General features: G+C 42.2%; 76 protein-coding genes. 60 read left to right on the plus strand and 16 right to left on the minus strand.

From position 1 onward, the window contains the following. Positions 1-370: 370 nt before the first annotated feature. On the minus strand, positions 371-787 hold the full coding sequence (locus CWB80_RS09255; RefSeq protein WP_138599532.1) for a hypothetical protein: 417 nt from the start codon (positions 785-787) through the stop codon (positions 371-373). Positions 788-1,058: 271 nt separating this feature from the next. On the opposite strand from CWB80_RS09255, the gene CWB80_RS09260 reads away from it, so the two are divergent. Genes CWB80_RS09260 through CWB80_RS22485 form a run of 5 tightly spaced genes read left to right on the plus strand, consistent with a single transcriptional unit; the run spans position 1,059 to position 2,763 of the window. Next, positions 1,059-1,310, plus strand: coding sequence for a hypothetical protein (locus CWB80_RS09260; RefSeq protein WP_138599533.1), 252 nt, complete (start codon positions 1,059-1,061; stop codon positions 1,308-1,310). A 1-nt stretch (position 1,311) separates the two neighbouring features. Next, the gene (locus CWB80_RS09265) at positions 1,312-2,091 is read left to right on the plus strand and encodes an HNH endonuclease signature motif containing protein (RefSeq protein WP_171041506.1); all 780 of its coding nucleotides are present in this window, start codon (positions 1,312-1,314) and stop codon (positions 2,089-2,091) included. Beyond that, a complete protein-coding gene (locus CWB80_RS09270) occupies positions 2,088-2,327 on the plus strand; it encodes a hypothetical protein (protein WP_138599535.1) in 240 nt (79 codons plus the stop codon). The genes CWB80_RS09265 and CWB80_RS09270 overlap by 4 nt, the downstream gene beginning before the upstream one ends. A gap of 9 nt (positions 2,328-2,336) precedes the next feature. Then, a complete protein-coding gene (locus CWB80_RS09275) occupies positions 2,337-2,612 on the plus strand; it encodes a hypothetical protein (protein ID WP_138599536.1) in 276 nt (91 codons plus the stop codon). Continuing rightward, positions 2,596-2,763, plus strand: coding sequence for a hypothetical protein (locus tag CWB80_RS22485; RefSeq protein WP_171041507.1), 168 nt, complete (start codon positions 2,596-2,598; stop codon positions 2,761-2,763). Before CWB80_RS09275 ends, CWB80_RS22485 begins: the two co-directional genes overlap by 17 nt. A 170-nt stretch (positions 2,764-2,933) precedes the next feature. Here the strand turns inward: CWB80_RS22485 and CWB80_RS09280 are convergent, their stop codons facing one another. The 3 genes from CWB80_RS09280 to CWB80_RS09290 all read right to left on the minus strand — a co-directional run bounded on the left by CWB80_RS09280 (position 2,934) and on the right by CWB80_RS09290 (position 4,361). Beyond that, positions 2,934-3,275 carry a type II toxin-antitoxin system RelE/ParE family toxin gene (locus CWB80_RS09280; RefSeq protein ID WP_138599537.1) on the minus strand — a complete coding sequence of 114 codons (342 nt, stop codon included), beginning with the start codon at positions 3,273-3,275 and terminating at the stop codon, positions 2,934-2,936. Positions 3,276-3,287: 12 nt separating this feature from the next. Continuing rightward, entirely contained in the window at positions 3,288-3,527 is a 240-nt protein-coding gene (locus CWB80_RS09285) for a type II toxin-antitoxin system Phd/YefM family antitoxin (RefSeq protein WP_138599538.1), read from the minus strand. A gap of 120 nt (positions 3,528-3,647) precedes the next feature. Then, positions 3,648-4,361: a recombinase family protein gene (locus CWB80_RS09290; RefSeq protein ID WP_138599539.1), complete on the minus strand. Its 714-nt coding sequence runs from the start codon at positions 4,359-4,361 to the stop codon at positions 3,648-3,650. Between the two features lie 176 nt (positions 4,362-4,537). Between CWB80_RS09290 and CWB80_RS22490 the strand changes: the two genes are divergently transcribed. From CWB80_RS22490 to CWB80_RS09300, 3 genes are all read left to right on the plus strand, one after another. After that, positions 4,538-4,714: a hypothetical protein gene (locus tag CWB80_RS22490; RefSeq protein ID WP_171041508.1), complete on the plus strand. Its 177-nt coding sequence runs from the start codon at positions 4,538-4,540 to the stop codon at positions 4,712-4,714. Positions 4,715-4,800: 86 nt separating this feature from the next. Then, the gene (locus tag CWB80_RS09295) at positions 4,801-5,385 is read left to right on the plus strand and encodes a hypothetical protein (protein WP_138599540.1); all 585 of its coding nucleotides are present in this window, start codon (positions 4,801-4,803) and stop codon (positions 5,383-5,385) included. Next, positions 5,382-5,774 (plus strand): hypothetical protein, encoded by a 393-nt coding sequence (locus CWB80_RS09300; RefSeq protein ID WP_138599541.1) that lies wholly within the window; start codon positions 5,382-5,384, stop codon positions 5,772-5,774. The genes CWB80_RS09295 and CWB80_RS09300 overlap by 4 nt, the downstream gene beginning before the upstream one ends. Here CWB80_RS09300 and CWB80_RS09305 read toward each other — a convergent pair. Continuing rightward, positions 5,771-6,205: a helix-turn-helix domain-containing protein gene (locus CWB80_RS09305; RefSeq protein ID WP_058584047.1), complete on the minus strand. Its 435-nt coding sequence runs from the start codon at positions 6,203-6,205 to the stop codon at positions 5,771-5,773. The genes CWB80_RS09300 and CWB80_RS09305 overlap by 4 nt on opposite strands. Positions 6,206-6,363: 158 nt before the next feature. Here CWB80_RS09305 and CWB80_RS22495 point away from each other — a divergent pair, with 158 nt between their 5' ends. Beyond that, positions 6,364-6,552 (plus strand): hypothetical protein, encoded by a 189-nt coding sequence (locus CWB80_RS22495; protein WP_171041509.1) that lies wholly within the window; start codon positions 6,364-6,366, stop codon positions 6,550-6,552. 163 nt (positions 6,553-6,715) lie between these two features. Here the strand turns inward: CWB80_RS22495 and CWB80_RS09310 are convergent, their stop codons facing one another. Beyond that, positions 6,716-6,943 carry a hypothetical protein gene (locus CWB80_RS09310; protein WP_138599542.1) on the minus strand — a complete coding sequence of 76 codons (228 nt, stop codon included), beginning with the start codon at positions 6,941-6,943 and terminating at the stop codon, positions 6,716-6,718. Beyond that, positions 6,933-7,580, minus strand: a complete 648-nt coding sequence (locus CWB80_RS09315) for a ParA family protein (RefSeq protein WP_138599543.1) — start codon at positions 7,578-7,580, stop codon at positions 6,933-6,935. Before CWB80_RS09315 ends, CWB80_RS09310 begins: the two co-directional genes overlap by 11 nt. 176 nt (positions 7,581-7,756) lie before the next feature. Here CWB80_RS09315 and CWB80_RS09320 point away from each other — a divergent pair, with 176 nt between their 5' ends. Continuing rightward, positions 7,757-8,137, plus strand: coding sequence for a hypothetical protein (locus tag CWB80_RS09320; RefSeq protein WP_138599544.1), 381 nt, complete (start codon positions 7,757-7,759; stop codon positions 8,135-8,137). Between the two features lie 35 nt (positions 8,138-8,172). Here the strand turns inward: CWB80_RS09320 and CWB80_RS09325 are convergent, their stop codons facing one another. The 8 genes from CWB80_RS09325 to CWB80_RS09360 all read right to left on the minus strand — a co-directional run bounded on the left by CWB80_RS09325 (position 8,173) and on the right by CWB80_RS09360 (position 12,595). After that, positions 8,173-9,021: a Rha family transcriptional regulator gene (locus tag CWB80_RS09325; RefSeq protein ID WP_138599545.1), complete on the minus strand. Its 849-nt coding sequence runs from the start codon at positions 9,019-9,021 to the stop codon at positions 8,173-8,175. 279 nt (positions 9,022-9,300) lie between these two features. Further along, positions 9,301-9,612, minus strand: coding sequence for a hypothetical protein (locus tag CWB80_RS09330; RefSeq protein ID WP_138599546.1), 312 nt, complete (start codon positions 9,610-9,612; stop codon positions 9,301-9,303). Then, on the minus strand, positions 9,605-9,796 hold the full coding sequence (locus tag CWB80_RS09335; RefSeq protein ID WP_138599547.1) for a hypothetical protein: 192 nt from the start codon (positions 9,794-9,796) through the stop codon (positions 9,605-9,607). The genes CWB80_RS09330 and CWB80_RS09335 overlap by 8 nt, the downstream gene beginning before the upstream one ends. 17 nt (positions 9,797-9,813) lie before the next feature. After that, positions 9,814-10,689, minus strand: coding sequence for a coiled-coil domain-containing protein (locus CWB80_RS09340; RefSeq protein WP_138599548.1), 876 nt, complete (start codon positions 10,687-10,689; stop codon positions 9,814-9,816). A 1-nt stretch (position 10,690) separates the two neighbouring features. After that, entirely contained in the window at positions 10,691-11,317 is a 627-nt protein-coding gene (locus CWB80_RS09345) for a DNA N-6-adenine-methyltransferase (protein ID WP_138686276.1), read from the minus strand. Then, positions 11,317-11,631, minus strand: coding sequence for a helix-turn-helix domain-containing protein (locus tag CWB80_RS09350; protein ID WP_138599492.1), 315 nt, complete (start codon positions 11,629-11,631; stop codon positions 11,317-11,319). Before CWB80_RS09350 ends, CWB80_RS09345 begins: the two co-directional genes overlap by 1 nt. Positions 11,632-11,636: 5 nt before the next feature. Then, a complete protein-coding gene (locus tag CWB80_RS09355) occupies positions 11,637-11,894 on the minus strand; it encodes a hypothetical protein (protein WP_138599493.1) in 258 nt (85 codons plus the stop codon). Positions 11,895-11,968: 74 nt separating this feature from the next. Next, positions 11,969-12,595, minus strand: a complete 627-nt coding sequence (locus CWB80_RS09360; RefSeq protein ID WP_138599494.1) for a LexA family transcriptional regulator — start codon at positions 12,593-12,595, stop codon at positions 11,969-11,971. A 147-nt stretch (positions 12,596-12,742) separates the two neighbouring features. Between CWB80_RS09360 and CWB80_RS09365 the strand changes: the two genes are divergently transcribed. The 48 genes from CWB80_RS09365 to repA all read left to right on the plus strand — a co-directional run bounded on the left by CWB80_RS09365 (position 12,743) and on the right by repA (position 47,288). Further along, positions 12,743-12,967: a hypothetical protein gene (locus CWB80_RS09365; RefSeq protein ID WP_138599495.1), complete on the plus strand. Its 225-nt coding sequence runs from the start codon at positions 12,743-12,745 to the stop codon at positions 12,965-12,967. Continuing rightward, positions 12,964-13,395 (plus strand): hypothetical protein, encoded by a 432-nt coding sequence (locus CWB80_RS09370; RefSeq protein WP_138599496.1) that lies wholly within the window; start codon positions 12,964-12,966, stop codon positions 13,393-13,395. Before CWB80_RS09365 ends, CWB80_RS09370 begins: the two co-directional genes overlap by 4 nt. A gap of 14 nt (positions 13,396-13,409) precedes the next feature. Further along, entirely contained in the window at positions 13,410-13,811 is a 402-nt protein-coding gene (locus CWB80_RS09375; RefSeq protein WP_138686277.1) for a hypothetical protein, read from the plus strand. Next, positions 13,808-13,978: a hypothetical protein gene (locus CWB80_RS22500; RefSeq protein WP_171041510.1), complete on the plus strand. Its 171-nt coding sequence runs from the start codon at positions 13,808-13,810 to the stop codon at positions 13,976-13,978. The genes CWB80_RS09375 and CWB80_RS22500 overlap by 4 nt, the downstream gene beginning before the upstream one ends. Positions 13,979-14,015: 37 nt before the next feature. Continuing rightward, positions 14,016-15,227: a tyrosine-type recombinase/integrase gene (locus CWB80_RS09380; protein ID WP_138599498.1), complete on the plus strand. Its 1,212-nt coding sequence runs from the start codon at positions 14,016-14,018 to the stop codon at positions 15,225-15,227. A 58-nt stretch (positions 15,228-15,285) separates the two neighbouring features. Further along, positions 15,286-15,537: a hypothetical protein gene (locus tag CWB80_RS09385; protein WP_138599499.1), complete on the plus strand. Its 252-nt coding sequence runs from the start codon at positions 15,286-15,288 to the stop codon at positions 15,535-15,537. A gap of 2 nt (positions 15,538-15,539) precedes the next feature. Next, positions 15,540-15,941, plus strand: coding sequence for a hypothetical protein (locus CWB80_RS09390; RefSeq protein WP_138599500.1), 402 nt, complete (start codon positions 15,540-15,542; stop codon positions 15,939-15,941). Next, entirely contained in the window at positions 15,938-16,168 is a 231-nt protein-coding gene (locus CWB80_RS09395) for a hypothetical protein (RefSeq protein ID WP_138599501.1), read from the plus strand. Before CWB80_RS09390 ends, CWB80_RS09395 begins: the two co-directional genes overlap by 4 nt. A 1-nt stretch (position 16,169) precedes the next feature. Beyond that, positions 16,170-16,562: a hypothetical protein gene (locus CWB80_RS09400; protein ID WP_138599502.1), complete on the plus strand. Its 393-nt coding sequence runs from the start codon at positions 16,170-16,172 to the stop codon at positions 16,560-16,562. Then, the gene (locus tag CWB80_RS09405; RefSeq protein WP_138599503.1) at positions 16,562-17,047 is read left to right on the plus strand and encodes a hypothetical protein; all 486 of its coding nucleotides are present in this window, start codon (positions 16,562-16,564) and stop codon (positions 17,045-17,047) included. Before CWB80_RS09400 ends, CWB80_RS09405 begins: the two co-directional genes overlap by 1 nt. After that, positions 17,040-17,180 carry a hypothetical protein gene (locus tag CWB80_RS22505; protein ID WP_171041511.1) on the plus strand — a complete coding sequence of 47 codons (141 nt, stop codon included), beginning with the start codon at positions 17,040-17,042 and terminating at the stop codon, positions 17,178-17,180. Before CWB80_RS09405 ends, CWB80_RS22505 begins: the two co-directional genes overlap by 8 nt. Beyond that, positions 17,177-17,524: a hypothetical protein gene (locus CWB80_RS09410; RefSeq protein ID WP_138599504.1), complete on the plus strand. Its 348-nt coding sequence runs from the start codon at positions 17,177-17,179 to the stop codon at positions 17,522-17,524. The genes CWB80_RS22505 and CWB80_RS09410 overlap by 4 nt, the downstream gene beginning before the upstream one ends. 29 nt (positions 17,525-17,553) lie before the next feature. After that, positions 17,554-17,811, plus strand: coding sequence for a hypothetical protein (locus tag CWB80_RS09415; RefSeq protein ID WP_138599505.1), 258 nt, complete (start codon positions 17,554-17,556; stop codon positions 17,809-17,811). 30 nt (positions 17,812-17,841) lie between these two features. Next, positions 17,842-18,111: a hypothetical protein gene (locus CWB80_RS09420; RefSeq protein WP_062564661.1), complete on the plus strand. Its 270-nt coding sequence runs from the start codon at positions 17,842-17,844 to the stop codon at positions 18,109-18,111. A gap of 13 nt (positions 18,112-18,124) precedes the next feature. Further along, positions 18,125-18,295, plus strand: coding sequence for an RNA-binding protein (locus tag CWB80_RS22510; protein WP_156426454.1), 171 nt, complete (start codon positions 18,125-18,127; stop codon positions 18,293-18,295). Between the two features lie 21 nt (positions 18,296-18,316). Beyond that, positions 18,317-18,505: an MJ0042-type zinc finger domain-containing protein gene (locus tag CWB80_RS09425; RefSeq protein ID WP_138599506.1), complete on the plus strand. Its 189-nt coding sequence runs from the start codon at positions 18,317-18,319 to the stop codon at positions 18,503-18,505. 14 nt (positions 18,506-18,519) lie between these two features. Then, a complete protein-coding gene (locus CWB80_RS09430) occupies positions 18,520-18,714 on the plus strand; it encodes a hypothetical protein (RefSeq protein WP_138599507.1) in 195 nt (64 codons plus the stop codon). A gap of 13 nt (positions 18,715-18,727) precedes the next feature. After that, a complete protein-coding gene (locus CWB80_RS09435) occupies positions 18,728-18,922 on the plus strand; it encodes a hypothetical protein (RefSeq protein WP_138593116.1) in 195 nt (64 codons plus the stop codon). Positions 18,923-18,934: 12 nt separating this feature from the next. Next, a complete protein-coding gene (locus CWB80_RS22515) occupies positions 18,935-19,111 on the plus strand; it encodes a hypothetical protein (protein WP_171041512.1) in 177 nt (58 codons plus the stop codon). A 17-nt stretch (positions 19,112-19,128) separates the two neighbouring features. After that, positions 19,129-19,389 (plus strand): hypothetical protein, encoded by a 261-nt coding sequence (locus tag CWB80_RS09440; RefSeq protein WP_138599508.1) that lies wholly within the window; start codon positions 19,129-19,131, stop codon positions 19,387-19,389. Between the two features lie 263 nt (positions 19,390-19,652). After that, the gene (locus tag CWB80_RS09445; RefSeq protein ID WP_138599509.1) at positions 19,653-20,084 is read left to right on the plus strand and encodes a glycoside hydrolase family protein; all 432 of its coding nucleotides are present in this window, start codon (positions 19,653-19,655) and stop codon (positions 20,082-20,084) included. Next, complete coding sequence (locus CWB80_RS09450) at positions 20,084-20,314, plus strand: hypothetical protein (protein WP_058584021.1); 231 nt, start codon at positions 20,084-20,086, stop codon at positions 20,312-20,314. Before CWB80_RS09445 ends, CWB80_RS09450 begins: the two co-directional genes overlap by 1 nt. Continuing rightward, a complete protein-coding gene (locus CWB80_RS09455; RefSeq protein WP_201024568.1) occupies positions 20,277-20,810 on the plus strand; it encodes a transglycosylase SLT domain-containing protein in 534 nt (177 codons plus the stop codon). The genes CWB80_RS09450 and CWB80_RS09455 overlap by 38 nt, the downstream gene beginning before the upstream one ends. Further along, complete coding sequence (locus CWB80_RS09460) at positions 20,801-21,244, plus strand: hypothetical protein (protein WP_138599510.1); 444 nt, start codon at positions 20,801-20,803, stop codon at positions 21,242-21,244. The genes CWB80_RS09455 and CWB80_RS09460 overlap by 10 nt, the downstream gene beginning before the upstream one ends. Then, entirely contained in the window at positions 21,171-21,395 is a 225-nt protein-coding gene (lysC, locus tag CWB80_RS23225) for an Rz1-like lysis system protein LysC (RefSeq protein ID WP_502705004.1), read from the plus strand. The genes CWB80_RS09460 and lysC overlap by 74 nt, the downstream gene beginning before the upstream one ends. Next, positions 21,373-21,648 carry a hypothetical protein gene (locus CWB80_RS09465; protein ID WP_138599511.1) on the plus strand — a complete coding sequence of 92 codons (276 nt, stop codon included), beginning with the start codon at positions 21,373-21,375 and terminating at the stop codon, positions 21,646-21,648. The genes lysC and CWB80_RS09465 overlap by 23 nt, the downstream gene beginning before the upstream one ends. Positions 21,649-21,806: 158 nt before the next feature. After that, positions 21,807-22,226, plus strand: coding sequence for an HNH endonuclease (locus CWB80_RS09470; RefSeq protein ID WP_138599512.1), 420 nt, complete (start codon positions 21,807-21,809; stop codon positions 22,224-22,226). A gap of 150 nt (positions 22,227-22,376) precedes the next feature. Continuing rightward, on the plus strand, positions 22,377-22,820 hold the full coding sequence (locus tag CWB80_RS09475; RefSeq protein ID WP_138599513.1) for a P27 family phage terminase small subunit: 444 nt from the start codon (positions 22,377-22,379) through the stop codon (positions 22,818-22,820). 3 nt (positions 22,821-22,823) lie between these two features. Then, the gene (locus CWB80_RS09480; RefSeq protein ID WP_138599514.1) at positions 22,824-24,539 is read left to right on the plus strand and encodes a terminase large subunit; all 1,716 of its coding nucleotides are present in this window, start codon (positions 22,824-22,826) and stop codon (positions 24,537-24,539) included. Then, a complete protein-coding gene (locus tag CWB80_RS09485; protein ID WP_138599515.1) occupies positions 24,533-24,784 on the plus strand; it encodes a hypothetical protein in 252 nt (83 codons plus the stop codon). Before CWB80_RS09480 ends, CWB80_RS09485 begins: the two co-directional genes overlap by 7 nt. After that, positions 24,784-26,046: a phage portal protein gene (locus CWB80_RS09490; RefSeq protein WP_138599516.1), complete on the plus strand. Its 1,263-nt coding sequence runs from the start codon at positions 24,784-24,786 to the stop codon at positions 26,044-26,046. The genes CWB80_RS09485 and CWB80_RS09490 overlap by 1 nt, the downstream gene beginning before the upstream one ends. Further along, positions 26,034-26,966: a S49 family peptidase gene (locus CWB80_RS09495; RefSeq protein WP_138599517.1), complete on the plus strand. Its 933-nt coding sequence runs from the start codon at positions 26,034-26,036 to the stop codon at positions 26,964-26,966. Before CWB80_RS09490 ends, CWB80_RS09495 begins: the two co-directional genes overlap by 13 nt. Positions 26,967-27,043: 77 nt before the next feature. Further along, positions 27,044-28,330, plus strand: a complete 1,287-nt coding sequence (locus CWB80_RS09500) for a phage major capsid protein (RefSeq protein WP_138599518.1) — start codon at positions 27,044-27,046, stop codon at positions 28,328-28,330. A gap of 66 nt (positions 28,331-28,396) precedes the next feature. Then, positions 28,397-28,843, plus strand: coding sequence for a hypothetical protein (locus tag CWB80_RS09505; RefSeq protein WP_138599519.1), 447 nt, complete (start codon positions 28,397-28,399; stop codon positions 28,841-28,843). Between the two features lie 69 nt (positions 28,844-28,912). Beyond that, positions 28,913-29,257 (plus strand): head-tail connector protein, encoded by a 345-nt coding sequence (locus CWB80_RS09510; protein ID WP_138599520.1) that lies wholly within the window; start codon positions 28,913-28,915, stop codon positions 29,255-29,257. Between the two features lie 2 nt (positions 29,258-29,259). Beyond that, entirely contained in the window at positions 29,260-29,589 is a 330-nt protein-coding gene (locus tag CWB80_RS09515; RefSeq protein ID WP_138599521.1) for a hypothetical protein, read from the plus strand. After that, positions 29,586-30,095, plus strand: coding sequence for an HK97 gp10 family phage protein (locus tag CWB80_RS09520; RefSeq protein ID WP_138599522.1), 510 nt, complete (start codon positions 29,586-29,588; stop codon positions 30,093-30,095). Before CWB80_RS09515 ends, CWB80_RS09520 begins: the two co-directional genes overlap by 4 nt. Further along, positions 30,092-30,460 carry a hypothetical protein gene (locus tag CWB80_RS09525; RefSeq protein ID WP_138599523.1) on the plus strand — a complete coding sequence of 123 codons (369 nt, stop codon included), beginning with the start codon at positions 30,092-30,094 and terminating at the stop codon, positions 30,458-30,460. Before CWB80_RS09520 ends, CWB80_RS09525 begins: the two co-directional genes overlap by 4 nt. Continuing rightward, positions 30,457-30,891, plus strand: coding sequence for a hypothetical protein (locus CWB80_RS09530; RefSeq protein WP_138599524.1), 435 nt, complete (start codon positions 30,457-30,459; stop codon positions 30,889-30,891). The genes CWB80_RS09525 and CWB80_RS09530 overlap by 4 nt, the downstream gene beginning before the upstream one ends. Beyond that, complete coding sequence (locus CWB80_RS09535; RefSeq protein ID WP_138599525.1) at positions 30,878-31,231, plus strand: hypothetical protein; 354 nt, start codon at positions 30,878-30,880, stop codon at positions 31,229-31,231. Before CWB80_RS09530 ends, CWB80_RS09535 begins: the two co-directional genes overlap by 14 nt. 208 nt (positions 31,232-31,439) lie before the next feature. Continuing rightward, positions 31,440-33,695 (plus strand): hypothetical protein, encoded by a 2,256-nt coding sequence (locus CWB80_RS09540; RefSeq protein ID WP_138599526.1) that lies wholly within the window; start codon positions 31,440-31,442, stop codon positions 33,693-33,695. An 18-nt stretch (positions 33,696-33,713) separates the two neighbouring features. Continuing rightward, positions 33,714-34,328, plus strand: a complete 615-nt coding sequence (locus CWB80_RS09545; RefSeq protein WP_062564623.1) for a hypothetical protein — start codon at positions 33,714-33,716, stop codon at positions 34,326-34,328. Then, entirely contained in the window at positions 34,321-34,935 is a 615-nt protein-coding gene (locus CWB80_RS09550; RefSeq protein WP_058584069.1) for a hypothetical protein, read from the plus strand. The genes CWB80_RS09545 and CWB80_RS09550 overlap by 8 nt, the downstream gene beginning before the upstream one ends. Beyond that, positions 34,932-42,200, plus strand: coding sequence for a fibronectin type III domain-containing protein (locus tag CWB80_RS09555; protein WP_138599527.1), 7,269 nt, complete (start codon positions 34,932-34,934; stop codon positions 42,198-42,200). The genes CWB80_RS09550 and CWB80_RS09555 overlap by 4 nt, the downstream gene beginning before the upstream one ends. 16 nt (positions 42,201-42,216) lie before the next feature. Beyond that, a complete protein-coding gene (locus CWB80_RS09560) occupies positions 42,217-45,150 on the plus strand; it encodes a hypothetical protein (RefSeq protein WP_138599528.1) in 2,934 nt (977 codons plus the stop codon). Then, a complete protein-coding gene (locus CWB80_RS09565; protein WP_138599529.1) occupies positions 45,140-45,790 on the plus strand; it encodes a DUF4376 domain-containing protein in 651 nt (216 codons plus the stop codon). The genes CWB80_RS09560 and CWB80_RS09565 overlap by 11 nt, the downstream gene beginning before the upstream one ends. A 37-nt stretch (positions 45,791-45,827) precedes the next feature. Continuing rightward, positions 45,828-46,157, plus strand: coding sequence for a hypothetical protein (locus CWB80_RS09570; protein WP_138599530.1), 330 nt, complete (start codon positions 45,828-45,830; stop codon positions 46,155-46,157). A 222-nt stretch (positions 46,158-46,379) separates the two neighbouring features. Beyond that, the gene (gene repA / locus CWB80_RS09575) at positions 46,380-47,288 is read left to right on the plus strand and encodes a plasmid replication initiator RepA (RefSeq protein WP_058584064.1); all 909 of its coding nucleotides are present in this window, start codon (positions 46,380-46,382) and stop codon (positions 47,286-47,288) included. Between the two features lie 838 nt (positions 47,289-48,126). Here the strand turns inward: repA and CWB80_RS09580 are convergent. Continuing rightward, positions 48,127-48,846, minus strand: coding sequence for a RepB family plasmid replication initiator protein (locus CWB80_RS09580; RefSeq protein WP_058584063.1), 720 nt, complete (start codon positions 48,844-48,846; stop codon positions 48,127-48,129). A 288-nt stretch (positions 48,847-49,134) separates the two neighbouring features. Between CWB80_RS09580 and CWB80_RS09585 the strand changes: the two genes are divergently transcribed. Both CWB80_RS09585 and radC read left to right on the plus strand, forming a co-directional pair. Continuing rightward, entirely contained in the window at positions 49,135-49,518 is a 384-nt protein-coding gene (locus CWB80_RS09585; RefSeq protein WP_138599531.1) for a LexA family protein, read from the plus strand. A 116-nt stretch (positions 49,519-49,634) separates the two neighbouring features. Further along, entirely contained in the window at positions 49,635-50,093 is a 459-nt protein-coding gene (gene radC, locus CWB80_RS09590; RefSeq protein ID WP_058584061.1) for a RadC family protein, read from the plus strand. Positions 50,094-50,277: the final 184 nt, after the last annotated feature.

Here is a 50,277-nt window from a genome sequence, read left to right on the forward strand (position 1 = left end):
TTGGTCACAAACAGACGTTGCAAAAATAGTTGGTGTATCGTGGAACCACAAAGGTTCTACCGTTGTTCGTAAGTGGGAAACAGCAACCGATAAACCAGAGCATCGAAAAATAAGTTATAGCGCCTGGCGCGGCTTATTGTGCCGCGCTGGGGTAGTGAGCGAGTTTTAAAATATTTGGTGAATACTTTAAAAATATTTATAAAGTATTTTTATGGCTTGATATACCCTATATAGTTGACTGCTAAAGACTACGTAAAGATAATCATTATAAATGGATTGAGCTAACTCAGTCGGCGTTTGTGCTTCGGTGGAGTCACCGAGGCCGCTCGCTTCCAAATTACCCCGTTTAATAATCCTATTTATCCCCTGTTTAATTATATTTAAAGTTCATAACTACACATTGCGTTGCATGTGCGCTTGGGTGAGACAGGCCCATAATGTGAGTATATTCACCAGTGCTGTTTGGTAGTAACGCGCTAGGCTCTATTTGCACATAGCGGGTAAGTCTTTTGTTAGCGTTGTCAAATTCAGTGCATCTAAATTCGATGTTGGCGATAGTGTTTGCGCTGTTATTATTCAGTGTGAATTTAACTTGTAGTTGGCCGTTATCTAACGTGCTTTGATCAAACGTCATGCTTAGCTGTTGCATAATAGTCTGAAATTGACTTGCTTTAGCCGGTGCAAGTTGCACCGATTCTTGTGTTTGTTGCGTACTTAAGTAAACAGCCCCAATAACACCTGCTAAAACCAAATATGTAAAAAGTGAAGTGCGCTTTTTTTCTGCCATGTGATCCTATCCTTAAGTTGTGGCTAATCTTTGATGGTAGCCAATCAGCATCGCGTATGCATCATCTAAATAAACATAAAGTATTCATAAGATACTTATTAAATATTTAATATATATTCATTAAATATTTTTAACGCAAAAAAACAAACCTCCCACTCACTTAAATTTATTGCTGCAAAGTCATAAAGAGCATGCTATAAATATAACTCGGTAACACGTTTTGTGTTATATTCTAATTAGTTCACAATTTGAAATATTGACGGGTATGTAGATGAAAAATTCACTTGTAGATCTTAATAATCATTTGTTTGCACAACTTGAAAGATTAAGCGATGAAGACTTAAAGGGTACAGCACTTCAAGATGAGATAAAACGAAGCTCTGAAATGACAAAGTTAGGTAAAGTTGTTGTAGATAACGCCAAGCTTGCTTTAGATGCTGAAAAGTTTAAATCTGAATTTGGCGCACGGCCAACGCCAGATTTGCCAGAAATGCTCGTAAGTAAAACAAAAAAAGATGCTTAATATGTCTGATTTTATGTTCACACAAGAAATGTATGATTACGCGACTGGTTTGTATTCAAAATTGAGTATTGGTGAAACAACTGAATTGTTTAATAAGAAGTTTGGAACAAATCGAAAGCCTGAGCAGCTTAGAGGTAACATGAAGGCAAGGGGGTTTCGAAACGGTCGAACTACTGGCGAAATAATGAAGGGAGTATCAAAACTGTTCAGTAAAGAACAGGTGAAATTTATAAGAGATAATTACGCCGCGCTAGGTCGTAAGGGATTAACCAAAGCTTTGAATGATGAGTTTCAGACAGAGTTTAAAGTTTCACAAATTGTTGGGTTTGTTAAAAATAACAAAATAAACAGTGGGAGAACAGGGCATTTTCAAAAGGGCCAACCTAGCTGGTCAAAAGGAACAAAAGGAATTCTAAAAAAGAATTCTGGCTCATTTAAAAAAGGTAACGTACCCCATAATCATAAGCCTGTAGGTTCCGAGCGTATAAATGTTGATGGGTATATCGAAATTAAAGTAGCAGAGCCAAAAAGGTGGGAATATAAACACCGCATAATTTATCAAAATAATTTTGGTGATTTAGAGGTGGGCGATGTTGTGCGCTTTAAAGATGATAACAAATTAAATTTAGACCCATCTAACCTAATAAAGATATCGAGAGCAGAGCATCATTTTTTAAATAAGCTTGGTTACTCCGATGCTGATATATCGCTAAAACCAACAATCGAGCTGATAGCAAAAATCAAAGCAAAAGAGTCGGAACTTAGAAGCACTATAAAATGAAAGTGCAAAAACAAGTAAAGCACGCTGTATTTATAAGATACCTGGCATGTGTAAGAGAGCAATTTAATGTGATTGAGCTGCCATCGATACATCGCGGCGAGTTCGACACAACGTATCAAATATATAAAGAAGGGCAGTGGCATGTGATTGGGCGCCACGATCCACCTAATGAGTATCTTATATTTGATTTACTCGGCGTTTACCGACAAAATGACAAAATAAACACTACAAAATGACGAAATGTAATGGCGGTTGAATTTAACAGAGTAAAAGAAGGTGAGTTTTTACGCTTACTGAAAACGCGAGCAATCAATAAAGTGATTGCCAATCAAAGCACCGAACGCAATAAGTTTCATGTTATCGCCATCATTGCTAATACGCAAACAGCGTTTACAGTTCGTCATGGCCGTGTTGACGAACTGCGCACTTGGCGACTTGATCAGCTTGCCGCGCTGTTAAATAAACATGGCGTAACCAGATTTGATGTTCAAATGAGAGGTTATAGTGACTCAAAGAAATAAAGAGCCTGTCGACTTTGCTGCTAATGTTATAGGTGTAATGCTCTTAATGCTAAAGGATCGTTATAGTAATACTGAAATTAAACGTATGCTAAGGGCAAATAAAGTTGATGGTATGCTAAAAATATTAGATAGCAAAAATTCAGTAAATTAAGTGCGGCGCTCAGCTATAGAAACTCAGTAGTACGGCACCGACACAGCTAATAGACATTCGTAGCCCGCTAACTATTAGTGCTCATGGGCGCAACCGCAGAACGCTGAAAGGTTACGCTTTGATCCGCACTTAAGCCCACAAAAAGGCCAGCTTTGTAGCTGGCCTTATCTTTAAAATCGTGTTCGCCATCGATGATCATCGATAAGCGTTTTATAGTTCATGCGTACATGACAGAATATTAATAAGTAAATATTGAAAGTATCACCTTCACGGCGTATTTCATATATAAATCGATAATCACCTTTAATCATTTCTCTGAAAATAGGTGAGTCGTAATACTCACATTGTTTGCCTGATTCTGGCAAAACAAGGAGCTGATTTTTCCAATCGCCAATAGTGGCTTTTATGGTATCTCTTGCTGAGCTCATGCCGTGAGATTTAGCGTGCCATTTAATAGCGTCTTTAACGAGGTCTTGTGCGTATTCAGTAATTTCAATATTTACATTGTTCATAGTCTGCCTGTTTTAAATTGAACTTAAAAAGTCATCGATAGGCGCGGTTTTACCTTCTTCAATGTCTTTTCGTGAATTAATTAATAGCTCCATAAAGGCTATTTTTTCTTGCTGACGCTCGAATGCTTCGTGTGTTTGTACTACTAACGATTCTTTACCGTTTTGAGTGACAAACAACGGAGCAAAGCCGAGTTCGTCAGGCAAGCTTGCCGCTTTAGCTTTCATTTCGCTGATTGTTGCAATTAGTGCCATCCATTCTTCCTCCAATAGTTGATCGCAAGTCTATAAATTGAGGTTAGTCTAAATATGGACTTGAAGTCTAAATATAGACCGATTGGGGTTGCAATGCAAATATTAATCAAATAGGCAGGGTTAGTTCTTGGGGTTTTTCCGTTTAAGTCGGGCTTTTATTTCACTAATACTTAATCCGTTTTCGTACAGGCCCCGTTCGCGGGCTTGGCATATTAGTTCATCACGGCGATCAAGCCATTTTATTAATGCGGTGCTGCTTACACCTAAGCGCCTCGCAATTTCACTTTTAAATACATCTTGGCTTAACCAAAAAAGTATTTGGTTTTCGGTTGTATCAAGTTTGCTTTTAATAATCGCACCTTTAGCCCGTCCTGCAGGTAAGCCCTGTTCTTGGCGGCGCTTAGCTGCTGCTTTTGCTTTGCGGCTGCGTTGTTTGCTGAAGTCTTGAGCGGCAAAAGCTTGCCCTATTTGTATAAAGAATTGGCCAATGTCGTTTTTATGGCTGGGTGTGAGGGTGTCACCAGTTAAGCAAAAATGAAGCTCTGCCCCGGCATTTATAATCCGGGTGGTCACTTCCATTATATCGCTGATTGAATCTCGGCCTAGTCGTTCAATGTCATTAACTAATACGCGATCACCTGGCGCAAGACGCTCGATTAAATCAACAAGCCCGCGCTGGGCTTTGTCGGTTTGTGAACCGCTCAGTGTGTATTCATACCATTTGTATATAAATAGCCCGTGTTGCTCAGCGTAACGGGTGATTTTATCGCGCTGGCCTTTCGAGTCCTGTTTATGGCCATCGCTAATGCGTATATATGCGTAATTCTTTGCCAATCCGTGCCTTTCAACTTTAGGGTTGTTTTAGTATCGCTAGAGTTTACATAGTGGGCTGATATCAAAGCGAATTTAATAAACTCTAGGGTAAACCCTAAAGTGTGCTTAGTGTCAAATTAAAGATGGCAAGTAAATTGCTAAAGAAGGGGGTTAACTACTATTAAGGAAATATATACATGACATTATCAGCACTTTTACTAAGCACTCTTTCAACTGGCGCATTACCAGTGGCAAATATTGATACGCGTAAACTTCAAGGATCTGCGGGAATCATTATTCAGCCACCAAAGAAAAAAGAGCTTAATGGCTCTGCGGGTATTATTATTTTACCACCCAAGAAAAAAGAAAACTAAAATTGATTCGTCAGTGAAAGCCAGCTTTATAGCTGGTTTTTTTGTGCCCAAAGAGATATTCTATCCACTCTATCAAAGGAGTGGGCATGTTCGACTACATAGCTGAATTATATAATGAATTTATGATTGTAAGGTCTACACATGAAGTGTTTTCATTGCAAAGTGTTGTAGCATTTGCATATGTTGTTGCATTAATTCGCTCAATTTATCGCGCCCACTTTAATAAAGAGTTATTTACAGACTTTTTATCGATAGCGGTGGTATGTGTAAAGTACTTGCTTACATCGTTATTGATGGAACGTGTATTTGTATATATCGCCGAGACAGGTAATTGGCATTCGGCACAAAATGTTTACTTGGCATTATTTGCGATCAATATGCTCAGTATGTATGTAGCTTACTGGTTGCATACTCATTTAAGCTTTAAGTTTGGTTTATTATTCTTGGCTGTTATCAAGCTTACTGGGATAGTAGCGGTTTCACATCTTATTATATGGTTCAAGTTTGTGGTTTTAAATACACAAGAAACGCATGAATGGCTACACTACATTTATAGTGTAACTGTATTATCTGTAAGCATATTACTTGCAATAGCCATGCTTTTTCCTAATATTCTACGCACGCGTTTTGGGTGTATAATTGGCTTAAATTTGCCAAGGAGGCAAGAATGACAACAGCATTTATTGTTGCGATATTGCTTTGTATCGTTTTGCTTGTAATAAGCACAGTCTACACAATGAAAAACCGTTACTTTGAAAACCAAGTTCGCAAGTTGTCCGAGCAATATGCTCGTTTGTCTATTGATTTCAAAAATGAAACTAACCCAACACGCGCTTTTGAGTTACATGCTAAAGCTGAAAAAATTAAAACAGATCTTGAATTAATGATTGGTAAATCAACAACGATGCATCGTTATGATTTTGAGTTAGCTGATATAGATTTAAGCTCAAAAGAGCCTGAGCCTGAATTGAGTTTAGGTGAGCTAATGCGGCAATATGAAGAAAAAAGTAATAGTCGCGTTATTTACGCTAAGTTTAACCAAGACAAAAAAGACAGCTAAGCGCTGTCTTTTTTGTTTTTAGTCCAGTGTAAATTTAATTCATGTTCTATGCTGGCCGCTTGAATCTTTGCTAGGTTCTCTATGTCATCAGGTGTGTCGGCTTTATTAATAAAACCGCCACCTTTCAATTCAAGTAAGCTTTTAATTAGGCCGTTTTTAATTACGAGCAGATCGTTTCCGTCTATTTGCTTCACTGGGGTACCATATAAAAGTTGATCAAAGCTTATGCCTGTTTCACGGCATGTTTGGTCAATAACTTCATAAGGTAACGACGCCCGATTTATTCTTGCTGTGCAAAAAGAAGTACTCAAACCTAAGTGCCTTTCTAACTCAGCATTGTTATTTAATTGGTAAGCTAAACAAACACGGCGAAACACGTCTTTAACGTGCTGTTGTTGTGCAGTTAGTTGTTTATCTTGCTTTTTAAACATGCGGGTACCTTGTTATTATTGCCGATATAGTAACCGACTTTTTTTGTAATTTCATTCCCTTAAAATCACAAAACTTACATTTTGTAAGTTTTTATTGCATTCGCTGAAATTTATGGTACTTTTTCAGCGGTGATTAAGTCGTTATTCAGGGATAAGTTATGGACAATTCAAGCGCAACAACAATCGAAAATATAAATGAAGCGCACTCATTGGCGGTGGTTCTGGCTAGAGCAACAGAGGACGATCCGCATTTGCTTTGTGTAGCACAGCGGATCGCCATATTGCTAGGTGACAGCGTTACTCAATTAAATAACGGCCAATCGATTCTCGAAACCAATGCGGCTTAGTTGCAAGCCAATTAGCCAGTAATTCTGGTGACAGTGTGTGTAAATCAATTAGACGCATTTTTTCAATTGCTGTATATTGTGTATTATGTGACATTTAAAGTTCCTCTTTGGGTGTTGCGTGTTAAGCCGGTGGGGGTCGAAGTTCACCGGCTTTATCTTGCCTTTATTCCTCTTTCTCTAACTTTTCAGCTATCGAGTCATAAATAAAAGCGCTAAAGTTACCGTGATATTTGCCAGCTTCTTTTAGCTTATTAAAGCGTTCTTCTAAGCTTACTGGTAATCTGTTCAATACTTTTGATTTGGTGGTTTTTTCACTAGGCTGCCTGTTCTCACTCAGCGCTGCACCTTTGCCAATGTTTGAATCGACGATTTTGCTAAATTTATTGTTCATCTTTCTTACTCTCTAATAAAAGCGTTACTTCTTTCGCTAATGCTTTGATATCTCTTGCAGCATCGCTGTATTTGGTTTTTCGGTGTGCGGTTACGCCCACACCTTCAAAGTGTGCGATGTTATGAAATTTGCTAGTTGGTATGCGGGTAGAAAGCATTTTTAAATGAGACATTTCATTCACAAAGCCTTCGAAGTCTTCAAAGTGTTTACGGCTAGGGTGCGTTCGCGTTAAGAACACATGGCCAACTTGTTGTTCGCCTAAATCATTACTTATTTCTACGAGCATATCGTTAAAGCGATTTAACCCTTTAACCTCTTTTATGTCGTCGTTGCTTGGTACCAAAACAACATCGGCCAAGGCGATGGCTACACGGTTTACATCTGAATCGAAACCGCCGCAGTCAACCACAATCGTTTTACCTTGTTCGCTTTGCCTTAGCGTTTTGATCATGCTTGCTTTATCAAGGCCGTGAATAACATTTAGTTTATTACCTGGCTCTCTATATTCATTTAAGAACGAAATACCATCGTGTGCATCTTGGTCAATTATGATGTCCGGTTTCATTATTTCGACTAAATTTAAAGCAGTGGTGGTTTTGCCAACCCCGCCTTTTTGGTGTGCTAGTACTATAATCATGCTCGTTTCCTCTTGTTGGCCTAATTAAAGTAAAACATACTTTTTAAATATGCAAGTAATATTTAAAAAGTATTTAATAAATATTTATTTTATAAGTGAGCCGATTAAATCTTGCTGTAAATTTTGTTTGGTATTAGCCTTAACTAGTTAATAACAATGCAAAGGGAATCGATATAGTGAAAGGGTTTGTATTAGCAGCAAGTGTAACTTTGGCATTAGCTGGTTGCGCGAGTGGCAATTATTCGGTGGGCAATGATTTTGCTAGTGAAAACGTGGCGAATATTGAAAAAGGTAAAACGACGGTCGAGCAACTTAAAACGTGGTTTGGCGAGCCCTATTCAAAAACACCAATTAGCGCTACTCAAACAAAGTGGATGTATATCCACAATAATGGGAACACAAAAGTACAGTCGTACTTAGTAACAGCAAAGGTTGAAACAACCGGCTATCAAAAGGTACTTGATTTGCTTATTGAAGATGGCCTAGTTATTAATTACACATTTAGCGAAGGGCCAACAACGCAAATGAATGCAAGTGGTGGTTACACTAATAATTAGTGTTAAACCCCGCAATAAGCGGGGTTTTTTTTAGGCTAAACGTGCTTGCTTGGTTCGCTCAAGCTGTGAATTTGCTTAAAAATCATATCGTATTGCTGTAATAATCCGAGCAAACCATCAAGATCCCGTGCAGCAGTCCGCACGTTCGTTACTAATACAGGGGTTTTATTTTTTTCAGCTAACATAAGCTGGTTAAGTAATGCCGCCATCGGAGTAGGTAATAAAGTACTGCCGTAGTTAAAGGCTGTCATTTTATAACTTTGCAGCACGCTGGCCTCGGGTAAATCAATATGCTGGTGTTCAATTGCAGGTACTGTTTCGGTTGTGGGTTTGCTTAAATTAAATTGCTCTATCAGGATTAACGCCTGGCTAAATAAGTGGGCGGGGATTTGCTCGTATTTGGCAACCCCAAAAGTGGTTTTTAATTTTCCATATACACGGTTGTAAATACTAGGACGTTGTTCGCTTGGGTAACTGTGTGCCAACGAACCAACTTTTTGTTGAATTTTCCGCTGTTGTGCGGGGCTTAATGTGCCGTATTGTAGGTTATTTAGCTTTTCGGCCATGGCGTTAAACGCGGTAATGTACGCCTCTTTTATGGCAGCGGCTTTTTTGCCAGTGAACCCCATGACTAAAAACATAAAGCCGTCTTTGGTGATCTGGTACACCTTGCTTTCTCGCTTAACAGTACCAGCTTGAATAATTTCTACGTGAGCCGAAAAGTTGGCTGACGTAAATTTATCAGAACAATCTAAACTTTTTATCTTTTCTAATATATGAGTGTGGCGCTTGCCGAATGCTTCAGCAATTTTTAATGATGTGGTAACAAGTTTACTTTCTTCGCAAGTAATGGCGTTAGTTGGGATGGTGTTAATTGTGGTCATAATTGACTCCTTTGGAATAAATAACACTTACCGCCAAAGGTTCGAATCTTGGTGGCAAGCTAAAACGAGGTTCGAACTACCGCTCCAAAGGTACGGCCCACCGAAGTGGCCTCGCCCAGCTTGCCATAATATGGGTGTGCTAAAGCGCGCGCATTAAAAAACCAGCTAAAAAGCTGGTGACATGCACCTTTGGAAGATAGCGGGGTTCGAATCCCGACACTGGATTTTGCCAGTGCCTTTTCACTATAGCCCCGCCAAAGGCGCGTTGTCAATTAGGTGTTATTTAAGTAACTGGTATTTTGCCCCGCAGGCTAAGCAAATTGCGCGTTTTGAACCTGAACGTGTTTGCTCAAGGGTAAAGCTGCATTTTTGGCAAACAACTTCTTTAACTCTTTGAGCCATTCTTTCATTTATGCCAGTTATATTGCGCTTTACTGGCTTTACTAATCCCAGCGCCTTGAGTGTTTTTTTGTACTCTTTTGCAATCCATTTGCCATCGGCTTCATGGTGTAAACCATCGCCCATCATATCACCTAGCTTAACTAGTTGTTTATGTAATCTGGCTTTAGTTTCTGGTGATAGATCAGCCATACGCAGCAAGCCCTTTTCTTAATTCTTCGGCGCACTCAGGAAATGCTTTAATGTTGCGCTTTATGTCTTGTTTGCTCATCCACAACCAATAACTTTCGCCATCGTCATCAATAATGTCGAATCGTGCCGCTTCTTTACCCCGCGCGTTACGGATTTTATTAAATTCGATAAATGTAATTTGCATTGATAAATTCCTGTAACTTAAAGGTTGTGATTAACGGGGATCATGTCTTTATCGTGTACCACCCCATCTTGCAGTTCGTTAACGGTAAATAACCAATCTTTTGCATATTCTATGGTTTCATCGGCCATTCTTAACCCGCCTTTGGGGGCTGCACAAAGTTGCGCGCCTGTTTCTGGGTCAAATGTAACTAAGCCACCTCGCCCGCTTTGGTGTAGGTATAACAATGATCTGCTTTCAAACATGCTGCCGTCTGGTCGTGCCATTTTTGTTTTTTGCGGCCAAATTATTAAGTGATCTTTGCCTTTGTGGTATAGGCCCGCGCCTGTGTTATGTTCTAGCTCTGCTTTTTGCTGACGTATTTTGTTAATGCATTCGTTATAACGCTGTTCATGGTGGGCAATCGTTTTGCGGTATTCTTTAGCTTCAAGCATTAATTTTTTATTACGCGCTTGGGCTTTTACGTTAGCCTCTTTAGTGCGCTTTATTTGTTCTTTTAGCTTTTCTGGGTTGAGTTGCTTTAGTTCACGAACGGCTTGCTGAGCAGCTTCTAATTGCTGCTTTAGTGTTGTTATTTGATTAAGTTGCGCTGTCGTCGTCTTTGCGAGTGTTTGCGCATCTTCAATCGCTTTAGCAGCTTTTTTTAAATCTTCTGTTTGCTGCGCTAGGCTTTCTTGCTGAGAAGCAACAAGGCGCTTTTCTGCTTCAAGTTGAGATTTTAGTATCTGGATTTCATCAGCTGTGTTTTGTTTATAAAGCTTATGGATTGTTTGTTGTTCTTCACTTTCTGCTTGCTCTTGGTTGTAAGCATGGATAAATGAAGTTAATAAATCAGATGAATGTACTTGAGTTAGTATGTCTGTGATCTGATCGTGACTTGGTTGCTCGTTTGTCATGTTATTTCTCGTTTAATGCGTTGTGGCCCATGGCCATAAGTACGTTTTTTTGAATTGTGCCAAATTGGCAAGGCTGACCAATTAGGTGTGGGTTAAACTCAATGAGGCACATTGGTTTGTTGAGTTCTGCAGGTTCTTCTTTACCAGTTCGTGAATTGATAAAGCGAATACCGCCACTGCGCCATTTTAATTTTGGCTCGCCTTTATTAGGCCCGCTTTTATACACGCCCTGTTCTTCGTAGTAGCCAACAATGTCTATAATTTTGCTAGCTCTGTCGTGCGGCCACCATTCGGTACGATTGTCGCGCGGCACGAGTAAGGTGCTTAATACACCTTTATTTTGCTGCTCTACGCCTTTGTCTACCCATGGCAGAATGTTGCTGTAGGGTGGGTTTATCCAAACAGCGGGCGTTTCTTCAAATGGAATAATGTCTGCAGACCAATCTATCTTTAATGCATTGCGCTGCTTTGTGTAAAAGTGATCACATAAAGCCGATTGCTTTGTTGCTGCAGCATCAAGTACATAGTTGTATTGGCTGTTAAATGCAGCAAAGAGCCATAAAGGTGTACGGGTTGTATCGCGATGCCGTTTGGTGCTTTTGCTAGCATGGTTGTTAATTGACGCCATTATGCTACCTCTACGCGTCGAGCTACACGAACATGAGTACGAACTAAACGAACGGGGCGCATGGCTTTTGTGTCGCTAATGTGGCTTGCTCCTAACACAGTCAAGCAAAGGCATAATGTGCGAGTGCCCAATAACCCTAACTGCCAAGCACGGTGCATTAAATGAGCAAGGGTTTTAGCCCCAACTTTTGCTTGCATGAACCGCAGCTGCACACCTAACTCGGTTTGGTTATAACCAAGGGAACTGCCAATTTCATAATTGGTTTTGCCCTCGGCCAGTTGGTTTAATATCGTTTTTTCATGCTCGTTTAACATGGCGGCTATCCTTGTTGTGTGAGTGCTGTAACGCTTAAATCGCCAATCGCAATGGCGGTGTTTTGTAGCGCAGCCTGTGTATCTTCTGCATCGTGCTGTATAGCAAGTGCATGCATAATAATTTGTTCAACGGTTTCGGGTGTAATACTCCCTTCACTCAAACGGATGATCGCCTCTGCGTTGTTCTTCATAGAAAGAAGGCGCCCACCTTCGCGATTAAGTGACTTTAAAGTGTTTCGATGTATTAGCGCGGCTGTAGCCATTTGATAATCCTTCGTTTTGTGTGTAAATACCTTGTTGATCACAAAGTGTGGTTTGTGGTGGCGAAAAAAAGCCATTACAGCTTTTTATCAGCCCATTGCCAGTGGCCAATGTACTTCCCGATAATGCCGAGGTTTTGTAGTTGGCTTTCTGTCATTGGTTGGTCGCTGTAATCTTTTTTGTTGTGAGCAAACAGGGTGAAACCGCCACCTAACTCGCCGCGAATGCCTCGCAGAACAACCCCTGAATCATCTTGAATTGCATAGATGCCAGGTTGCTTTGTTACACGCGTAACACCTGTATCAATGAACACAGTTTCGCCTTTGTTAAACGCATCTGTCATAGCGTCATCTGTCACTGTTACTTCACGCAAGTTATGTTCTGAAATATTAAGAGACTTTAACGTTTTGCGACTAAGTGCCACTTCACTTGTATCGCTCACTGCATAATGAGGCGAACTGCCATCGATGTTGGCACTAAAACCATGCACGTATTCAAGCGACACATTAAACGCTTTAGCAATTTCTTTTAGTAGCTCGCCACTGGGGGTACGTAACCCCGTTTCATAGTTTGACCAAGCATTGGTGCTTAAATTAACCATCGCTGCGGCTTCGCGTTGTAACAGTTTTTTGCTGGTTCTTAGCTCTTTAAGGCGCTCACTAATCGTTGCTGGGCCTTGTTCATTCACTGTAAGAGTCTTCATAGGCTGCTCATGTTAACCGTGTATTTTTAAGATGGTAACACAAAATGTGTTAATTGCTAGCTGCAAACCCACAAAAAGCATGCTATAAGTATTTTTAAATACCACGATACGTGTTATTGTTAAATAAAAATCACACAAGGTGTTTTTATGACATTTGCAGAGTGGGTAAATACAAAGTTTGGTGGTTCATCAAAGGATGCGGCAGCACATTTAGGCTTGCTGCACCGAACCGTTTATAGCTATTACGCCCTCGAACGATTCCCGCGCCCAACACAGTGTCAAATTATCTTGTTAAAGAGTGAAAACAAGATTGATTTGGAAAAGTGGCAACAAGCGTTTTCAAATAAGAAAAACAAAAAGGTGAGCACATGATTATTGTTTTGTTTGCAGGTACCCCAGAAGCGCTAAGAGCTGTGTACGGGCACGTAAATGCTCAGCACAAAGGGCTGCTTGATTATGTGAATTTGGGCACAACTGATAGCGAAAAAGTGCGCCTTAATCATGCGGCTAATACAGGTTGCATGTTTACCGAACACCGCGTAACGCTCGTTTTTAACCCACAAAATGCAGAGGAATTAAAGCTGCTTAGAGCACGTAAAGCGATTATTTGCCATCAGTATGGGAGCAATTTATCGCGCCCAATTTATAACGATGTTAGCTGTGCCCGGGGGGATTTTTATTTTACAGATAAGGTCGTTAATAAGTGTTTACCTGGCCACGTTCTAACGCCTGATGAATTACTTAGCGAGTGCCGAATAAAACACCGAAATAATCGCGTAAGTGCGAAAAAGAGTAAGTGATTATGGTTGGTTCGGTGCGCAGTAAGACACAAGAACGAGAGCTTGATGCTTATTTAGAGTTGTGGGCCCGTTGGGTGCATTCGGGCGCCGTTCGTCGTAGCACATCAATTATGCAAATTATTATGGAGCAAGGCAGTTTTGCTCGTGGCTGTTCTGGCAGCAGGGCATTAGTGACCGACTGCGTTGAGCTAACAATTGAATCATCGCTTTTGCGGTTAAAAGAAAAAAACAAGAACGCTGTGCTTGTGTGTCGCTATGAATACGGGGCTTTGCTCATAAAGAACTTACCAGTAGATGCGAAACGAGTTGATAGAGCGCTAAGGCTTGGTATGAGTTTACGAACTTATAACCGACGCTTAGCTGAGGCCCGTGAGTGGTTAACGGGGTGTTTAATTGCCAGTGGAGATATGCAATGAAAGAACGATTTTTAGAGCCTTTACACAAAAACGATACACCGTATTCAGGTTGGAAACGCCCTTCGAGACAAACCTTAACAAAAGCTGATCCTGCGAAGGTTCGTCGCCGCCGCGTTCATGAAGATATGAAAGCTTTAAAAGAAATCGAACAGCAATACACGTTTTAGTTATCCACAAATTTTCTTAATAAGGTGTGATTAAATAATGAGCCATTACCGCGCTAACCTCACAGACAACCTAATAAAACAGCAAGTTAGCGCTGGGTTTAATCGGTTTCGTGATCCGCGCTATCCGCTTGTGCTAAGAATGCATGCATCACGTAAAACAGGCTCATGGTTTTTAGTCGACTTTAAATCAGACAATTGGCATAAAGTTGGAACATGGCCTGTGTTCAGCTGTAAAAAAATGCTTGAGCTAGTGCCAGATTTAATGGCGAAGCATCAATTAGATTTACCCGTTATTACCAATCAATTTGAAACAGTTAGCGAATTATTGGCATGGTTTTCGAGTCGTCAAGAAGCAGATAAAACAATATCTGAAAAACGCCGTATTAATATAAAGTCGACGATAGAAACCCACTTAATACCAAAGTTAGGTCAGTGCGAATTAGCCACGTTCTCTAATGTTGAATGTGAAAACCACTTGATTTGGCCAATGCAAAATGATGATTATGCATTGAGCTCTATTCGCCATCATTTTCAACTACTAAAACGCGCCTTTGATCAAGCAGAAAAAACCGAGTTAATAGAGCGCAACCCATTAAAAGACACAACGTTTAAATCATTCATTCAAACAGCAATCAAGCCAAAAAAAGCCCGCTTGTCGATTGGTAACGAGCCAGAACTTGCTTTGTCATTATTAAAGCCTAATACCATGGCCGAAATGATGTGCTGGTTTATGTTGTTGCATGGTACCCGCATAGGTGAAACCCGCCAGTTAAAGTGGGAGTTCATAGATACGAACCATAACTTGATCACTTTACCAGAAGAAATAACCAAAACAACTGAGCATGTCATACCACTAACTGATCACGCGCTTAAAACGTTAATCGATTGGCATAAGAGAAGCCTAAAAACCAACCGCAGTAAATACATTTTTCCCGCCAAAAAGCGCGGGCCAATCTCTGAAAGTGATGCAAGCAAACTAGTAAACCAAGTGAGCAATAAGAAGTGGAGCGCCCATGATTTGAGAAAGTTTTGCCGTGGTCGCTGGTTGATTATTGGTATCGATTCAGTGGTGGCTGAACTGCTATTAAATCACAAATTAACAGACCTGCAGCAAACGTACTTGCAAGAAGACCCAACACCTATAAAAAGAGAAGCTTTGGCGCGCTGGGCTGACCATTTACATGCAGTGAAAACGCAATATGAAACCAAGACAGAGGCAAGATCATACGATTTTAACGCGCTTAATTAATCCGTTGTGTGGTGTGGGTTAGGGCGCATTTGGGGCAATTTACAGGAAGGAAGACGTAATGATAGATATTTACACAGATGAAGCAGCGATTTTATTACAACCAGCTGAAAAGGTTTTACGTAGTTTTAGATTGTCAAAAATAAGCTTATTTACAGGTTTTAAACGGGTTAAATATTACCAACAACCTCACCACTTAATTGGTGCAAGTCATCGTTGCTATTCAGCGCATGATCTTAAAGAAAGATACAAAGCGGTAATGAATTTTGTTAACCCTACTTATTACTTTCCAAAAGTTACGGCGGGGGTGTAGCTGTGGTTAATTTATTTAAAAGAGCTTTTAACTTTTTGACGGTATCAAAAGCCAATCATGCCGATTTAGCTAAGTGTGTAAATCCTTATGATGGATATAAAATTATTAGAGCAGAGCTTGATTTAGTCAGTTCAATGTCATTAATCAAGTACACCAAATTAAAAAAATCAAATTTAATAAAACGCACACCTCCTTTTTATGTAATGAGCATGGAAAAGTTCCTTTTAGCGGCAATTATTTCGAACCACCCGCTTGGACAAAAAGATGAGCTTTTGGCCTCGCTTAAGCTTTTTGAAATTGCGAACGGATTAATGGAGCTTATTTCAGCTGAGACTCAGTTACCCACTTCACTTGATTACTCAGTTTTAGAGGATGAAATTAAAAAACGGAGAAACGCATCATGATCTCATTCACTCCAATAGAGCTAATTGCCGCGATTGCTGTTTTAGCGCTTATTTGCCTTGCTGCAGTTGTGATCGCGTTCTCACTTGGCCGTGACTCAGTAAACATTGACCTTGAAGTTAAACGCCGCGTTATACAGCCAAATTTACAGTTTGTTGGTTATCAGCCAAGAGCTACAACCCCACCACCAATGATGCCGTCACCAAGAATTAAGAGAGCAGAGGTATAACATGGCAACAGGATTAGTTTCACCTGGCGATAAGTTCAATAACTGGACTGTGGTTAAACAGGGCCCAAAAGATAAACAAGGCGGTCAGCAATTTCATTGCAAGTGTGTTTGCGGTACCAAGCGCTTAGTTCGCAAGTGCAACTTAGGTAATGTAAAAGGTTGTGGCTGTGATCGTAAAGCGTATGTATCGAGTGGTAAGTACGCCAAAAAGCAGGTGCGCAAACCATTATCAATAAAACCAAAAGAGAAACCAGAAAAGTTACCAAAGCCTAAAAAAGAAGTGGTGGCCACGGCGAAAGCAGATGCACGTCGACAAAGAACGAGAGAACGCATTGACGCTGCACTGGAAAGGCAACGGTTAAGGCGTGATTTAACCAACGTTTGGGATATGTAATGAGCAGCTCCCCAAAACGCCGCAAACATAACTGGTTTGCAATGAATAAAAATTCTGAGGTTCCAATGAATACTGATCAAGTTAAGTTACTTAAAACACACATAGTTGTAGAACAGCGCCGAATGCAAAAGTGCGGCTCTACAGGTCTTGCCACTTTGTGGGCAAATGCGCTTAAGTATATTGAGCAGCTAGAAATACAGTCTCAACCACGCAATACCCCAATCTTAATGAGTGCGACTAATCCGAACGGTTGGACGTTAGAAGACATTGCACTGCAGTTGGCCAGTGAAATGATAGATAAAGACATGAACATTCAGGGTGACAAACGCCCGCAAGTTATAGAAACAAGCAAACTCAATAAAGAAATAATTGATTTATTGCACGATGTGCGTGTTAAGCAACAGCAGACTAGGGTGTTATTTGCGGAGCTTGGCCCAGACCAAGGGCCAACAGGTAAACCGCGTGCGGGTGCTGGCCATGAATAACGACGACACTATTTTAAAATCGACTGATATTGCATTAGGTCTAGGCTTGTTGGTTTTATGCGCTCTTGTTGTGGTCGGTTCTGCCTACGCGCTTAGTTGGCTTATTGATTTGCTAGAGCTTGAACGACTATGAATAGTTCACCAGAAGCAAAGCGAGCAGCTGCGAGAGATAGAAAGCGCAAGCAACGTGCTAAGGCTCAGAACTTAGGGGTTAAAGAGGTTTCGGTAAAACTATCTGAATCGGAGCGTGAAGTACTCGACAACCTTTGCCAGGTACGTGCAGGTAAAGGTAATGATCCTTACACGCGCGATGAATACATTTCGACACTAATACGCCGAGATAACGAGCGCTTAACCGAGCAGTTAAAGCGCCCTTGCAGTAAATGTAATTTACCACTCACGCAATCATGCGGTGGTGTTTATAAAGGTTCGCCAGATTGTGCAGTATCAATCCTAGGCAACCCATTGAAACTGTGACAAGTCACACCAAGTTAAATGAGGTGGTTATGTGTAGAGCTATTAGGGTACCAAGAAAAGGCGACTTGCTTATTATCCAAACCAAAAAAAGCGGTAAATTAAAAATCGCATGTGAAGTAAAGAGCGTTGTTAATGGTAATGAGGTTGTTTTGCAAAAATCAACAAACAGTTTCTTTAATTGGGATATGTATTTGAATGGCGAAAGCTGGGTTACGAATGTATTAAATATGGGAAAGGTTCAGCTGACAACATCTTTAAACAATAGCAGCCAATTTGCTGAGTATTAATTTTAAATTAGTAATTATCGGAGAATTATTATGACGAGTAACAAAGAGCAAAATGTTAAGTTTGAAATTAAAGATGATCAATTAGTTGTATCAATTGGTATCGAATCATTAAAGCGCTCGATAGAACACGACGCACCAGAAATAATTGTTACTGATAGCGGTCAAGCGGCGGTTGCAATTAAGCGTGTAATTTCTAGTGAAGAACAGGACGGTAGAACACCATTTCATAGCATGATTGCAGAGGCAGCTTATCAAGCTCTTGGCGATGGTGAAGCGGGATTAGATGAAGTCGATTGTTAGGGGGTAGGTGGTTGTGGCGAAAGTTATTTTAGATATTAATTTACCAGAGGGTGTAACTGAACAAGAGTTAGCGCACTTCCTTAACTATAAGCTTTTAGGCCATGGTGGCACTGATGAAGTGCTGTCTAAATTCAAATATGAAGAAATCGACGTTAATTACTTCGATATAGAGATTAACGACTAACCTTAGAATGCAGGTGTTAAAATGTACGTAGATATGACGGGTAACTTGGTTGTGGCTATGCCTGATATTGATGGTAAATGCCCTGAATGTGAAACTTCATTCAATGTCGATGGTGTTGATTTTGAAAAGGTCTTTAATGAGCCTTTAGCTTCGGCAGAAGTAAAATGCGAAAGATGCGGCAATGATTTTTATGTTCATGTAGAAAACTAAATGGAATACAGGCTATGACAGAGCAGTTACCTCGATTTGAACGAATAAGTGACGGTTCAGTGGCGCTTGTTGTTAGTCATCAAGATGAATTTGGGAATGATTGCACCTTTAGGTATTTTATTTCTGAAAAAACAGCAAAACGCTTACTCGGTGAACTAGTAAAACTTGAACCAAAGCGCCAAGCATCAAACAAGCAACCATTGGAATAACAGCGAGGGATTTATGGCTAGTCACTTTATAAAAATTGATATTGCAACTCCACCTAGCGGAGCAACGCATTTTAATCCGCGTATGTCGCTACCATTTGAGAAGCACGAAAACGGCAAAGTTTTTGTGTGGGATGGTCAGTCTTGGGGGGATTTTTCAGGCTTAAAAAAAGGTCGTTCAGGTAGTCATAAAATCAGAACTGAAAACTAAATTGGAAAACAAATGAACGCTTCTCAAGCAGCTTGGCAACGTGGCAAGTCGGATTATAAGTTAGGTATCTCTTATTTAGATAATCCTTACAAAGATCTTGATGCAGACTTAGCTGATGATTGGTTAGAGGGTTGGCAAATGGCGTCATATAAAGAGCGTCAAAAGTCGACCTCAAAACAGATTAATTAATATATTGGAATGAATCAATGAATGTGTTTAAGAAAATGCTTTTAGCGTTCGCTTATCCTCTATATTTTTTTATAGTTGGTACCAAGCAAAAAATAATAGATTACGAAAATGAACGGTTGGCTTGTGCTGGCGCTAACAAAATAGCAATTGATTTTAAACTGAGTAATCAAAACCATTTAACAGGAACGTATGATAGAACCTGGCTCTACATCAAAGGCAATCCAAGAGCCGCAAGTAAGCGCTTTATAAGCTTTGTAGATTTTATTAATAAATATTAGCTAAACGCAGGAGTACTAATTAAGCTCGTAAGATAAAAGCCATTTGGTTTGTCAGTAAAAACGCAAAAGCGTGGTTTTTTTATATAAATCCACAAAATGTGGTTTACAGCTTTGGCATAAAAATGTATTGTTCTTGCCAAGGTGGTAAAGCTGTATACAAAGCCTCCTAGATAATAACTGAAAGATACCCGATACATGCACGTTACTTGCTAAGCCCAACCCTAACCGGTTGGGCTTTTTTTGTGCCTGAACGTAGGCCCGCCATGATGAATTTAATTGAACAATTAAAACGCCACGCGGGTTTTTATGAGTGCGTGTGGCATTCAAACTCAAAGTGTTTCATTGGTTATGGCCACGACTTAAATGCAGAGCCATTACCTGACTATTTGCACCGCGATTTTGACAATAACCCAATCACCGAAGATGAAGCCGAGCAGCTGCTTGCATCCGACTTAATGAATTTACGCGATCTGGTATATCAGTGTTTAGACCTCAATCAATTTAATTATGTGCGCCAACAAACAATTTTAAGTATTGCTTATTGGCTTACGTTCCCGCGCTTTTGTCGTGAAGAAAAGTTAATTACCGCGTTCAAACAAAACAATTTTGAAGCAGCAGCGTCAATTGTTCTTACATTCAAACCTGAATTTAGAGCAGAAGAATTAGCTAAACAAATTTTAACAGGTGAATACTAATGAGTTTTGCAACAACGTTTATAAGCGGCGCAGGTTACAACCTTTTATTAGCTTTAATTGCTTTTGTTTTATTCCATGTTGCAGTTAGGTTTATCAATAACCGCAACGGTTACACGCTTGATAAGTTAATTCAGGATTGCCGCAATGATAAAAACTATATGGCTTTATCTGTGCTGTTTGGTATGTACGCTATTGCCGCTGCACTCTTATTCGGCTCAGTTATCTCTTGATTGTCGTTTTGATAAAGAGATAGAAAGCGCTGTTAAACGTTTTAGCCCTGGTCGTGATCCTGACCTTTTAAAAGCCCAGTTGTGGCAAGAATCTCGTTTCCGTGTAGATGCAGTAAGCCCCGTGGGCGCACAGGGAGTGGCCCAATTTATGCCCGCTACTTGGCAAGAGCAAACCGCTAAATTAGGGATAGCCGGTTCGCCGTTTAATGCTGAGTTGTCGATATTAGTTGCAGCACGTTATATGCAGCAACAGTATTCTTTCTGGTCATCCCCGAGGCCAGAATATGACAGAGAAAACCTAGCGCTTTGTAATTATAACGCTGGCGCAGGTAACTGTTTAAAGGCGCAAAAGCTTAGTGGTGGTGAAACTCTCTACCCTCACATCATTCAGTATTTACCACAAGTCACTGGCCATCATTCGCGCGAAACGATTGAGTACGTGCAGCACATAAGACGGTACCAGTTACAAATAAAAGCGAGGTTCGCATGTTTCTAAATAAATCATCACTCATGATTGCAGTAGCGCTGGCCGCAACAGCTGGCGCAGTTGTTATGGTCAATAAGTACGACACTGCAGTTGATACAATCGAAAATCTAACAGGCGCCAACGAACGTTTGCTAAAACAAGTAAGTGCTTATGAGGCTGAGCTGTATCAAAGCGAGCAAGATAAACGTGCATTGCGCTCTGATCTTAAGCAACAAGAGCAAATGTTTAATGCTTATCTAGCTGATTTTAGTGATGTGAAAGAACAACAAACCGTTGTGCAAACTAAGCTAAAAGAGGTCTTTATTAATGAGCCAGCTAATCAAGATTGGGGTAACACTAAGTTACCTCCTAATATTAAGCGCGTGTTCGATGACGCCACCCGAACCACAGGTGATCACGATAACGAAACAAGTGCCGGTGCTGCCACCGCTGCACCTCCTTAATGACTGCACTGTCAGTCAATCACCAGTTAACACCAACCGCGAACTACTAACTTTCGCAGTTAAAGCCCACAACACTAACGTGCTTTGTAACCTAGACAAAGCCGCACTAAGACAATGGCGAGCCAAGCATGAGAACAGCAAACAACAATGATTCTAAATTTGAAAAGATTGCGCTCTTTGTACTTGGCTCTTTGATTGTTAGCGTTCTTGGTTGGGTTGCTATGACAGTGAACCAAAACCAACTGCAGTACGCTCGTATAGAGGAACGCTTAGCTAATCAGTCAGTGATACTTGAATACCTGCAGAAGAAGTTTAATGACTCTACTGTTTGGCAATCTCGAATGGAAACTGACTTAGCATTAATCAAGCAGCGCCTTAATGCATTGGAGCAAGACAAGAAGTAATTAACACTCCCTTGGTGAACCAACTTAGTAACTTACAGCCCGCCGTCGTGCGTGCGATAGGCTTTAAAGCCACTGACTAACCAAGCACCAAGGGAGTGACCAGTTAAATACTTAATGAGTATTTAAAAAGTATTCATCAAATATTTAAGGTGGTTAAGATGCCAGCAGCTATACCAAAGCGTTGCCGCGTACAAGGTTGCGGTAACAAAACAACACAGCGCCACGGTTACTGTGAGGAACATGCACACCAAGCAAGCTGGGGTAAGTATCAGAAGCAGCAGCTGCGCAAAGGTAAGCGTGTATATCAAACAAAGGAATACAAGCACACGCGCGAGATAGTTAAAACAAAAGCTAGATGTTTGTGCATTAACTGTCTTACTCAGCCAAAACCAATTGTTAAATCTGGTTCTGTCTGTGAGCACATTGTGCCGGTTGCAAAAGGTGGTACCGAAGAGCTATCAAACCTTTCTTGGTTCTGTGAATCGTGTGCAAATTTTAAAACTGGATGGGAAAAGAACAAAACAGTTAAAGCGATACTCGAAAAATACGGGCATACCGCAATAAATCTGAATTCTTAGATGGGTAGGGGGGTCAAAATTGTTCAGCAAAACCCCTATTCTAAGTACCGCCATCCAGTCAAATTTTTATACGCAAATAATAAGAATTGGAATTTGATCAACCTGTGATCATATTGCGATCAATTAATTTACTTTTGTTGCAGGTTCAAAATGACGGTAAGTAGATCACCTGGCGGTGGAAGAATTAAAGGGGGTTTAACGGTTGGTGATACATCAATCACACGAAAACCTAATTGCCCAAAAAACTTGCTTTCAGATCAGAACGCCATTGATGCTTGGCACTCAAATTTAGAAATCATGATGGAAAGGAAGTCCTTTGCTTCTGAGGACGTTCCGCATTTGATTAATTACAGCAATTGCCTTAGCAGCATAATAAAGCTTCAAGGTGAATTAACTAACATTAAAAATTTCACTGATATCTCAGCGTCGGGTAGCTTAAAACTTCACCCGCATGTTACCGCTTTAAACTTAATGATTAATCAATCCGTAAAGCTAGCCAACCAATTGGGCTTAACGCCTATGGCGCGAGCTCGAATGCTTGGCGGTGGGAATGGCGATAAAGAAGACGACGAGGACGATTTCACCGAGTACTAAAATATGGCCACTTTCCCTAACGTTAATGCGGCAAACAAATACGCCCGTGACGTTGTGGCGGGAAAAATTCCTAATTGCCGTGAAGTAATACTTGCTTGCCAGCGTCATCTGGACGAGCTCGCAAAAGAAAAAGACCCTAACTTTCAATTTCGGTTTGACAAAGCAAAGGCAGAACGAATTTGCTCATTCATTCAGAAAATGCCTCACACCAAAGGCAAGTGGGCTAGTAAAAAACTCAAATTATCACTTGAGCCATGGCAGTTGTTTTTCTTTGCTGTGTCATTTGGTTGGGTGGTAAAAAAAACGGGTAAGCGTCGTTTTCGCGAGGTGATGCTTAAAGTACCTCGTAAAAATGGCAAATCTATTATTGCTGCAGGTGTGGGTATTTATGGTATTTGCGCCGATGAAGAATTTGGTAGTGAAGTCTATTGTGGTGCAACAAACGAAAAGCAAGCTTGGGAGGTATTCAAGCCAGCTAAGCTAATGGTTGAAAAATTACCAAAGCTGCAAAAACGATTTGGCTTGAAAGTTCATGCTAAAAAATTAACCCGCAGGGATGGTTCTGTATTCGAGCCGGTGATCGGTCAACCTGGCGATGGTAGTTCACCGCACATTGCAATCGTGGATGAATACCACGAACACAACACAAGTGAGCAGTACGATACATTCGATACTGGTATGGGTTCGCGTGAACAGCCAATGACATTGGTTATCACCACAGCCGGTACTAACTTAATGAGTCCGTGTTTCGATTTAGAGTTGCGAGTTAAAGCAATGCTAAACGGTACGCAAGACGATCACTTGTTTGGTTTGCTGTATGGAATCGACGAGGACGATGATTGGACTGACCCAGCAATTTTAAAAAAAGCTAACCCTAATTACGGCATTAGCGTTAAGGACGATTACTTATTGGCCCAGCAACAAAAAGCAATAAACAGCCCCAACTTTACCAACACCTTTAAAACGAAGCATTTAAACATGTGGGCCAGTGCTAAATCGGCCTATTTCAACATGGAAAAATACAAAGAATGTGAAGATAAAGATCTTAGTATTGATTTTTTCCGTGGGGTTGATTGTGTTCAAGCGCTCGACTTAGCTCGCAAGCTTGATATGAACTCAAAGGCACGTCTGTTTTGGAAAGAAATTAAAGGTAAAACACATTGGTATTGTATTGCGCCACAATTCTGGGTGCCGTATGAGCAGGTTTTTAACAACGAAAATAAACAGCTTGAAGAAATATTCCAGCGCTATTTAACTCAAGGTTATTTAAGCGTAACAGATGGTGCCGAAATAGATTATCGGCAAATTAAAGACGATGTGATTGCAAGTCATTTAGAAACCCCGTGCATATCAGTACCAATTGACCCACACGGTGCAACCAACTTAAGCCATCATCTCGCCGATGAAGGTTTAGAGGTTGTGACAGTCACACAGAATTTCACAAACCTTTCAGACCCAATGAAAGAACTGGAAGCGGCGATTAACTCAGGTCGTTTTCACCACGACGGCAACCCAATCATGGCTTGGCATATATCAAATGTTATAGGCAAGCATTACCAAGGCAATGATGATGTGGTTAGGCCCGTTAAACAAAAAGCGATTAATAAAATAGATGGCGCCGTAGCACTCATCATGGCTATTGGTGAGGCCATGCTACAAATCAAATCACCAGACTCTAAAAAAGAATCAATCTACAAGGGCGGTAAAGTCGGATGCTAAACATTAAAAGAAAAGCGCAATTTTTCATTGCTGCAATAGCAAAAATCACCGCATTTTTATTATCACTATTTATTAGTACATACAGCATGTTAGTTGGTTTGGTTGGTGTTGCATCTATTACTTATGGTGTGTCGTTAATATCAGTTCCTGGTGCATACATTGCGTGCGGAGTGCTGCTTATTATTCATAGTTGGTTTGCTGCCAAAGCAATCGCCAGCGCTAAAGCGCAAAGAGGTAACAAGTAATGTTTTTACCTGGCATGTTTAGTGTCTCATCCTTAAAAAAGGCGTTTAACGATAGTTTTGGCTGGGGCGGTTCTTCTTCTTTTAGTGGTGTTTATGTTGATCGCAAAACTGCTATGGGCAATAGCGCCCTAAATCGCGCGATAACATTACTTGCAACAAGTGTTGCACAGTTGCCATGTGAATTGTTTAAACGAAATCACGAAGATGGCACCAGAAAGAAAGCAACCGATCATCCTTTATTTTCAGTATTAAAGTACCAACCAAACAAGAAAGACACATCATTTGAGTATTTCGAGTCAGGGATGGGATTTTTATCTCTAGATGGTAATCATTATGCCCTAATCGAGCGTGATGAGCAGATGCGAGTTACAGAGCTTATATGGGTTCACCCAGATAATGTACAAGTTCTAGAAGGTGGTGACGGACTCCCGTATTACAGACTGCTAACCGAAAACAAAGTTGTTGGTATGGACTTAATGCACCATGTAAAAGCATTTAGTTTTAATGGTTTTACTGGTGTTTCCCCAATTCATACTGCATCGGATGCAATAGGCTTAGCTCTTGCTACAGAGCAACATGCAAGCGCGGTGTTTTCTCAAGGCACCACACTTTCAGGTGTAATTGAGCGTCCAAAAGATGCTGAATCACTCACCACCCAAGCTGACATTGATCATGTTGTAGATTCATTTACTGCGCGACACTCAGGTGGTGTAAGAAAGGCATTTAAAGTCGCCATGCTGCAAGAAGGTATGACGTACAGACAAATGGCAATGACCAATAACGATGCGCAAATGGTAGAAGCCAGAAGAATGGGGGTGCTTGATATAGCCCGTTTGTTTGGCATTCCCCCATCAATGCTCGGCGAGTCGGCAGGTGAATCATATAAATCAGTAGAGCAAACGACTTTAAACTTTTTGGTCTTTGCATTAATGCCATGGCTTAAGCGCTGGGAAAGCGCAATGCATCGCGACTTGCTCTTACCTGAAGAACGAAAAGATTATTTTATCGAGTTTAATTTCAGTTCATTAGTACGTGGTGATTTTAAAACTCGTTATGAGTCTTACGCGATTGGCCGTCAATGGGGGTTCTTATCAGCGAACGACATTCGCCGTTTTGAAAATTTACCGCCCATACCTGGCGGTGATGAATATCTAACTCCCCTAAACATGCTTGATGCAAAAGATAAAGCAAATGCTGAAAGAATGAGCCAAACAACAGAGCAACAACGCCAAGAAATAGAGAGTATTTTATGCCGCAACTAAATTATCCGCATATTGCCGAAATGGTATTTAACACCCCGTTATTAGCTAAAGGGGAGCTAGTCGAAAACGTTGCGCAATACGTTGCAGCTCGAATTGCTGGTACTGAGAAATCAGCACATAACTCAGAGCAAGAGCTAAGCGCTAAAAGCATGGGAGTAATCCCGCTAGGTGATCCAGAGAAAGATGGCTCAATGGCTGTTATTGCTGTGCATGGCATTTTGGTGCCTCGTCGTGGAACTATGACAGCTGAATGTTCTGAAATTATGAGTTTCGAGCTACTACGAAACCAAATATCAAAAGCAATGAACGACAGTCAGATTAAAGAAATTGTACTTGATATTCAAAGTGGTGGCGGAACAGCTCAAGCCGCCTTTGAATGTGCCGCATATATTCATGAAGCACAAAAGCAAAAGCCGATTCGAGCGGTGATCAATTTCAATGCTTATTCAGCTGCCTATTTGATTGCTTCAGCCTGTACCGAAATCATCATTAGTGAAACAGGCGGCGTTGGTTCAATTGGTGTATATCAAAAGCGCTTAGATATTTCGGCTTATTACAAAGATATGGGTGTCATCATGCACACATTCTATCGAGGTGCAAAAAAAGTCTTTATGCATCCTGATCTTGAAATGTCAGATGAAGAAAAAGAACACATTGAATCAGGCATTGAAAAGACCTATCAGCAATTTGTAAATGCAGTTTCTAAGTATCGGAATATGTCTGTTGATGAAGTACAAGCAACAGAGGCCGACTGCTTCAATGGCCAAGAGGCTATCGATTTAAAATTGGCCGACACATTATCAAGTGATCCTCATGCTGCAGTAAACGCAATTGCAAAGCGTTTAATTCAATCATCACCCAAAAAGATGGAAACAATTGGTGTTCAAGCTGCAGCTATGGACTATCACCACATAAATTAATCGCACTGCCTTGATGGCAGGGTTCAAACCAAGGTCGCTTTTGCGGCCTTTTTTTATGTAAAAAGAAAGGTAAAACTATGACTATTGTACAAATCAAGGCTGCGATGAATGAAAAAACCGCAGCAATTAAGGCGTTAGCAGCTAAAGAAGAAACCGAAGGTTCGCTTTGCGCTGAAGACATCGAGCAGTTTAAACAACTGCAGGCTGATCATGCCAATTTAGCTGAAAAGCTAAACCGTGCAGAAACCGCTCAAAGCTTGGCGGTTCAGGAATCAAACCCAGTAACCAGCACTGGCATTCCAGGTAACACGCCAGCAATTCACGTAAAGTCAGCACCAGAAGATTATAAAGGTGCAAAAATAGCGCGTATTGCACTAGCTTTGATGGCATCAGATAACAAGCTAGATGAAGCTATGAAGTTTGCTGCTACAGATATTCGCGATAAAGATGTATCAATGGCGCTAACAACCGCAGCTGATTCTGGCGGTTCACTAGTGCCAGAAGCATACTCACGTGACTTTATTGAGCTATTACGCCCACAGCTTGTAGTGGCGAAAATGGGCGCGCGCGTAACGAGTTTGCCACGAGGTAAATTAACATTATCAAGACAATCTGGTGGCGCAACTTCACAGTTCCGTGGTGAAGGTCAGCCTGTAAATGCAAGCAGCCCTAAAACTGAACCTGTAAAAATGAGCGCAAAGTCTCAAATGACTATCGTTCCTATGAGTAAAGAACTCAAAGGCCGCGCTGATTTTGATGCAGAGCAAATGGTTCTAGACGATATGCTAGCAGCGCATGCTGATTGTCAAGATAAGGCGTTCTTGCGTGGTGACGGTACAGGTGAAATGCCAAAAGGCCTTTTAACTCTAGCAACAGATGCTGGTCGTGTAACACCTTTCGTTGGCGATGTTGAGCTCGCTGTAATCGATGCGTTCTTAGATGGCCTGATTTTAGCTCATAAAAACAGTAACTCTAAAATGCGTAAATGTGGCTGGATCTTGTCACCACGTACTTGGATGAAGCTATATGGTTTACGTGATGCAAACGGCAATAAAGTCTATCCAGAAATGGAAAAAGGCCAGCTGAAACGCTATCCAGTTGCAGATACGACAAACGTACCTGACAACCTTGGTGTGGGTGGTGACTTCTCTGAAATTTACTTCACAGCCTTTGATGATGTTGTTATCGGCTACGACCCTGCGTTCTCAATTAGCACCAGTGAGCATGCAAGTTATTTTGATGCCGATGGCAATGTGCAGCATGCATATGCCAATGATGAAATTGTTGTGAAACTTGTAGGCGCAAGTGACATTATCTGTCGCCACCCTGAAGGTATCGCGATGGGTTCTAACGTTCCTTTCTAAACAAACACCATCCCCGTAAATTTTATATAAGCCCAGCTGATATTCGGTTGGGCTTAGGAGAAAAGCATGTCTAACGCAAAAATTATGTCGACGCTTGCAGCAGTGCTTCCTAGTGCTCTGGCAAGTTTTACACCTACTGTTGATTTGTCGAACGCTGACGAAGAAATTTTACCGTTTGTTATCGCTATCGATCACGGCAACTTTGGAGAGAAACCAAACTGTGATGCTTTAGAGCTAGAAATGTTAGATGAAAATGGTAAGTCAAAAAAAGCTAAACCATCATCAGCGCAGCGCGATGCTGCATGGGAATACTATCAACAGGCAAAAAAAGCCCCTAAAGATAGTGACCAGCCGAAAGTCGAATTCAAAACTAACAAAAACGGCACCGTGGCAGTTGAGTTTTTGTATTCGCACAACGGCTACCGTAAAGGTGAAGTAGCGGGGTTGCTACCGAAAGAAGTTTCTCGCTTACTTGAAACTAAAAACCCACCAATTCAATTGGTAAGCGAATAAATCCAAAACCGTGAGAGTCAAAGCCGACTAGCCCTGATCTTCTAGTCGGCTTTTTTATATGAGAATCCTATGTTAATTGACCTTGCCCGCGCTAAAGACCAACTAGGTATCGATCAAGCTGATAATTTTGAAGATACCCGCATAACCCGCCTTATCAACCAAGCAATTGGTTTAGTGTGTAGCGATATTGGTCGATTAATTTATCAAACTGCAGCTGATGTTCCAGAAGGTACCGAGGCGCCAATCATCCTTGATGAATTGCAAACTTATCAGCTAGCCAACCTAGAAACAGCCTGTTTACTGCAAATTAGCAGCTTAGACAGCAATCGCGAGGTTGAAATTGTCAATAGCATGGCAAAAAACCCCGCTTACACCACGGCAATTAAGCAATTTAAACGTGTATTGATAGGTTAGCCATGAAAAAACGACTCACTGCCAGCGAAAAACGTACTTGGGCAATTCTGTTTTCTACTCAATTAGTTAAAGGCCCACTTGGAAAACAAGAACAAAAAACAAAAGTTGGTCGTGTAAAAGGCAGTTACAGAAAGCATCGCGGCGGTATTGTTAACCACCAAACGCAAGAAGTAAGCACAGCGCAAGTCAGTTTTGCTATCGATTATCGTGCTGCATTCATGAACGTTAACGTTGTCGAGCTAAACGGCCAACAATACGAAGTGAAAGACACGACTAACGTGGGTTTTGAAAATCACACCATTATTTTTGATTTAGAGTTGGCTCAATCATGAAAATAACAAGCGATGTACTCGGTTTAAAAGACCTAGAAAAAGCACTTAAGAAAGTAGAGGGCCAAACAAAAGGCAAAGTACTTCGCTCTGCATTAAGAAAAGCCGCAAAGCCTGTTCATGAAGATATGACCCGTGATGCCAATACTAAGTTTGGCAAAGAAACAGGCCAAATGGCTGAGTCAACAAAAATTAAAACAGCCATCAATAAAAAGGGCGATCACAGCATATTCGACGCAGCTGCTTATGTCGGGGTTTACCACAACAAAAAAGCTCAAGCGGCGGCTGGTTCGTTAATTCCTTCGCCTATTATCGCCTATTGGTTAGAAACTGGTGTGCAACCGCACATCTTAAACCCAGACGGATTAAATAACTTGATGCACCCGGGCATTGTCGGTGTGCCATTTGTGCGCCCAGCCCTAATTAATAATGAATTTCGCGTTGTTAGCATAGTGAAAGTAGAGCTAGCAAAAGGCATTGAGCGAGCTTTAAAAAGGCAATCGACATGATAGAACTGGCCATACCCAGCATTTTAAGCCTTGTTTTAGATAATGTTTATCACATCAAAATATCTGAAATGAACAAAGATGCAGCCTTATGCTGGCGAATTGTAACCGATAAACCAAACGACGTATTAAGCAGGTATGGCCAGCGCGTTGCACGTGTGCAAATTAGCTCAGTATCAAGTGACCCACTGCAAGCGAACTCACTTAGCAAAGAGCTTCGATATTTTCTACGAAATATCCGAGGCGCCTTCAATGGTGTCACGATTAATTCAATATCAGAAAAAGAAACTATCCCCGATTACAGTGGCGATCCTGATGTTCACCGCAAGATAATCGATTTTAATTTTCACTACGGAGAACAACCATGACCCCGATTTTTCCTGACGGTTCAAAACTAATGATCAAGCCTATTGGTGGCGGCGAATTTATTGAAGTTATCGGCTTTGACAGTATCGGTGGCAAATTAAGCGCCGATGGCACCCTTAAAACAGACACCGTATTGTCTGATACAGCAGTTAAATACGCTGCAGGTATTAAGAAGGATGGTGGCGAACGCACCATCATTGCACGACTAGACGAAACAGGTGCAGATCCTGGTCATGCTGAATGTGCATTAGCAGCAACAGACGGCCTTGAACGCGAGTTGCAAATTAAAATAGGCCAATCAGGCAAGCATGTTCCATTTAAAGCAGTATTTGCGGATTGGGGGATCGCTGAGATTGATGAAGAAACAGGCTTGCGCATGCAAGCAAAAATTGGCGTTAACTTTTGGGGGAAAATAACAAATGACGCAGCTTAATAAAAAAAACTTCTTTGCAAAATTAGGCATTCTTCACCGTGAAAAAGTGACACTTGCAGGTCTTGGTGATGTGTATGTAAAAGCGTTAACAGTGAAAGAAGGTGAAGAATTTGAGCGCTTAGCTTACAACACTGATGGTCAGTTTAAAGATGACACATCAGCGAAATCGTTAATGGTCATCATGACTGTTGAAGATAAAGGCGGTAACAAGTTATTCAATTTAGATGATCTGGAACAACTGACAAGCATGCCAGCGGCGCCAATCAACAAGCTGTTTTCCGCTGCAATGAAGCTAAACAGTATCACCGAAAATGATATTGAAGAACTGAAAAAAAACTAGAGTCTGACGGGTGGCGGTGCTTCTTATTTGCTTACGCTGAAAAAATAAGTCGCACCCCGTTTGAACTTGAACGCCAAATAACCCACAAGCAACTTGCTGAATTGTATGCCTTTGAATTGTTGAGAAACAAAGAAAAACCAAAACGCAAACAACTATCAGAAGATGAAACCCTCGCCTACTTAGCTAATTTCATGGGGCCGCAAAGTCAATGAGTACACTCGCCAGTTTAAACGTCATGATCGGTGGCAACAGTGTTGCCCTACGAAAAGAGCTAACCCGCACTAGTAAACGTCTTCAAGAGTTTTCAAAAAACGCCCGCAACAATATTAATAAATATGGTAAAGCGGGCGTTGTTGCAGGGGGTTTAGTTGTGGGCTCTTTGCTTGCTATCTACAAACAGCAAGCAACTGTGATCGACCAAACAGCAAAATATGCTGACAGTATCGGCATTCAAACTAGCGCATTGACTGAATTAAGGCATGCAGCTGGTTTGTCTGGGGTAAGCGTTAAAGACCTCGATAAAAGTGTAGAAAACCTTACACGGCGCGTAGCAGACGCCGCTTTTAAAGGCACAGGCCCATTAAAAGACACCCTCGACGCGCTAAAAATAGATGTAAATGAGCTAAATAAACTCAAACCTGATCAGCAACTAGGCATTTTAGCCGATGCATTATCAGAGGTATCAAGCCAATCAGAGCGAACACGTATCGCTTACGAGTTATTTGGGCGTTCTGGCATTGGCATGCTTAAGCTGCTTGAAGGTGGCAGCGCAGGGTTAAATGCCATGCGCAATGAGGCGCAACAACTTGGCTTAAGCCTAAACCGTATTGATGCCAATAAAATCGAAATGGCCAATGATAATATTGCCCGCGCTGAGTCTGTCTGGGGCAGCTTTAGCCAACACTTGGCAACAGAAGCCGCGCCCGTTATAGGCTCACTAGCCGAATTATTCCTAGAAAACGCCAAGCAAGTTGGCGGCATGGGGAGTTACGCAGCTGACACCGTAGGTGTATTGGTAAAAGGTGCTGGTTTCGTTGGCAATGCCTGGCGTGGCATACAAGTTATTTGGCAGGGTTTAAAAGTCAGTTTTCAGGGCTTAAAGCTACTTACTATTGAGGGGTTAAACCTCATGAGTAAAGCTTACACGGCGTTTGCCGAAGGAGTGGTAAAAACAGTTATTCTACCGCTACAAAAAGCCCTCGATTTAGCCGGTTACTTAAATGATGATGCGGCAACGCTTGCGGCTGATCTGCGAGAGCTAACCACATTTAAACCTATTAGGCTGTTTGATGAAGCGCAAACAAACCAAGCGTATATTGAAGCCCGCGAAGCAACGGCCAAACTGCATGAGCTAATGCTAGAGCCTATCCCCGCGCAAAATATCGATGCATGGTATGCAGAGGTTAAAGCCCGTTTTGATTCACTTGCTCAAACCTATGTAGGCGGTCTTAATTATAACAGTGGCAATACAGGCGGGGGGGATGACACCCCAACTAAAGAGCAAACGAACCCATACGCTGCACAAATTGCTCAAGCACAAGAATATTACGCTGTTCGTCAGTTAATGCGCGAAAACGATTGGACAGAAGAAAAAGCCCAACTGCAGGTGCAGTTAAATGAATACGCAGAAGCCAATGCAGCCCGCAAACTAACAGATGATGAATACCGCTTGCTATCAAAGCAAGCAACAGAACTTTATCAGGCTGAGCAGCTAGAACAACACCAAGGTTTTTTAGCACAACTGCAAGAACAAGTGCAGTTGACCTCTGAAAACTTCGATACGATGTGGGGCAATACGTTTGATCGCTTCACGCAAGGTGTCGGTGAGTCAGTTGCCAATGCAGTTATGACACAGCAAAGCTTTGCTGACTCAATGCGCGATGTAATGCGCGGCGTGCTGCGCTCTACTATCGCCGCATTAGCTGAAATGGGTGCAAAGCGTTTAGCGCTGTGGGCCACAGAAAAGCTATTAAATAAAGCGACTGCGACCAGTGCTGCCACCACAATGACAACCAGCGCACAAGCAATGGCATTAACGGCAGGTCTAAATGCCTTTGCTTCAACTGCAGCTATTCCAATTGTGGGCCCAATTTTAGCACCTGGCGCGATGGCCGCTGCGCTTGCTGTATCGCAACCAATGGCCATGGCTGTGGGTGGTATCTCTGCGGGCATGGTTGGTATGGCGCACAGCGGTATTGATGCGGTACCAACCGAGGGTACGTGGTTGCTCGACAAGGGCGAACGTGTTTATACAAACGAAAGCGTAGATAAACTCGACAGAATGTACGAGATCATTGCAAACAGAAGTGGCAATGATGATCAGGGTAGTGGTGCCCGCGAGGTGCATATTTCCCCTAATTTTTACATTGAAAACAACACCAATGACGCAATGAATGAGTGGCTTGACAACAACATAAACCGCATCGCTCAAAAGCTCCAAGACGTTATCGATATTCCACATTAATAAAAATAAGGCTGTTCAATGGCAACGTTCCCAGAGCAATTTATATTGCCGCAAAAATTGCGTATTCGCAGCTTAGACAGCACTCAAACAGACCCAACGCTGGGCGGTATTAGCAATAAAAACCGTATTGCTTATCGTCATCGATGGGGCTTTGATATGACCACCCCAAAACTTAATTACGAAAGAGCCATGGCGCTTTATGCATTTATTTGCTCGATGGGTGGCCGCTTTGGTGTATGCACAATGAAAAATCCGCTCCCTCAGTTGGGGGCCGGTGCTGAAAATGCGCTCGTTCGTACCAGTGCTGAACAAGGCGATACAACCACCGCGTTATATGCCATGAATAACAATGTTCTTGGTGCATTGAAAGCGGGTGATTACATTCAGTTTGATAATCACACCAAAGCTTACATGGTAACAGCGGTGCTTAACACCAACGGTGTAGGCCAAGGCACGGTAAGTTTTACGCCTAATTTACGTGTTGCTGTGCCAGCGGGTACACCCATGAAATCGGGCGGCAATGTGCATTTTAGTCTTGAACTTAAAAGCGATGATCAAGACATACAGCACCGTGCAGACACCGATCGCGAGGTGGCAATCAAAGTAGAGTTTGAGGAATACATTAATGATTAGTTTAAACCCCGAACTTAAACAATTATTAAAAGGCCCACACACCACTGCTTTGTTACTTACGGTGCATTTTTCCACCCCGTTTAGAGCAACAAACAGCGGTGCCAGCTTAAAACACAACGGTGCCACATTCGTAAAGGGCTATTGGTCTGATGAGGGCATACGAACCGAGCAGCAGGGTAGCCCCAAGGTGGGTGAGGTACCCATCACCTTAAAAGCAATTGATAGCGCCATTTCGGCGCTTTTTTTTTCTGAAAATTGGCTAAACACCCCCGTCACAGTCGAAAAAGCATGGCTAAACAGCGATGGAAAAATTGCCTTTACGCAAGTTATTTACAAAGGGCTTATTGCTGAAAAGGGCGGCGAAGAATCAGAAAAAACAGCAAATATCACCCTAAAATCGGCCTCTATCTGGGCTGACTTCGAAGCGGCTAGAGGCCGCAAAGCCACTCATAAATCCCAACAGCTTTTTTACCCAAACGATATGGGCATGGAGTTTTCGGGCAGCGTTATTAGCGATATTCCTTGGGGTCGCGAAGGTAAAAGCCCAGCCATTTCTTCGGCGGGGCGCGGTAATCGTGGTGCGACTGAGCAGCAGGAACAAAAATGAGCTTATTCTCAAAGTTAAGACACTTCACAACTAAACTAATTTTAAACTGGTTAAACCCAGAGCCAGATCGCAGCGGCCAAGGTACTAACGTAACTAAGGCCAGCTCAGAAAATCATATACCTGTTGTATATGGCACCCGTGAAGTTGGCGGCACAATTGTGTTTATGAACACAACGAACCCAGACGATGGTGATGATGTAAAAAACGACTTGTTACATATTATCGTTGTCTGGTGTGAGGGTGGCATCGATGGCGTCGAAGACCTTTGGCTTAATAAAATCTCTATTAACGACAGCAAATTTGACGCAAAAGACGGTGGTCGCTGGGCTTATGCAACCCATTTTCCAAATGGTATGGGTAATTATACTGCATCGCATTTAAAAGAAGCCGGTTGGGATGCTGCAAGTAAAAATCATAAGCTGCAAGGTTTAGCCTGTTCGTATATTCGTCTTGAATGGAGCATTGCAGACGACGCGCCGTTTACTGGCGTGCCTGATCTTACGGCCATTATTCGTGGTAAAAAAGTAAAAAACCTACACACAGGGGTTGTCGAATACAGCGAAAACCCAGCGTATATTTTGCATGATTACTTAACCGCCAAAATTTACGGCAAAGAATTAGCAGCCAGCGAAATTTACCTGCAGTCGTTTAAAGATGCTGCGACAGTGTGCAACACCTTAGTGCCTCAATATCAAGGTGCTAGCGAAACACAAAAGCTGTTTACTTGTAACCAAGTGATAGACACCGCGCAAAGTATTCTCGATAACGTCGAACTGCTTGGTAAAACCATGCGCGGCATTATTCCTATCATCAATGGTCAGCTGCACTTAATCATTGAGCAAGACGAGCCAGTTACACCAGAAGGGCTGAGCGAACGCGAGTTTAAATCAAAGATCCAGTACAGCAGCGGTGGCAAAAACAAACGTTATAACCGCGTTATTGTTGAATACATCGATAAAGAAGCGCTTTACTCTGAACAAGATGCTATCTACCCAGAGCCAGACAGCGAACTAGAGCAGCAGTGGCTTAATGAAGATAACGGCGTATTGCTAGAACACCGCTTTAAAGTATCTGGCTGTACTAATTACTACGAAGCCCGCCAAATGGCCCGTGTGATTGCGATGCTTAGTCGCGAATCACTAAACTTTACTGTAACCGCAAGCCCTATTGCATTGCAGTACACCGTGGGTGATATCGTACCGATCAGCGTTAAAAAGCTGGGATGGGATGAAAAGCCATTTCGTTTAATAAAAAGTAACTTGCAAGATAACGGCGATTATAAGCTCACATTTAAAGAGCACCAGCCGTACATTTACAATTGGTTAAGTGGTGTTGTTCGCCCACCAATCCCCGATTCAAACCTACCAAACCCGCGCCAAGTTGCAGCACCAACAGAGTTAACGGCCACGGCCCTTGATGATGGCCATGTGAAAATTAGTTGGGTGTCTGCTTATACGTACTTTGATGTGCAAATTTACCGTAACAATACGCTTATTAAGCGCACAGTTACACCACAGCCAGAGTACATCATTACCGACTTAGACGCGGGCAGTTTTGAAATTGATATTCGTGCTCGCTCGAATATGGGGTACCACAGCAAATTTGTCACATTGTCGTTTGATGTGCTTACACCTGGAGAACCAATTGTAAGTATTGACTCTGCAACCTATAACACATTGGTGCTAAGTGCGCGTGTGCTGGGTGCAGGGTTAGGCACAACGTTCGAGTGGCAATTTTTAGGCACCAACGACAACCCACGAACCGAGGTTAACACCCATTCGGGTTATAACTATACGTTTACAGGGCTGCAGCCAGATACCGAATATAACTTTAAAGTACGTACAAAAAACGTGGCAGGTGTGAGCCCTTGGGTTGCTGTGTCTGCATCTACCACTGTGGCTGACTTTGCTGAGTACATTGCAGACCTAGAAATTAGCCAGCTAAGCCAAGAAGCGCAAAACCTGATCAGCGATATTAATCAGCAGGTTGACCGTTTACGCCCAGAAACCGAAAACAACTTACCATCTTTGATTGCAAAGAACATTGATGCGATCACCGGCTTAACAGAAAAAGTCGAAGTACTCGACGCAGAAAACCCAAATAGCATACCGTTTAAGATTGATCAGCTAGTCGATATTGTTGATGTAATTAATGCAGAAAACCCAAATAACTTACAAAGCCAACTGGCGCAATCAACAAGCAAAATTAATGATTTAGAGCGCATTACTCAAGTACTCGATGCCAGCAGTTCGGCAAGCTTGCCCGCGCTTATTAAAATTAATCAAATTGCTATCGAAAAACAGCGATTAGAGCAGCAAAACTTAGGTTTAAGTGTATTAAATGTTACTTCGGCTTATACAAACTGGCGTAACGAATACGAGCGCAGAACGTTAGACAATGAGCGTTTAATTGATGCCGCCGCGTATGTTGATCCTGACACGGGCACAATTGTAAACCGTGCCTATGCATACACAGACGAAAGCTTTAATAGTGCTCAGCTGCAAATCGAGGGCGCAGAAAGCAAGATCACATTAAACGCTAAGCAAATTGCTCAATCGCAAAATCGTATAACGCAAGCAGAAGCAACGTTAAAACTGCAAGCAGGGCAAATTACTCAGCGCGCAACATATGCAGAAGTAGAATCACAAATTGCAGGGTCACTCGCAGCATTACAACCTGCGTATAGCTGGCAATTTAACACAAGTGCAGAGGGCTTTACGGGTGTAGATAGCCACAATGCACAAGGTTATATTGTCGCATCAAGCCAAGTGGCCACCCCTGCGATCAGCTATGACGCAACTGAAAATCCAATGTTTCGTATTCGTGTGCGTAAACATGTGGGTGCAACCTGGCGCGGTGATATTAAATTTAATGGTGGTACCACTGCTTTACACTTACCAGAACCCGCAAGCGACGAGTGGGAAACGCTAAACATAGATGCAACCGGCACAGCTGGTTACGCAGGTACAATCACAAGCCTTGAGTTTGATTTAGGCTCATGTGACATTGATTTTATCGAGGTGGGCAAGCGTGGCGCCAATGATTTAGCCTTAGCTGATATTACAGCCCGTACAACAACCCTTGAAAATGATATCAATGCGCGTACTGGGATCATGGCGCAGTACGCAACAACGGCATGGGTTAATGCGCTTGGTTTTCAAACGCAAAGCAACGTACAAACGTTAATTGACTCGTTTAATACCCAATACGGCATTAGTGCGGTACTGCAAGAGTTTGCAGATAACAACACCATCTTAAAAGCCAATGCTGCGCAAACGTGGATCGACGGCGCTAACGCGACCATACGCGAGCAAGTAAACAGTATTTTAAACACTGAAAATGGCGTCAATGATCGCATTGCCACTGCAGAGCGAAGCTTAGACGCAATTAAAGGTGAAATCAGCCAAAGCGTTAGCCAAATAAGCGGCCTTGAGCTCAATGTAAAAGAGCAAGGCTTAGCTGATATTATCCATGCCTATAACCAGCTGCAGCAAGATAACGACTTAGCAGCACAAGGTTATAGCTTGTCAGTGGCCACAGAAAAGTTAACCGCTGTGACCAATGATGTTGAGTCGCTAGCGACTCAACAATTAGAGTTAGCCGGTGCCTTTGCTCAAAACCAAGCGTATTTAACAAGCCTAAACCAAGCGTTTGCAAATGAGCGTATAGCCCGTAGTAGCTCAGAGCGTGAATTACGCGCCGAAATCACCCGTGAAGGTCAACGTTCTGTTGCACAAGCTAACGAGCGACTAGCCGCGACAGTTGGTTATTGTATTGATGCCGACGGCAATCTGGTTGATGAAGCCGATGCAATGGCGTGTATTGCTGCGGGCCATGAGTGGATTGATGGCCCATTGGTTGAGCTTATCAATGAATATACGGCAACGTATGTAAACAAGCAGGGTTTTCAAACTGCAGCGAATGTAGAGCAGTATATCAACACGTTAAATGCTGAGTACGGCGTAACAGCGACTATTCAGAAAATTAACGATGAAGGTGTGATCACTGCAGCCAAAGAAGCGCAGCAATGGATTAACGCCGCAGACGGCACTATCACCGATCTGATCACGCAGTACGTCAATAAACCCGATGGCATTAATACAAGCATTAGTTTTGCCTATGATCTTATCCAAGCCAATGCCGATGAAATCACAGCAGCAGCGAATGCACAGCAACAGTTAAGTGCCCGCTTTGACCAAGCTGAATCAGATATCAACACATTTAACGAAGCGCTAACCAATGAGCAGCAAGCCCGTGCAACCATGGGTTCGCAGCTGCGTGTAGAGTTTCAATCGCAAGATTTGGCAATGCTTGCCACGGCTAATGAGTTTACCCGTGCAGTAACAGGGTATTGCATCGATGCTGAGGGCAATCGTGTTGATGAAGACGATGCCATTGCATGTGAAGCAGCGGGCCATACATGGGTTGACGGCCCAGCCGTGCAACGCGCTGTTGAAATCAGTGCAGCGTGGGTCACGCTGCAAGGGTACCAAACACAAAGCAACGTACAGCAAAGCATTAATTCGTGGGATGCATCGTATGGCGTAACAGCGACCATTCAGCAAATTAACGATGACGATGTTATCACTGCAGCCAAAGAAGCACGTTCGTGGATCAATGCTGCAGAGGGCACCATTGAAGATGTGATCACGCAGTACGTTAATAAGCCCGATGGCATTAATACGAGCTTAAGCTTTGCTTATGATCTTATCCAAGCCAATGCTGACGAACTAAGTGCTGCAGCGACAGCACGACAACAGTTAAGTACGCGCTTAGAGGGGGCCGAAGCCGACATAATCACCACGAACGAAGCACTAACGACAGAGCAACAAGCCCGTGCAACCATGGGTTCGCAGCTGCGTGTAGAGTTTCAATCGCAAGATTTGGCAATGCTTGCCACGGCTAACGAGTTTACCCGGGCAGTAACAGGGTATTGCATCGATGCCGAGGGTAATCGTGTTGATGAAGACGATGCCATTGCATGTGAAACAGCGGGCCATACATGGGTTGACGGCCCAGCCGTGCAACGCGCTGTTGAAATCAGTGCGGCATGGGTCACGCTGCAAGGGTTTCAAACGCAAAGCAATGTGCAACAGCAGCTTGATACATTTAATTCAACGTATCAAGTAAGCGCAACACTTGAGCAATTTGCAGGAAACAACACACTACAAAAAGCCAATAATGCGCAGTTGTTCATCGATGGCGCCGAAGAATATATTGCCCAGCGGATCACTGCATACAACGCCCAAGAAGGGAGCGTAAACGCCAAGTTTAGCGATGTGCAACAGCGACTTGATGCAGCCGAAGGGTCTTTATCAACCAGTATTGTGCAAATTCAAGGGTTAAGCCAAGCGCAGCAAGCAAGCGATTTAAACGCCGTGATTGCAGCATACGATGCACTCATTAGCGAAAATGAATTAGCTGAACTTGATGTTAAAGCCGCACTTGCAAACGAAAAGCTGCAAGCTCAAACAAACGAAGTTGAAAGCCTGGCACAGCAGCAGCTTGAACTGGCTGCGCTTTTTAACGACAGCAAAGCAATTATTACGAGCTTAAACCAAGCTGTATCGAGCCAATATCAATCGAGTGTAATACGTGATCAACGCTATCAAGCAACGTTTGAAAATGTGAGTGCCCGCTTTAGTGATGTTACAACGGCCATTGCAACAATTGACGAAGCGAACACGCTTCGCGATCAAGAGTTCGAATCGTTTGTTGCTGACACGATTGCTCAGTTTGATGAAGTGGCCGAAACCTTTGCAAGTCAAGATCAGGCCTTTAGCACCCTGCAGCAAACGTTGACAGCAAAAATAAATGAAGACACCGAAGCCGCCAAAAACGAAGCCGTATCAACCGCCCAACAATACACACGTACAGCGGTTGGTTACTGTGTAAATGCCCAGGGTCAAATCACCAGTGAAAGCGATGCGGTGCAATGCGTAACTGATGGTGGAACATGGCTTGCTGGCCCACTTGCTGAGTACATCGAAAACTTACAAATTAGTGATGGTGAAAGCACAGCAAGCATTAAGCAAATACGCCAAGTTTTTACCAAAGAAAATGGCCAATTGGTTGCGCGTGGCGGTTGGACACTCGACAACAACGGGCGCATTGTTTCGATAGCCGGTTATAACGATGGTGAAACAGGCCATATCGATATTGGTGCTGATCTGCTTCGCTTTGGTGTTGTGGTAGATGGTGCGTTCGTGCCAACGTCATACATTGATAATGCTGATCCTGCGAACCCTGTTCAAGTTATCCGTGGTCGCTTAGTGCTTGGTGATGGCCACACGGTAAACAGTCTAGAAGATATCAGGGCGCAAGATGGTGCTGCGGGATCTCGTGGTGCGGGTCGCTATACCATAGCGACCTCAAATGGAATCTGGTATGACAGCACAGCCAATACGGCTGTACCCGACGAAACACCTGTATTAAACGACGTTGTTACAATTTATAAGTCGAGCAATCCTGAAGTTGAAACAACTAAGCGATTTAATGGTCGTTGGTGGGTCGATTATGCTTTGCATATCCATGGCAGTGCTGTAATTGACGACACACTTGATGCCCGAGCGATACGAGCAGGAACTCGTATGGAATCACCGCGCATTGACTTAATTGGTAACAACTTTATGAAAATAGAGTTAGCAAGTGGATTCGGACCCGAAAACTTATGGTATTGGTACGGCCCGAAATTTATGAAGAACGGCTTGCCAGATTTAAGTATGTGTACCCGCGCTAACGCCACAGAATGGAAGGACACAAACGGAAACAGCTTTACAAAAGGAACGTTCATAGCGGGCTCATTAGAAAGTAGCGTAAGTACTTCTCAACTAGTTAGCAACCCTAATAGAGAGCTTGAATTTACGTCAAACGGCAACACCATTCACTTCGCTATAAGTTACTCACATCGACGTATTTATTATGGCCCAAGGGATGGTGGTCCAACATCTGTATATTGCCCATCAACACAGCAATTTCAGCCCGTCAGCGGCACGGTTTACTTAGAAAGGTGGAATGGCAGCAGTTGGGTTGTCATTTCGTCACGCTCATTCTCAGGTACATACAGTTGCGAAGACGGCTTTTTTGAGGGGGAACCTGGCACACCGAATTCACCTTATGTAGCTATGTCACTTAGTAATAAATCTTGGACTTATAACCACACACCTGGCTCGGGATATCAAAAGTATCGCGTAAGAGCCGCAGTTAATAACTTTCAATCAAATTCGGGCGTAGGACAGTTTTTGTCCCTCGCTGCGAGCGAATAATTTAGAGGACTAAACAATGGCAGCATTCACAGCCAGTCAAGCAAGCGTGACCAATGGCTCAAAAGTGGTTCAAATCAACAGTGGCGAGAGTGTCGCTAACGTAAGCAGCGGTGACTTCTTAGTCCTTGCGGGGTTTATTGTTGAAATTAACCGCGCGTACTTGGGTGCCGAAGGAAAAGGCTATTTTGAGCTAGTCAAACAGTGGCCTAACAGCAACCAAGCTAATCAAGAGTGTATCGTTATTCCAACAACGGGCGAATTTAAAAAAGCAGTTGAAGCGCTATCAAATGCAAACGTGTTAGTTAACGATAATTTTAAAGCACTGCAAGATTGGCAAACTAAAATGGGCACTGTCACGTTTAGTAATCAAGACGGCACAACGACAACAGTTAAAACCCTCAAGCAGATTGAAGCCGATAACCAAGCGCAGATGGACGCATATCACCCCCACCCTTGGGCAATGCGTAAAGTTGAATTTGAAGCTATGCGCGCTGCGAATAATGAAAAGTTTGCTGCAAGTGGGTTTGTGCATAAAGGATGTTCAGCGGCAGCGTCAGCAAGTATTATTAATATTGAAGAAGGTATGTGGGCGCATCATGTAAGCACAGGACTTAATAGCCTTGTTTTAGGAAGAGATTATGAGGGAAAAGTAGGATCATCCAAAACAGCTTTGCCTGTGCTTAATTTGTCAGGTGTTCTTTTTAAACTTGATTCGATTTCACGTGCATCTACTGACCACAGTTCCCAAGTAAAGCTTCCCTCAGCCGAGAATGGAACACGTACATACGATAGTGACACTGGTTTATCAGTAAAACACGCAACCCCTGCGATTGCATTCGCATCAGAAACAACTACTAATAAGGTTGTAACTAACCGTATAGATATGTGGGGCTTTGAGGCATTTTTACGAGAAATTAATGATGCAGACCCGTTTGTGTATAAAAACGGGTTAATTCAATCTCAAGCAAGCAATATTAACGGTGTGCCAACTGTTAGTGATAATGAACGGCCTATTACTTACTTTGCTTGGTATGAAGGTGATACAACCAGTAGAGGTAAAGGTGTTAATTGGCAAACTACTACCGAAGCACAGCGCGTAGCAATAGCAAGTGACACGGATAATAACATTTACTTTGATGATGCTACGGGTAAATTCTATCAATGTTGTGTTCGGGGACGAAGTTTTGCAGGGCTAGGAAATGGGGATTGGCAAATAATTGACTCTTCATTTGATGGGCAATATTTGATGTACCAGACAGGTGTCGCAACACAGGTAAGGCCGCAAGGTTCCAGAGATACAAAAGGAACCACTGTATATACGGCAAGAAAGTCTGGAGATTGGAGCCATCCTTTGGTAATGGAGAAAAATGGGATATTTGGTGCAATGAAATCGTCTACATCAGTAGATGATGAATCAGGTATCAATGGTGAGTGCTACTTTCTGGTCTGTGGCACTGTCAATCGCAGAAACACGGGGTTATATCATGACTCTTTCAATAATCTAGGTACAGAAAAAGCCAGTGATGATAAAGAATGGCATAACACAGCTCAATCATTTACATCAAAAGCCGATTGTTTTGACTCAGCAAAATTGCTAACTAATTCAGGTTCTATTGCAAGTGGTAAAAGTGGTGCGCCTGATGGCCGTTATTTTGATGCAATATATGAATCAGGAGCTGGCGGCGTCTGTCGTGATATGCGTTACTCTGCTTGGGGATTGACAGCAGAGGATTTTGCAGAAGCAGATTTAAAAATTAAGATGGGGAAATATAGGGGTAAAGAAAAACTCCCTTTTTGCGTGCCAATTGTTGTTGGTCCTAACTCAATAACAACATATATTTCTCTTGGAGAAACAAAACCAACATGGTGGAATGATTCGATATTAGGCTCAGGTGGTGCAACAACTATAGGGGCATCTAATACTTACCTATATAACCCTACTACAGGTGAAAAATTATTTGTATGGTTAGCTGGTTATACTTCTACATCAGGCATCGGCTGGTACTTAAGAACTGTTAAAGCCCAATTTGCAACCGGTACGACCAATGATGACTACCACAATTTAGAGAGCGGTGATGTACTTATCTTACAAACAACGTGTGATAACTCTTTATCCAATATATCTGTATCAGGAGAGTACGCTCACACTGAGGTGGTAGGAGACCCTACAAATATTTCTCTTTGTGATGACTTAAAGAATGGATGGATCGGCAGTTGGAACCCTGTTACCCCTGACGGTACAAGTAAGAAATTTCCGCTAACAAGGCCTTTATCAGAGAAACTTCCATTGGTTAGGACATTAGATAGCGGTAGCACTTGGACTAAGTATGCTAGCTGGAGTTCATTGGCCCTTTTTGATGATGCTAAAAATGAATGGAGTGGTTCATTTGCAAGTGAAGGTATTTATATAATTAACTATACATCGTTTGCAAATTACACTAAGAAATCAGTCAATAATGAAATTTACAGGGGTGTAAGTGGTGTTGGCAGGGTTATCAGTTCTATGTACACCTGTTACGAACCAACATGGGGTGGTATTTTAGGCTACAGTTTAACAGGTAAAATCAACACGAGCTCTGCTGGTTCTGGAGCAGGGCAATTGCTCCCTTCCCAACCTTTAAATAACATAACCGTGAGAGGCGATTGGGGTACTTTAGACGGTACAGACTATCGCCTGTCTTCCCACTCTCCACTCTTGCTGGGTACACCAACTAATGACAGTCCTGCTTTTAAAGCACTTAACTACAACGTAGTTGTAAACCAGCAAGCCTTTATCAATTATGCTTACACGGAGCTTACTTATGACGCAACCGCAGGTGACTGGGGCGATGATGGCAAAATTCATATCGCAGATAATCAAACCACAATGTTAGACGAGAACGGCAACACGGTTTTAGTTGGAACAGCGCGTTGCGTAGAACCTTTAGGATGGCTTAAAAATGACAAATAAATTTGAACCAATACTTGATTTTATCGTTATCGATGACGAACAAAACCCCGTAACTAATGAGCAAGGTTTGCCAATCTTGCTACAAGGTCCGATAGGTGCTAAAAGTATTCCTGACCTTATTGCTAAGGGTAAGGTTGAAAACCTGACCATGTTTGCAGAGCTACAAAGTAAAACTGAGCAATGGGAATGGGCCTATAAGTACTACGACTATTTGGTTGAGTTAAACGAAGTCGAACAGTACAACGCAAACTTACCCGAACCAGTTGCCTCAGAAGATGGCACATTGGTTGAAGTTGAACCCAAAGCGCTACCAACAGAGCCTGAGCGCCCTGCATTAAAAACAGTTGATGAAGTACTCGAACCGTACAAAGTCACCATTTTTAAACTGCAGCGCCAAAGCCAAATTGACAATGCGGTGGTTGAAATATCAACAGGTAAAACGTTTGATGCCGACGAACTAAGCATTACACGCATGGCCAACGCACTCATAAAGCACTGGCAGCTTGGTGAAGACGACACTATCCCTTGGTCAACAGCTGATGTGGCCACGGGTGTAATGGTTGAATGCACAAAGGCCGAAATTATAGAGGCACACAGCTTAGCAACCGACCACTTTGCAACAGCTTGGAATATTGACTAACAAGGGGCTTATAGCCCCTTTTTTATTGGAGAAACCCATGTTTACCATGCTTAAAACGCTAAGAACCTTGGTTTGCTACTTGCTGAGTGGTTTAATATTTATTTTGCCTTTTACTCTGCTTGCCTTATGGGCATTACTTGGCAGTAAATGGGCCTTTAACAGCCTGTATAGTTTAGATGTGCTTATTTGCAGTATTTGCCACGGTACGCACCTTGAGTCTATTTCGGCCCGCAGTTATAGGCTACGAAACGATAAGCGCTATTTATACCAAATGCTTTTTATTGATTTGTTAGCAAAACCGTTTGATGGGGCCGATCACTGTGAGCGAGCATGGCGCTGGGAAAAGTCAGTAATTAAGCGGCCTTAAACCCGCCTAAAAAATAAGCGTTTGATCCTTTGTTTCGATCTTTGCATTGCGCAATACACGTTATGTGTTATATTGATCACATCTCACAAGGTGAGTGTGAATTGGAGAGGTTAAACCTGCGAGTAGCCGCCCGCAGGTTTGTTGCTTACGTACGAGCATGAACGCAAACAAGTGTTTATTGTATGTAGCCCGCCAAAATATAGCAAGTAAACGAGCATATAGATGTCGCAAAACAATAAAAACAACGGGCTTTTGTACTGTAATCGCGTACAAAATCCGAATCCAAATTACGAGGTACCAAAAACGCACACCACACGGTTAGCGTTTATTCGTGATCTGGTTGTTAAGTGCGACCAAGTGAACATCGTTAAAAGCGATGAAGCCGTTTACATGCGCCCTGCCCTTTCACGTAACAAAATATTCTACCCTGACCGCGAAAAAGCCATGCGAGCATTAGCAAAAGCATTTTGCGAGCATGTAAACCTAGTTACCCACCAAGTACAAATTAGCTTAACAAATGCTGCAAATCAGTGTGGCTTAAGTACGATTAGCCAAGCTGAGCAAGAAAAAGCTAAAGCCGACCCCACATACAACCCAAAACCGAGTATTAGCCGCGCAAGCCGTGCGTTTAAAGATATGATCGATCTTGGTTGGATTGTGGCCCGTAAAGATTGGCAAGTATGGGACAAAGATCAGGGCCAATGGCTAGATAAATATTACGAAGTAACGGAGCTGTTTTTTAAAGCGCTAGGTATAACGCCCGAACGTGTCGAAAAGAACCGCCAGAATCGCTTGGCTTACCATAAGAAGAAAGGCGGCTTACTAGGTTTAACAGTGTCGCAGCTGGGCAATATGTCGTTAAGCGAGATAAAAACATGGTGTCGCTTGTCACATTACCGCCGAGCCTTTGAGCGCCTAAAAGATAAACGCGAAATCAGCAAGGCTAAGCGCAGAACCTTAACTAAAACCCCACAACAGCAACGCGACATAGCGCAGCAAGTCGTTATTAAGCGTTTAGGCCAAGACCTTAACCACACCCCAATCGAAGTATTTAAAGCGCTAGTAAACCAAGAGGTTGCAAAAATGCGCAGCCAAGCGGGCTATTCACCCCCTGACACCATCGCCAGTTAATTAACCACCACGCATAAGCGTGGCTTTTGTCGTGCTTTATAGGGCATTATAGCGCCGATCTTGGCCATGATCGCCCTACCCCAACCTTTTAGCTCCCACCCTTTTCTTATTCGCTACCTGTTTTCACTCTATTTTTAGACCTATTTCTTTACTTATACATATAAAGTGCAAGGCTGAATTGTTCTAAAGTGCTATCTGTGTGGTTTAAAGTGCAAAATTATCTTCTAACTAATAAACAGCTATATAACTTATACGCACAGCAAGCTGTGTATAAGGCAATCCGCTTCGATGGGCTATCGCCCATGGCGGTATAATTTAATGAGGTTGCCCCACTTCGCAGCAAAGCTGCGGGGGCTCCCAAGCCCCCATCTGACAGACTAGCGCTCAAAATAAGCACTGAGGGGCGTTAGGCTCAAACAATTATTGGTCTATCAAAGGGGGCATCAAAATCTGTGCCTAGCTTCGCACAGTGCGCCCATTTGCATTTTTAAACAGGTTTAGCGGGTTTGGGCTTATCATGCGCAAGCGCATTGAGTGCTCGCTTATTGCGGCTGTGCTAAATAAACCGCTGTTGTGTATGTAAGTCCGATATTATTAAACGTGACAGGTCACAGTAATTATGGGAATTAGCTTAACTTTAAATAGCGATTTGGTCGTGTTGTGGGAATTGGCTTAACTATTGGTTTAACGCTGCAAATTAAGCGCCAATGGCCGCACTGATTGTGGAAATTAGCTTAAGTTAACCTTGCGGCTAGTAAGTACCTGGCATAATAAGGCGCCAATTATGGGAATTAGCTTAACTTTAAATAGGTGATTTGGCCGTGTTATGGGAATTAGCTTAAGTTTGGGCGCCATCAACAATGGTAAACATGATCTGGTCGACTTTGCCGCCCTTTAATTTTGTTGTGTATGCCACGTTTAATGGGGTTTCTTTATTTATGCGTTTTAACGAGGGTTCTATAAAGCTGCGTTTCATCTCTGCAAAGTTATCGCGCTGTGATTCGGGCAGCTGGTAACGATCAGCTATCCATTGCGGGCTACTAATCCACACGCCGCTACTTCTAAACTGGCAAAGGTTTTCATATAAGCGAATTGTCCGACTATTTTTGATGGTACCGCACTCATGCAGATAAAACTTTGTGAATTGCTGCGTCAAACCGATGATGTAAGGTACCAAGCGCGGGTTGAAGTCAACGCGGTAAGAACCTCGACCACGGCGGGCCGCTTTTTCGATTAGCCACGGGTATTCGTGTTCTTCGTATTCCCCATCCTTTGGATAAAACTTAACACTACTTGTGCTTATCTCACTTAAACCCGCCTTAACATCAGCGCTGGCCGTTGGCGTGCTCACGTTAAAGAGTGTTTGGTAATCATTCACGTAAACATTAAACTGACCATCTGTAAATCGAGACTCGATTACATCTTCATTGTTTTTCAACTGGCTAAAGCACATCCACAGCACGCGTTTAGCTTTTAGCGATAGATAATAAGCTGCTTCTGAAATTTCATTTGATTGTGTTATCAGGTTTTGCTTTTTTGTTTTTGTTAGCGCTTGCATTGTGTTGTATGGGTGTTTTATTTTTTCCCCATAGTAGCATAACAACCCTGTTAATAAAGCAATTTAACTTAAGGTGATTCCCATAGTAACTTAAGCTATTTTCCATAATGACTTAAGCCAGTTTCCATACTTACTTAGGCTATTTTCCATAATGACTTAAGGTGATTCCCATAGTAACTAGTTTTAAAGCCTTTATTTATATAGCTTGCAGCCATGCTAAAAAGGTTTAAAAATAATAAAAATAGTAAAAAAGTTTAAAAATACCTTGTGAATAATGGGCATAACATTATGACAGATAGCAATGCAGCGGTTGGGCCAGCTGTAAAACAGTTAGATAAAACACTAAATGATTTACTACTCGATCCTGTTTCTAGTTTTATGGGGCGTGCTTCTGGTAGAAGCATGGAAGGGGTTGGCATATTTGACGGCGATTTATTACTGATTGACCGCAAAGCAACAGTGAAACATAACGATGTTATTGTGGCTACATACAATGGCCTGTTTGTATGTAAAATTGCAGACATGATCAACAACCAACTTTGCTCAGCAAATCCAGATAACCCACCAATTAAACTAACTGAGCATGATCAATACTGTATAGAGGGTGTGGTAACAAGCTCTATTCGCTTATTTAGACAACCCACCGAATTACCCCAAATAAATACTTTATAGATATTCAATAAATATTTATAAAATACTTAAAATAACACTTTACACCACCCCAAAGGGGCGGTATTATTATCTCGAAGGTCGGGAATGAGTCCATGACCATAATCAGGAGATAATCCATGTTTTACCAACTTTTCAATAAAGAACAGCAAGCAGTTATTTTTGAAGCTGCAGCAATCATTGAAGCAAAAGCAAAAACAACTGCAGCTTTAACTGATCCTTTCACTGCAGCTAAGCTATGTGAAACTAAGTTAGTGACATACGCACACGAAGTGTTTGCAGTTGCATTACTTGATTCGCAAAACCGTTTAATTGAATTTGTTGAGTTGTTTTCAGGCACAATCAATGCTGCAAGCGTTTACCCGCGTGAAGTGATCAAGCTGGTTTTAGCACACAATGCCGCTGCAGTTATCTTTACACACAACCACCCAAGCGGTATTGCTGAGCCAAGCGAAGCTGACAAACACATTACAACAAAGTTAAGCGCAGCACTTCGCTTAATTGATGTAAAAGTACTTGATCACATTGTGGTCGGTACCGAAGGTCACACCAGCTTTGCACAGCGTGGTTTAATTTAACAAAAGGAGCGGGGCCAAATGGCCCCGACTACAATATGAGTGAATTACATAAACCGTATAACGTTAGTTCAGCGCCTACAACACTTGAGGGTTTTAAAAACCGAACTTTTGCTAACTCGATGGAATCGGGCGAATTTGAACAGCCTACCCCTGCCGATATACGTGCTTTGCGCTCTATAATGGG

This window comes from Pseudoalteromonas sp. S1650 (genome assembly GCF_005887195.1).
Classification (GTDB): Bacteria; Pseudomonadota; Gammaproteobacteria; order Enterobacterales; family Alteromonadaceae; genus Pseudoalteromonas; species Pseudoalteromonas simplex.

Coding starts and splice junctions, on each gene's coding strand:
- CWB80_RS09335 (WP_138599547.1), bottom strand. CDS start 9,796: ATGCAAATTACATTTATCGAATTTAATAAAATCCGTAACGCGCGGGGT.
- CWB80_RS09435 (WP_138593116.1), top strand. CDS start 18,728: ATGGCTAGTCACTTTATAAAAATTGATATTGCAACTCCACCTAGCGGA.
- CWB80_RS09480 (WP_138599514.1), top strand. CDS start 22,824: ATGGCCACTTTCCCTAACGTTAATGCGGCAAACAAATACGCCCGTGAC.
- CWB80_RS09405 (WP_138599503.1), top strand. CDS start 16,562: ATGAGCAGCTCCCCAAAACGCCGCAAACATAACTGGTTTGCAATGAAT.
- CWB80_RS09545 (WP_062564623.1), top strand. CDS start 33,714: ATGGCAACGTTCCCAGAGCAATTTATATTGCCGCAAAAATTGCGTATT.
- CWB80_RS09505 (WP_138599519.1), top strand. CDS start 28,397: ATGTCTAACGCAAAAATTATGTCGACGCTTGCAGCAGTGCTTCCTAGT.
- CWB80_RS09275 (WP_138599536.1), top strand. CDS start 2,337: ATGGCGGTTGAATTTAACAGAGTAAAAGAAGGTGAGTTTTTACGCTTA.
- CWB80_RS09365 (WP_138599495.1), top strand. CDS start 12,743: ATGACATTTGCAGAGTGGGTAAATACAAAGTTTGGTGGTTCATCAAAG.
- CWB80_RS09270 (WP_138599535.1), top strand. CDS start 2,088: ATGAAAGTGCAAAAACAAGTAAAGCACGCTGTATTTATAAGATACCTG.
- CWB80_RS09255 (WP_138599532.1), bottom strand. CDS start 787: ATGGCAGAAAAAAAGCGCACTTCACTTTTTACATATTTGGTTTTAGCA.
- CWB80_RS09585 (WP_138599531.1), top strand. CDS start 49,135: ATGACAGATAGCAATGCAGCGGTTGGGCCAGCTGTAAAACAGTTAGAT.
- CWB80_RS09380 (WP_138599498.1), top strand. CDS start 14,016: ATGAGCCATTACCGCGCTAACCTCACAGACAACCTAATAAAACAGCAA.
- CWB80_RS09350 (WP_138599492.1), bottom strand. CDS start 11,631: ATGTTAAACGAGCATGAAAAAACGATATTAAACCAACTGGCCGAGGGC.
- CWB80_RS09555 (WP_138599527.1), top strand. CDS start 34,932: ATGAGCTTATTCTCAAAGTTAAGACACTTCACAACTAAACTAATTTTA.
- CWB80_RS09440 (WP_138599508.1), top strand. CDS start 19,129: ATGAATGTGTTTAAGAAAATGCTTTTAGCGTTCGCTTATCCTCTATAT.
- CWB80_RS09565 (WP_138599529.1), top strand. CDS start 45,140: ATGACAAATAAATTTGAACCAATACTTGATTTTATCGTTATCGATGAC.
- CWB80_RS09265 (WP_171041506.1), top strand. CDS start 1,312: ATGTCTGATTTTATGTTCACACAAGAAATGTATGATTACGCGACTGGT.
- CWB80_RS09310 (WP_138599542.1), bottom strand. CDS start 6,943: ATGAACAATAAATTTAGCAAAATCGTCGATTCAAACATTGGCAAAGGT.
- CWB80_RS09570 (WP_138599530.1), top strand. CDS start 45,828: ATGTTTACCATGCTTAAAACGCTAAGAACCTTGGTTTGCTACTTGCTG.
- CWB80_RS09510 (WP_138599520.1), top strand. CDS start 28,913: ATGTTAATTGACCTTGCCCGCGCTAAAGACCAACTAGGTATCGATCAA.
- CWB80_RS09415 (WP_138599505.1), top strand. CDS start 17,554: ATGTGTAGAGCTATTAGGGTACCAAGAAAAGGCGACTTGCTTATTATC.
- CWB80_RS22515 (WP_171041512.1), top strand. CDS start 18,935: ATGAACGCTTCTCAAGCAGCTTGGCAACGTGGCAAGTCGGATTATAAG.
- CWB80_RS09470 (WP_138599512.1), top strand. CDS start 21,807: ATGCCAGCAGCTATACCAAAGCGTTGCCGCGTACAAGGTTGCGGTAAC.
- radC (WP_058584061.1), top strand. CDS start 49,635: ATGTTTTACCAACTTTTCAATAAAGAACAGCAAGCAGTTATTTTTGAA.
- CWB80_RS22505 (WP_171041511.1), top strand. CDS start 17,040: ATGAATAACGACGACACTATTTTAAAATCGACTGATATTGCATTAGGT.
- CWB80_RS09330 (WP_138599546.1), bottom strand. CDS start 9,612: ATGGCTGATCTATCACCAGAAACTAAAGCCAGATTACATAAACAACTA.
- CWB80_RS09495 (WP_138599517.1), top strand. CDS start 26,034: ATGCCGCAACTAAATTATCCGCATATTGCCGAAATGGTATTTAACACC.
- CWB80_RS09430 (WP_138599507.1), top strand. CDS start 18,520: ATGACAGAGCAGTTACCTCGATTTGAACGAATAAGTGACGGTTCAGTG.
- CWB80_RS09450 (WP_058584021.1), top strand. CDS start 20,084: ATGAGTTTTGCAACAACGTTTATAAGCGGCGCAGGTTACAACCTTTTA.
- CWB80_RS09525 (WP_138599523.1), top strand. CDS start 30,092: ATGATAGAACTGGCCATACCCAGCATTTTAAGCCTTGTTTTAGATAAT.
- CWB80_RS09305 (WP_058584047.1), bottom strand. CDS start 6,205: ATGTTTAAAAAGCAAGATAAACAACTAACTGCACAACAACAGCACGTT.
- CWB80_RS09360 (WP_138599494.1), bottom strand. CDS start 12,595: ATGAAGACTCTTACAGTGAATGAACAAGGCCCAGCAACGATTAGTGAG.
- CWB80_RS22500 (WP_171041510.1), top strand. CDS start 13,808: ATGAAAGAACGATTTTTAGAGCCTTTACACAAAAACGATACACCGTAT.
- CWB80_RS09325 (WP_138599545.1), bottom strand. CDS start 9,021: ATGACCACAATTAACACCATCCCAACTAACGCCATTACTTGCGAAGAA.
- CWB80_RS09485 (WP_138599515.1), top strand. CDS start 24,533: ATGCTAAACATTAAAAGAAAAGCGCAATTTTTCATTGCTGCAATAGCA.
- CWB80_RS09315 (WP_138599543.1), bottom strand. CDS start 7,580: ATGATTATAGTACTAGCACACCAAAAAGGCGGGGTTGGCAAAACCACC.
- CWB80_RS09475 (WP_138599513.1), top strand. CDS start 22,377: ATGACGGTAAGTAGATCACCTGGCGGTGGAAGAATTAAAGGGGGTTTA.
- CWB80_RS09345 (WP_138686276.1), bottom strand. CDS start 11,317: ATGGCGTCAATTAACAACCATGCTAGCAAAAGCACCAAACGGCATCGC.
- CWB80_RS09515 (WP_138599521.1), top strand. CDS start 29,260: ATGAAAAAACGACTCACTGCCAGCGAAAAACGTACTTGGGCAATTCTG.
- CWB80_RS09520 (WP_138599522.1), top strand. CDS start 29,586: ATGAAAATAACAAGCGATGTACTCGGTTTAAAAGACCTAGAAAAAGCA.
- CWB80_RS09340 (WP_138599548.1), bottom strand. CDS start 10,689: ATGACAAACGAGCAACCAAGTCACGATCAGATCACAGACATACTAACT.
- CWB80_RS09300 (WP_138599541.1), top strand. CDS start 5,382: ATGACAACAGCATTTATTGTTGCGATATTGCTTTGTATCGTTTTGCTT.
- CWB80_RS09370 (WP_138599496.1), top strand. CDS start 12,964: ATGATTATTGTTTTGTTTGCAGGTACCCCAGAAGCGCTAAGAGCTGTG.
- CWB80_RS09540 (WP_138599526.1), top strand. CDS start 31,440: ATGAGTACACTCGCCAGTTTAAACGTCATGATCGGTGGCAACAGTGTT.
- CWB80_RS09490 (WP_138599516.1), top strand. CDS start 24,784: ATGTTTTTACCTGGCATGTTTAGTGTCTCATCCTTAAAAAAGGCGTTT.
- lysC (WP_502705004.1), top strand. CDS start 21,171: ATGACGCCACCCGAACCACAGGTGATCACGATAACGAAACAAGTGCCG.
- CWB80_RS09260 (WP_138599533.1), top strand. CDS start 1,059: ATGAAAAATTCACTTGTAGATCTTAATAATCATTTGTTTGCACAACTT.
- CWB80_RS09460 (WP_138599510.1), top strand. CDS start 20,801: ATGTTTCTAAATAAATCATCACTCATGATTGCAGTAGCGCTGGCCGCA.
- CWB80_RS09445 (WP_138599509.1), top strand. CDS start 19,653: ATGATGAATTTAATTGAACAATTAAAACGCCACGCGGGTTTTTATGAG.
- CWB80_RS09550 (WP_058584069.1), top strand. CDS start 34,321: ATGATTAGTTTAAACCCCGAACTTAAACAATTATTAAAAGGCCCACAC.
- CWB80_RS09530 (WP_138599524.1), top strand. CDS start 30,457: ATGACCCCGATTTTTCCTGACGGTTCAAAACTAATGATCAAGCCTATT.
- CWB80_RS09295 (WP_138599540.1), top strand. CDS start 4,801: ATGTTCGACTACATAGCTGAATTATATAATGAATTTATGATTGTAAGG.
- CWB80_RS09560 (WP_138599528.1), top strand. CDS start 42,217: ATGGCAGCATTCACAGCCAGTCAAGCAAGCGTGACCAATGGCTCAAAA.
- CWB80_RS09500 (WP_138599518.1), top strand. CDS start 27,044: ATGACTATTGTACAAATCAAGGCTGCGATGAATGAAAAAACCGCAGCA.
- CWB80_RS09395 (WP_138599501.1), top strand. CDS start 15,938: ATGATCTCATTCACTCCAATAGAGCTAATTGCCGCGATTGCTGTTTTA.
- CWB80_RS09425 (WP_138599506.1), top strand. CDS start 18,317: ATGTACGTAGATATGACGGGTAACTTGGTTGTGGCTATGCCTGATATT.
- CWB80_RS09580 (WP_058584063.1), bottom strand. CDS start 48,846: ATGCAAGCGCTAACAAAAACAAAAAAGCAAAACCTGATAACACAATCA.
- CWB80_RS09535 (WP_138599525.1), top strand. CDS start 30,878: ATGACGCAGCTTAATAAAAAAAACTTCTTTGCAAAATTAGGCATTCTT.
- CWB80_RS09400 (WP_138599502.1), top strand. CDS start 16,170: ATGGCAACAGGATTAGTTTCACCTGGCGATAAGTTCAATAACTGGACT.
- repA (WP_058584064.1), top strand. CDS start 46,380: ATGTCGCAAAACAATAAAAACAACGGGCTTTTGTACTGTAATCGCGTA.
- CWB80_RS09285 (WP_138599538.1), bottom strand. CDS start 3,527: ATGGCACTAATTGCAACAATCAGCGAAATGAAAGCTAAAGCGGCAAGC.
- CWB80_RS09420 (WP_062564661.1), top strand. CDS start 17,842: ATGACGAGTAACAAAGAGCAAAATGTTAAGTTTGAAATTAAAGATGAT.
- CWB80_RS09280 (WP_138599537.1), bottom strand. CDS start 3,275: ATGAACAATGTAAATATTGAAATTACTGAATACGCACAAGACCTCGTT.
- CWB80_RS09355 (WP_138599493.1), bottom strand. CDS start 11,894: ATGGCTACAGCCGCGCTAATACATCGAAACACTTTAAAGTCACTTAAT.
- CWB80_RS09410 (WP_138599504.1), top strand. CDS start 17,177: ATGAATAGTTCACCAGAAGCAAAGCGAGCAGCTGCGAGAGATAGAAAG.
- CWB80_RS09385 (WP_138599499.1), top strand. CDS start 15,286: ATGATAGATATTTACACAGATGAAGCAGCGATTTTATTACAACCAGCT.
- CWB80_RS09465 (WP_138599511.1), top strand. CDS start 21,373: ATGAGAACAGCAAACAACAATGATTCTAAATTTGAAAAGATTGCGCTC.
- CWB80_RS22495 (WP_171041509.1), top strand. CDS start 6,364: ATGGACAATTCAAGCGCAACAACAATCGAAAATATAAATGAAGCGCAC.
- CWB80_RS22490 (WP_171041508.1), top strand. CDS start 4,538: ATGACATTATCAGCACTTTTACTAAGCACTCTTTCAACTGGCGCATTA.